Here is a 45,041-nt window from a genome sequence, read left to right on the forward strand (position 1 = left end):
CTTCTAGGATTGCTTTGAGTTTTTTCACGCTCAATCGCTGTGCGGGGAAGTAATGAATGTCTCCAGCGATGAAACCGAGGTGGGGAAAAGTTGGGTCAACAATTCGCTCGCCGAGTTCAATCCAGCTATACTCGATGGGTTTGTAGGGTGCTCCCGGTCGAGCTAAAAAGCCTTGGACGTAGATTGCGCCCTCGGTGGCTAATGCTGCTTTACAGGCGTTGTCAAAGCAATTTTTAGAGTTGCTTTTGATGCGAGTGGCGATTTCAATAGAAAGTGTCTCATCTAACAGTTCGCTCATAATCTCTTCTAGTTTTGCGTGCGACTAGATTGTAGCAAATCCGAGCTAAGCTAATCAGCATTTAAATTGCATCTAAAATAATTAGACTCTAGTGGGGTGGGCTTTGAGCATCACCCCAAATATGCAATTTAAATGCAGTACAGCTTATCTCCGAACACAAATAATGCAGGTAAGTGCGATCGTCCGTCAAATTCCGGTCTCCTGGAGGTATAATTTGGCAAAGCAGAGGTGATAGGGAGTTTGTCGATCGGGCGTTGGTGCGGCCCTAGGGGCGATCGAACTTTTGTGGAATATTGTAAGTAAATCACAAATTCGCGATCGAGTTTTAGCAATGCGTCGAGTTTTCCAGCATTACCAACAGGATTTAGGTTATATCATCATCTGTGCCAAAAAACAATCTTCAGGGAGTCAAAATTTATGACTACTACTCTTTTACCGCTGTAATCTTCAGCAATCCAACTCCGAGACACAATTGAATATCCCGCCGCCGGAGTGTCGAGCCAAGTTTTAATCAAAGACAAGAATTGTCAGTACAATTTACTTTGTCTGGCCGCTGTTTCAGAAATTTCTGAACACAATTCGGCACGGAATGCCACAGTTAATGTAATCGAAGGAAAGGGAATTTTAACTTTGAAAGGTAAGGATATTGTCTTGGAACCGGGGTGTTTGTTTTCATGCCAGCCCGCACTCTCCACGCCTTGAAAGCTGAGGTAAATTTGGCATTTATCTTGACATTTTCGGAGCCTCATTAATGCTTTAAATCAAGCTAAAGTTCGTAGTGAGGACTTCAGTCCTCGATCTGAGGTTCGTAGTGAGGACTTCAGTCCTCTCCATACGGTTTGTAGTTAATCAGGACTAAAGTCCTTACTACAAACCGTTAATCTATTTCTTCTCCCGAGGCGATGTCCTCCAATTTTTGCCAATCCAACACCGCAATTTTACCGCCTCGACTGTAGGATACAACCGACTTGAGTTTTTTAAACAACCGCACGCATTCTTCATAAGTGATGCCAATACTGCGAGCAATTTGATAGTAGGGCAAACGTTTTTCTAAAAATACACTATTCTCGGTAATTTTTGTATTTTGCTCGATCGCAAAGTAATGAATAAATCTGGCCAGCCGCACGATCGCCCTTTCCGACACCAAACCGTGCACTGTCTCGTGCAATTGCTGCAACCGCTGGTTGAAAACCGCCAATATTCGTAAAGCAATCTCAGGATTTTCTCGAATTGCTGCTAGCAAAAAATCCCGTTCTGTGGTAAGAACTTGCACCTCAGTTTCTGCCGTCACCGTTGCCGGGGCCATTCCGTTACCCACCAAACCGGGTGCGGCAAACATATCTCCCGGAAACAAAGTGCGGAGAATTGTTTCTTTGCCCGCCGCCCCGATTTTTGTCACCTGCAGCGAACCGATCGAAAGAGTGTATAATTTTTCGGGGATGCGATCGCCCTCATACATCACAACTTCTCCCTGTCGGTAAGTCCGAACTGCTGTGTGTTCTTGCAATCGTTCCAATTCAGTTCGGTTTAAGCTGGCAAATATCCCTATTTCGGCTAGTTGCTCGACAGTTGCTTTCATAGATTTAACTCTACCCGATCCGAGTCCATTGAGAGTATAGTAACGGTGAATTCAGAATATATCGAGAACAGCAGAGCCATCTACGAAAATGCAGAACCAGAATATCGGCGCTATTATTTTGATGAGATAGCTGGCGGATTTGTGCTAATTCACCAACAACACAATCTTAATAATTCGGAAATCTTTCTGGCTGAAGTTTTGGCTAAAATAGGGAAGAGAGTTAGAATGTTGAGCGAGGAAGCAGCAGAGGGTGTCAGAACGCCAGATGCTGAGATTGACGGTGAGATTTGCGAATTTAAGGAGTTGACAAAATCTACTAAAAACATCAGATATCGACTTCAAGAAGGTATCAGTAGGGCAAAAAATCAAGGTGCAACAGCCGTTATTATTCACATCAACCGAGAAACCTACGAGTTTTGGAAGATAAATGACGGCATCAGAAAAGCTTTTTATTGGGACGAAAGACAACTGATTCAGACTATTATATTAGTATTCAATAGCGAAGAAGTTCAAGAAATTACTAGGGAGGAATGGGAAAATGGAAGACGTTTTTAATGAATTTGAAGAAGTTATACAAACAGGCATAAAAAATAATATCTCGCGAGATGCTAAATTAATTACAATTGGGCAAATTATTTATGCAGTTACGCGCGATGAGCTGACAAATGAAGAAGGTTGGAAGCTTGAAGAGATGATGGGCGGCAGAACACAGTGGGAAGAGGCCCTTGAGTACAGCATTTTTGGCTATCCAGTAGATACAGCAACTCCACCTTTAGACAAACCTCTGGTGATTGCCGGCAAAACTTTTCATTCTCGGTTGATGACGGGGACGGGAAAATATCGCAGCATTGCAGAAATGCAGCAAAGCGTCAACGCTAGCAGGTGCGAAATTGTGACTGTAGCTGTGCGGCGAGTGCAGACAAATGCTCCCGGTCATGAAGGATTGGCGGAGGCTCTGGATTGGACTAAAATTTGGATGCTGCCCAATACTGCTGGCTGTCAAACTGCCGATGAGGCGATTAGAGTGGCTCGTTTGGGCCGGGAAATGGCGAAACTTTTAGGGCAAGAAGACAATAATTTTGTCAAACTAGAAGTGATTCCCGATGCTAAATATTTGCTGCCCGATCCGATCGGCACTTTGGAAGCTGCAGAAAAATTAGTCAAAGAAGGTTTTGCCGTTTTACCTTACATCAATGCCGATCCCCTGCTGGCAAAACGCCTAGAAGAAGTGGGTTGTGCGACTGTCATGCCTTTAGGTTCGCCCATCGGTTCCGGGCAAGGGATCAACAATGCCGCCAACATTCAAATAATTATTGATACGGTAAAAGTTCCTGTGGTAGTGGATGCCGGGATCGGCACCCCCAGCGAGGCCGCGCTAGCAATGGAAATGGGAGCAGATGCCCTGTTGATTAATTCGGCAATCGCCAATGCCAAAAATTCCCCAGCAATGGCAAAAGCAATGGGAATGGCGGCAGAAGCAGGGCGTTTGGCGTACTTAGCGGGAAGAATGCCGGTCAAAGATTACGCGATCGCCTCTTCTCCCCAAACAGGTACTGTCACCTCAAAATAAATTCCCGAACTTAAGGGCTGCACTTTGATAGCATTTTTTTGGTAAAGTGGTGGCAATCAAAAATATAGAGGATTGGTGACGATGCCTTATACTACCGAAGAAGACGGACGCTTGAACAACTTTGCCAAAGAGCCGAAAATGTACGGCGCCGAACCTCCCAACCAGAACCAGCAGCGGAACTATATCATCCTGGGTATTGCAGCAGTTCTGTTAATAGTCGGTTTGGTTTATGTGGCTGCTTCGGTGTGAACTAAGTAAGTCGGCGTGAATATTTATCGTTGCGATCGGCTTCAGGCACTCGGCACTCGGCAGTTGCGCTTGATAGAAAGCGCGCGATCGACATTTCATTACACAGTGCTGTTTATTTGCGCCTTTCTACTTGCAGCACATTAACTGTTAAGCAGTACGATGCTGGCTTCCCCATTCAACGGCAACCGCCAAGGGCAGCATTAGACTTGCCTCCATAGTGTTTTGGTCTTGCATTGCCTCCAATGGCTGACTAAGCAACGAGACGCAACCCCCTGGCTTTAGACATGGGGAGAAGTCGGCAGCGGTTTCAACCGCCTTCAATATTTGTTGGTATAATTCCAGCAGCAAGTAAGAATAACCATCTGCGTGTTGAAACAACCTAGTGCGGTGCAATCCCGGCGTAAGGACATATCCGACTTGATTCGGAATAATGAAATTTCTGAAGAATCCTCGTACCCGATCGGGCGACGAGTGTCAAGCCCACCACCCGATCGAGCGGAGGAGGGGTTTTTAACGATTTCCCCCCTTTTCCTTCTCCTCTAAAAATCCCTCAATTGAGCAGTTGTCACGGCAACTTCCTTAATCACCGAACCGCGGCGCACCTTCAGCTTCAGAACTTGACCGATTTCGCTGTTTTCCACAAAATTTTGCAATTGTTCCGCCTCAGTCACTTTCTCGCCGTCAATTTGAACTATGACATCCCCCTGGCGAATCCCGGCTTTTTCGGCCGGCGTATTTTGCACCACTCGCATCACTAACACCCCTTTAACTTCCGGCACAATCAAAGCAGCATTGGGGTCAGAATTATTCTCTCGGGCGATTTCAGGAGTCAATGCAATCATTTGAATCCCCAAAAACGGATGGCTGACTTGTTCTCCCTTGACTAACTGCGCGTAGATGGCCTTGGCTTTGTCGATCGGAATTGCAAAGCCAATACCCATCGCATCGGCTCGAATCGCAGTGTTAATCCCAATCACTTCTCCTCTGCTGTTTAACAGCGGGCCCCCGGAATTGCCGGGATTGATGGCGGCGTCGGTTTGAATGAAATCGAGCCGCTTGTCGGGAATGCCGACGGCTGCACTGGAGCGTTTGATGGTGCTGATAATGCCCAAGGTGACAGTGTTGTCAAATCCGAGGGGGTTCCCCACAGCGATCGCCCAATCTCCTACTTTCACCGCATCGGAATCTCCCAGGGTTGCGGCAGGCAAGTTGGCTTGCTTGGTATCAATTTTGACAACAGCCAAATCTGTTACTTCGTCAGTACCTTGGACTTCTCCTGGAAATGTCCGCCCGTCGTTTAAGGTGACAGTCACTCGATCGGCTTTGTCAACTACGTGAGCGTTGGTTAAAACAATCCCGCTTTTGTCAATGATGAAGCCGGAACCTTGACCGCGCAACCGTTCTTGTCTGGGGGTCACGCTCCGCATATCTTCTCCCAAAAATCTGCGGAAGAATGGGTCTTCCATTAACGGGTCGATGTTGCGGTTGACTGTGCGTTCGGTATCAATACGAACAACTGCCGGCCCGACTCGATCGACTGCCGCCGTCACAAAACTGCCAGTATCCGCCGGCAGTTCCGGACTCCGCAGCGCTAACAGTTGCGGATTCCCGGCGGTGGCTGGGAAGCTCTGGGATTGTACTTTCTGCACGGCTGTTTCGGGCTGTTTCCCAGAGTTGGGCGGATTTTTGCCCTCAGTTGCCAAAACGGGTGCAGCATCGATCGAGAGAGCACTCAGGGCGATCGTCATTCCTAAAATTAGGGCGAACCAACGAGCACCGGTGCCGGGTGCGGGGCGAAAAAACTTAAATAGTCGCATAGCGTCAATCTTTGTTAGTCTGGGTTAGTCTGGTAAAGGTGTGCGATCGTCCGGGCTCAATAATCTGCCACTATGAAGATCCTAAATATATTTAGACAATTAGAATAGATGAGTCAGCAGCCCGGACAAATTCAACATATTTTCAATTTTAACTGGAAAAATTTCCCTAGTAAGGTCAGTTTCACAAAACAATGCGACAGTAGGCCCGCGACCCCAATTCCTAGGGAATCAATACATTCCCCATCTAAAATCTCAAATGGTATAACCCCAATGATTCTATCTGATACTTCTACTGACAAATCCTTGCCCTCAAATCCCCACCACCATCACGACAATGAATCAGCCCACCCTCACCATCACGATGAAGAATCGATGCGACGGCTGGTAAATCGCTTGTCTCGGATTGAAGGACACGTCCGCGGCATTAAAACAATGGTGCAAGAAAACCGTCCCTGTCCCGAAGTTCTCGTACAAGTTGCTGCGGTTCGAGGAGCCCTCGATCGCGTAGCGAGAATCATCCTTGACGAACATTTAACAGAGTGCATTGCTAGAGCGGCGAAACAAGGCAACATCGATACAGAAATAGAAGAGTTGAAAGCGGCTTTGGATCGGTTTTTGCCTTAATCGCTGCTGATTTTTACATTATAACAAAACCTGCAAGTCAGACAAAACTTGCAAGTTATAAGTTATGGCGCATTTTTTAAGCATCTTTCTTTAAAAAACGGGGAAAAAGCGTTAAATCTTCTCCCCCTCGCTCGATCGACACCACGCATAATTTATACCAATTCTCCTGCCTTCATGTAACAGTAACAGCAGGCTGTGTCGCCGGCAGAAAATCCCTCACTCAATAAAAATCGACCACCTATGGCACTGTCTAGACTTTTGTCAGCTTGGCTTTTAGCTGATATCTGACTGTTGCGTAAACAGCTTTATAGGAAGCCTCAATACTGTATTCCTGCTGCAACCACTCTTGAATTTCTCCGTAGCTTTTAAAGCCTTTCTGCGGGTCGCTGAGGCGCATTGCCAAACTAGCGCGGGCTAGAGGAGGAATCGCAGGCTTGCGCCCGCCGCTGTGCTTTGTTTCCAGGAGTCCTTCAATTCCTTCAGATCGGTACTTTCTCAGCCACCGCTGCACTGTAATTCGGTTTACCCCGATCGTCATTGCCAATTCTTTAACCGTCTTAACGTGACAAGTCTTGAACAAGTAAAGTGCTTGAATTTTTTGAAAGCCGCTTGCAGTTTTTTGTTCGTTTAACAAGCTTTTCAGTTCTTCAATTGTCTCCGTGATGCTAATTTTACATACTCCAGCCATACCAATTACCTCACGATTTGCGTTCTACAATAGCTTTGTTTGAAAAGGGAGCAAAATCTGCCCCATCCTAAACGCTCGCCTTTTGTTTGCTAAAAAAGCAATACACTAGCGAGCTCAATTAAACTTTTTCAGTCCAGGACTTACTTAAACGAGCGCAAGCCGTTTCTTTGTTTAGCCTGGAGCAATGACTGCTACCAAGTTTTTTCTGGTAAAAAACCTGATTTGTTTGTCACTTTTGTATTCGATCGCACAAGCCTCATGGTGAACTGATATCAGTTCACCGTTCGACTGCTACATTGGGTGCAATAGTTGACTTTTAAGGAATACCATTGATTCTCTTTTTACTAAACACATATCATGGTTTTCCTGGTGCTTGTTGGTAACTTTTGTGCAGGTATTGGCAACTTTTAATCATTAGCCTCTAGTAAACAGGCTTGGTCTGCACGCCAGCGATCGAAATTTTACACATACATTTCCCTGTACCCAGAAGTGCTTTTCTGGCTGTCGCTGTGCGATAAATCCTGGGACATTAGGACTTTCATCAGCCTGAATAGGTCGCGTCAAGTGACGCTGCAACCGACTTTCCTGCCCCGAGCAGGTCTCTGTAAAACTACTCGAACGATCATTCGTTTTTTGAGTAAAACACGCAGGCGGTGGAATTGTCAATTTCCCTCAGTACAGTACCACTATCTGCTATTTTTTTGGATCTGTCGTGATCGAAACAGTTGTTTATGTGTGATCATACTAACATTAATTGGCGATCTTTATCACACCGCTACTCCCTCAACTCAGAAACATACAAAAAGTTATGGCTTCGATCGCACTTTCGAGCTAAAATCTATTGATTTAGTTGCCAAGTGCGATCGACCTGGTTGTGAAAAATTTTTAATTGTTATTTTAATTCACAGCAAAATATCGTATAGTTTCGTCCTTCACCCTCGCCAAACCATCTAATTTATTCTCAAACCTTGCAGGTTGAGGGAACTCTCAGGCTGGGTGTGAATGTGTCAGCGTCTAAAATCTCAAATGGCAGAACATCCGGTGCAACCAGCAAGCGGACAGTATTCTGCATTTAAAAGGTGTAGAGAAGCCACAATGAACGTTGACGAACTGCTCAAGCTATACGCAATAGGAGAAAGAAACTTTAGCGGGGTCTACCTGCACCAAGTCTACCTCTACGAAGCAGAATTGATTGGAGCTTCTCTGTATGAAGCTGACTTGATTGGAGCCAATCTCAGCAAAGCCAAACTCAGCAGAGTCAACTTTGGCAAAGCCAATTTGTCCAAAATCGATTTGAGCAGAGCCGACTTAGGAGGAGCGGACTTGACAGAAGCACTTTTAGCTGAAGCTAACCTGTATCGAGCTGAGTTGATGGGAGCCAACCTCAGCAAAGCAGACTTGAGCGGAGCTTCCCTGGTCCAAGCAACTTTAATTGGAGCCAATATATCTCGGGCAATACTGTGCCGCGCAGACTTGCACGGAGTAAATCTTTACGGAGTAAACTTACGCAGGGCAGTTCTCACAGAATCCGATTTAATTGGCGCAAACCTGAGCAAAGTAGACCTCAGCGGAGCCGACTTAATGGGAGCGAGCCTAATTAGGGCGGATTTGACTGAAGCGATTTTAAGTGCGTCAGACTTAAGCGGGGCCAACCTGCTGGGAGCAAACCTGACAAAAGTCAACCTGAGCGGAGTATATCTTAAGGGTACGACGATGCCCGACGGCACGATCCACGACTAACTTATTTGTTAAATCTTATGCTTGCCGAGAACTGTGGCTAAAGGGTAATGAGGTTTTCATTACCCTAATGTATGGGAAGCAAAATCTTTTTAAGGTGCTTGTGGCGCACAAAACTCCTACATCCGGCAAGTCAAAAGATTTGTTGGGTGAACTTGTGTTATGGTGATTTTCAATTGCTTCGAGAAAAGCTATTTTAGATTTAATATTTGGGATTTTGGACGGTTAAAATGAAACTTAGAATCCTCGCTGCTTTAACGCTGCTGAGCGCCATCGCCCCGATCGCTCCTGCACCCGCCGAAAACATCCAACACACCCAACAATTGCTAGCCACCCGAGAGTGCCCCAACTGCGACCTCAGCAGTGCAGGTCTGGTTTTAGCAAACTTAACAGGAGCAAATCTTAAAGGTGCTGACTTGAGATTGGCGAACCTCAGCCGAGCCAACCTCACCGGAGCGGATCTCAGCGGAGCCAACCTCACCGGCACCAGTTTGTTTGGTGTCAACCTGACGGGGGCCAACCTCAGCGGAGCCAACCTCAGCGGTGCTGACTTGAGAAGCGCCTATCTCAGCAATGCAAATTTAACCGACACTAATTTAACTAACGCCCAACTGCTGGGAGTTAGGGGAATGCCAACTAATATCGGCACCGCTGAAGATTTCTACCGGTTGGGAGTCCAGGAAGCTCAAGCGGGAAACTACAGAAACGCGATCGATTATTACAATCAAGCCCTGAATTTGAAATCCGATGTAGCCGCCATTTATTTTGCGCGCAGTATGTCTCGGGCTGACTTGGGAGACTTCGGCGGCGCAAGTCAAGACGCGGCCAGAGCAAACCAACTCTTTGCAGCTCAAGGAAATCCCCAAGGTCAGGAGTTGTCGAAGCAGTTAGCCAAAGCAATTGTGGCCCGCCAAAAGCCAACGGAGCCGCGCACTGGGGGCGGCGACTTTATGAGTCTTCTAGGATCGATCGGTTCGGTTCTGGTGAAGATACTCTTGCCTTGAGGACTTGTCAACGGCCTGCTCCAACGACTTATGTTGCGCCAACCCAAGCGATGCAGAGCGTTTCATACACCCATCTGGCTTTATCAAACCCCTAAAGTATCTAAGGCAGATATATAGCCTTTGTCAGAAAGATGAGGTACTCTCGTGGGCATCGGGCATCGGGCATCGGGCATCGGGCATCGGGCATACCTCACCTTTTTGAGAACCGCTATACTTAGCCTAGTCTGGATATATCTGTCTAGGCTAGTTTCACTATTGATAGTAATAATGGTTAGTAGTATGAATAGATTTGAAAATATATCAGTAAGGGGTTTTCGACGTCTTCAAAATATTGAGCTTGACATGAGAAATCTCATCGTCATGATTGGTGCAAACGGAGCAGGAAAAACTTTTTTTAGATGTTCTTTCAATACTAGCCGCTTCAGCAAGTGGAAATTTACAGAATTTATTGCAACTTAAAGGCGGCTTGAATGAAATTTTGACAAGAAGTAAAGTACAAGAACTTGAAATTGAAATTTCAATGGAAGTGCCAAAGGAACAACCTTTGAAGTACAGCTTAACATTGTCACCCAAAGGTTTATCTTATGAAGTTAGAGACGAATCTTTAACACAGCAGAGAAATCCCCACAGAGCTGAACCATTCAAGTATATTGAATCAGAAGGTTTTGATATTAAATATTCTCAAGAAGAAAGCAGTGGATTTGTGAGACCGACTTGGGAGCACAATCCTCTTGAAACATCGCTTTCTCAAGTTCCTAAAATGTATCGCGAACCAGAGAACCTGAGAAAGAGCCTTGCTTCTTGCACATATTATGGAGCACTCGATGTTTCAGAGAAAAGTCCAATCCGTTTACCTCAAGCAATGCGCCCTGCAAAGTTGCCTGGGGCCAGCGGTGAAAACCTGGTTTCCTGTCTTTATGACCTTCGGGAAACCGATCCAGACCGTTTTGAAATGGTTGAAAATATCATTTCTGCTGCGTTTCCTGATTTCGAGCGATTAAACTTCCCTCCGGTTGCCGCAGGAACTATGTCTATGACTTGGAAAGATCGAAATTTTTCTCAGCCTTTCTATATTCATGAGTTATCAGAGGGAACGCTGCGTTTCCTTTGGTTGGTTGCGCTCCTGCAAAGTCAAACTTTAACAACTATTACGTTGCTAGATGAACCAGAAGTGAGCCTGCACCCGGAGCTTTTAAGACACTTGGTTTATCTAATGAGAGAAGCTTCAAAACACACTCAACTGATAGTTGCAACACATTCAGATAGACTGTATCAGATTTCTTAAGCCAGATGAGGTTTTGGTGTGTGAGCTAGAAGAAGGTGAGGCAAAAATGAGGTGGGCTGACACTCTTAACCTGGATAAATGGTTAGAAGATTACAGTCTTGACCAGCTTTGGGCAATGAATGTAATGGGTGGCCGTCCATGAAAATTGCTATTTTGGTTGAAGGAGCTACTGAAATGGCATTTAGAAAAAAGCTTCGTGAGTTTCTGCAAAGTCGTTTAGAGCAAAAAATGCCAAGACTCGACTTTAAACCACAACATGGTGGAATTCCCAAGGAAGCGGAACTCAAGCTTATTGTTGAAAATCTCCTCGATAATGATGGCTATGATGCTGTAATTGCACTTACAGACGTTTATACGGGAAAGCAGGACTTTAAAGATGCGAATGATGCTAAAGATAAAATGAGGAGATGGGTAGATAAAAACCCAAAATTTTATCCTCACACAGCATTACATGATTTTGAAGCATGGCTTCTTCCCTACTGGACAACTATCCAGAAGCTGGCGAAACACAACCGTTCTGCTCCTAGCGGTTTACCTGAAACTGTGAATCACCAAAACGCACCTTCCGATCGGATTAAGGAGATTTTTAGCTCGGGACAATGTAGAAGAGACTATAACAAAGTGATTGATGGAGTGGCTATTTTGAAAGACAACGATCTGATGATTGCGATTCAAGCTTGTCCAGAGCTAAAAGCTTTTGTGAATCGAATTATCTCTCTCTGCGATGAAGATAAAATAATTTATTGATGTCCGATGTTAGAGCGCCGATTTCTTAAAGAAGTCGGGGCTCTGGGTGTTCAGGCTTTTAAGTTGTTGTAGTTAATTCATGGGAATCTCGATCCAGAATTCTGTACCGCGACCCGGTAGAGAAACACACTTGAGTATCCCTTGGTGTTTTTCAACTACAATTTGATAACTGATAGACAGTCCTAACCCTGTCCCCCGACCGACGGGTTTTGTAGTAAAAAACGGATTAAATATGTGAGAAATTAACTCTTTGGGGATGCCGTGACCGTTGTCGGCAATGCAAATTCCTACTGTTTTTTCATCGATTAATTCGGTGCGGATCCGAATGCAAGGGGATGGAAAATCAGGAATCAAAGACTCGGTGCTGCGATTTATCTTTACGGGTTCGATCGCCTGTTCTTGGGAGCTTAAATATGTCGCCGCTGCTCTTGCATCGAGTCCGGGAATATTGATGATTTGGTCTTTTTGTCCCATTTCTAGAGCGTCAATGGCATTGCCGATCAGATTCATAAATACCTGATTTAGGGAGCTGGCATAGCATTCTACTAAGGGCAAGTTGCCGTATTCTTTGATGATTTTTACGGTTTCGCGATCGGGCTGGGCTTTGATCCGGTGCTGCAAAATCAACAGGGTACTTTCGATGCCTTCGTGAAGATCGACAGGTTTCTTTTGAGTTTGATCCAGCCGGGAAAAATTTCGCAAAGATACCACTAACTGGCGGATTCGCTCAACTCCGACTTTCATCGAGCCCAAAATTTTGGGCAAATCTGCGGCTAGAAATTCAACGTCGATGGCTTCGGAACACTCGCTAATTTCTGGGTTGGGATTGGGGTAGTTCTGGCGGTAGAGTTCCACCAAGCAGAGCAAATCTTTGCTGTATTCGCTGGCGTGGGAAAGATTGCCGTAGATAAAGTTAACTGGGTTGTTGATTTCGTGGGCGACTCCGGCCACGAGTTGTCCGAGACTGGACATTTTTTCGGTTTGAATCAGTTGGGCTTGGGTATTACTGAGTTCTGTGAGGGTTTTGGCTAGCTGTTCGGCTTTTGCTCGATCGGCAGTTGCTGCATTGAGACTTTCTTGATAAAGTTCTGCTTGGTGAATGGCGATCGCAGCTTGAGAGGCCAAATGTTGCAGCAACTCTTGTTCTGCTGTTTGCCAAACCCTCGGCCCGGAACACTCGTGGGCAATCAGCAACCCCCACAATTGGGCATTTTTGCCGATCATCGGCACAATTAAACAGCCCCTCACCTGCAATTTTTCCAAAAATTCGCGGTGAGGGGGCGTTAAATCATCAGTATCAATATCATTAATTGCTCGCACCCGTCCAGTTCGGTAAAAGCAGTCTGAGCCTTCGGGGAAGAAATCTTGTGGAGATTTGAGACCTAAAATTGACTCCCACTCGCCGCGAACAGCTTCGACAACTACCTCGCCTTGTTTGGCTGCGGCAAATTGATAGATTACCGTGCGATCGGTATCGAGCAAAACTCTCACTTCTCGCACAATAGTTTGCAATATGGTTTTTAAATCTAAGGTGCTGCGAATTTGGTCTCTAACTCTGTTCAACACTTCAACAAAGTCCAAAGATTTTTGCAATTCGGCGGTGCGTTGTTGAACTTGGCGCTCCAGGTTGGCATTCAGGGCTTGCACTTGTTTATAAAGAAGGTACTGCCCGATGGCGGCACAAAATTGGCGGACGATCGCTAAAGCTTGCTCTATCTCCTCGGAATTCCACTCCGGCGACTGACCTTTTTTGATTTCTCGCCACACTTCAAAGGATTGTCTGGGAAGGGTTTGTGCGGCGCTGCTGTCAAAGCGCCCCGCCCACATTTTTTCGGTATCAATTTCATTGCGAAAAATGGTCAAACAGCCGACTACTTGTTGTTGGTAGTGGAGGGGAATTACTAGCAAACCCCGAATTTTAGTTGATTGGAAAGCTGGAAATAAAACTCTAAGTTGAGGTACTTTGTATAAGTCGGTAATTATCCAAGCTGGCAATTGAGAATTAGTAAAACTTGGCAAGTTGGAAAGTTTTTCGGTGTTTTGGAATCCGGCGCTCAGCCATTGCTGCCAAAGCGGATGAGCTTCTAGTTCCCTGGGTGTTTCCCAGTTGATGAGTGCGGGTTGCTCGCCTGTTTTGAACAGTTCAGAAGATGCTCGATCGCTCTTGGGAACCGATAACTTTTCACCGTTTTTTATATTCCGAGGATTGAGATAAAGCCTGCCACCGCTGCCGCCCAAGGCGGTAACGGTGGCTTCTAAAGCCTGTTGCAGTTGAATGTTGGAGTGACCGTACAACAAGGCTGCAATGTGGCTCACAGTGGCTTCGCGGGCTGCTTGAGAGCGGGTTTGATGCAGCAGGATCGAGTGGCCGATGGCATTTGACAATTGATCTGCTACGAGCTGAACTACGTCTAAATCTGTTGGTGAAATATTGCGGGGGATGGAGTGGTGAGCCACTAACAGTCCCCACAGTTCGATATGAGTTTGACGATCGTTTCCAGGCTCGTATCTAGTCACGCAGGCGGGGGCCTGGCAGATTTCTGTTTTGCTGTTTGGGCACACGCTTCTACGGTGCAAAATCGGCACGGCTAAGGAAGATTGCACTCCCATGCCCATCAGGTAAGCTGTGTGGCAAGGATCGAGCGATCGGTAGTGCATTTCTTCATTTACTAAGGGTTGACCGGTATCGGCCGCATCGAGGGGACTCAGGAGGATCGTCCCGGAGTTAACATCTACGATCGTCCGCTGGCGCTTGCTGACATACATCTCCCGGGCGGTGGGGGGAATGTCGTCTGCTGGAAAGTGTAGGCCTTTCAATGAAGCGAGACGGTTGTTATTAATTGATTCGGCAACAACTTCTCCACTGCCGTCGGCACTAAATCTATAAATCATGATGCGGTCTGTTTTCAAAAAAGACCGCACTTCTGCTACCGTAGTTGTTAAAATATCTTCTAATTCTAGAGATTGGCGGATGCGTTCTGTTATCCGCCGCACCAAAATTTCTCTGTCTAGTTTATGATTTAATTCTTGTGTATTTTCTGTGACTTGCATAAATCTCCTGTCGTCATACAATTAGGGTAAAAATAAGAAGTTTTGATCTGCTGCCGGAGCGATCGAACACGCACTGCACCTGCCTGAGTTTTTGACTTAACCGAACTCTACAATCAATCTGTGGCGCGCCACTTAGAGACGGCGCTGGGGCGCTGGGGAAGGAAAATGTGCGATCGCGCGCGCAGATTTAGTTTTTGCCTTCAACAAACAGAGCGGCTTAATCTAATGATAATTATTATTATAATATTCTCAGAAATTTCTAGCAATCTTCAAATCTCATTCTTATAATTATTGATGCTTAAACTAACTTGACATTTGTTTGTATAACTTCATATAATCAAAAAAAATAAATTTGAGCTTCTATCAGCCCGCCCGACGCTGACAAATTTCGCTGCGGACACTCATCAAAATTTTACCCAAGTGATTTTGGCCGGTGCCGTCGCAGCCTCCGCCCCAGTAGTAATCCGTTGGCGAATCCTCTACGATCACTCGATCCCCTGTGCCGACGAGAATAGCTTGAATGTCTGGATGAGTGAGAAACTTAGTTAAAATTGCTTCGCGCATAATCGGAACTTTCACGGCTTCCCAATCGTCGCGCACGCGGTGGTTGGGATCGCGACCTAATTTGGCTGCTTCTTGAGGAGTTGGTACACCTCGAATCGCCGCCACTAATCTTCTATCGGCGCTACCGACAAATTTTTGGGCTTGATAGTAATGTTCTACAGTCAACCAATTTTGACCGCACAGGAAAATGTCGTGCGGTGAAAAATTGGAAAAGCAGCCGTAAGGCTTCTCTACTTTATAAAAATAAATTATCATAATTATTTGAGATTTTAGATCAATTCCGGTTGCACCGTCAGGTGACTGTTGACTGTTGACTCGATTTTATGGTTCCGATGCAACCGTCCACGATTTTATAGGAAAAGGAAGATGGAAGAAGTTGACTGTTGACTGTTGACTGTTGAGTGTTGATTACCTGAAATAAAAAAGGCTCGATCTGTGGGAATGCAAGTGGCGACCGTCAGAGAACTTGCATTCCTCACGATCGAACCAATCTTAATGATGGTCATCCGAACGCATACGATCTAAGCGGCTGCGGATTTAAATTGCATATTCAGGGCGGGCTTTGAACCGCACCCCATTCGTGATTCGATCGCTTTTTAACACACAATTTAAATGCTCAAAAGCTGAAGAGGGCGGCTGAAACCAGGTTTGCACAAACTTGCGTCCGCAGAGGCGGTGTAAAGAAAACAACGTAATTTAAACCGCGCCTTCTTCAAACCCGCTATCGTGGGTTTTTGTTTGTATAGAAGCGGTTTCAACCGCCCAGTTTTGTTGTTCTAAAATTGGTGCAACTTCCCTATGCTGTTCGGCATTTAAAAGAGGATAGTAAGGTGCAAAGCGTACATAAAAATTTCGCAAATCTAGCAAGTGTTCGCTTCTGACGCACCCTACCTCAGTCGTTATTGGTTTAAATGCGTAATAGCTTAGCCCAATTTTCCATTTGCTAAACTGTCGTGATATCTTTCTCTTTCGCTGCTAGAACTTCTTCTATTTTGGCGACATACTTGTCAGTCAGCTTTTGAATTTTATCTTGCAAGTCTCGCGATTCATCTTTAGAGATATCGCTGCTTTTTTCCTGTTTGCGAATCGAGTCAACGGCATCGCGGCGGATATTGCGAATTGCAACTTTACCTTCTTCGGCAAACTTCGAGGCCATTTTGACAAATTCTTGGCGTCTCTCGCTAGTCAGGGGCGGAATGTTCAAGCGAATAACTGAACCGTCGTTGTTGGGTACGAGTCCTACATCTGAGAGGGAAATTGCTTTTTCGATCGAGGTCAGCGCTGTGCGATCGAACGGTTGAATGTTGATGGTAGTCGCATCAGGCGTGCCGATGTTGGCAAGGGATTTGATGGGAGTTGGAGCTCCGTAGTAATCTACCATGACTCGATCGAGGAGAGAGGCATTTGCCCGTCCCGTCCTGATCGTATTAAAAGACCGTTGAGTAGCCTCAACTGCCTTTTGCATATGATCTTCTGCTTCAGCTAACTTCACAAACTCCTCCTACAATAGTTCCAATAGATTCTCCCATTACAGCTCGATAAATGTTGCCCGATACCGAGAGGTCAAATACCATAATAGGAATATTATTTTCTTTGCACAGGGCGATCGCGGTACTGTCCATCACCCGCAAGTCTTGGTTCAAGACGTGGGCGTAGGTGAGGGTTTTATACCTGCGCGCGTTGGGGTTGATATGGGGGTCGGAATCGTAGACCCCATCCACCTTAGTAGCTTTAAAAATCACCTCTGCATCGATTTCAGCCGCCCGCAATGCGGCGGTAGTGTCAGTAGTAAAAAAAGGATTGCCAGAACCGGCACCAAAAATCACTACCCGTTTTTTTTCGAGGTGGCGAATTGCCCGCCGCCGGATGTAGGGTTCAGCTACTTCTTGCATGGCGATCGCCGATTGCACCCTCGTTGGCACTCCTGCTTGTTCCAGGGCATCCTGCAAAGTGATAGCATTCATCACCGTAGCGATCATGCCCACATAATCAGCCGTTGCCCGATCCATCCCTGCCGAAGCAGCTTTCACGCCGCGAAAAATGTTGCCGCCGCCGACAACTATCGCAATTTGAATGCCTTCGGAAACTACTTTTGCCACTTCCTGGGCGATCGACCCAACCACTACCGGATCGATACCGTAGCCCAAGCTGCCCATCAGCGCTTCACCGCTGAGTTTCAGCAAAACCCGCTGATAAACCATCCCCATGCCGCCACTATTTTTGCTTTTTGTCTCCACCATAAGATAGCAGCCAGGGTGCATTTTGAACATCAATTGTCTGGAACAGACTTTTGGGCTGGTTCCAGAATACCTTGCTGGGAAAGGATAAAAACCCGGTTTTTCGGCAAAATCTTCGTTTTGAGCAATCAAAGAAAGTTCAGGAACAAACCGGGTTTTTTGCAGGCACCGGGCGCGAGAAATGCCGACGCAATTTAATCTTTGGGGACGAAATTAAGAGCAGCGGAATTCATGCAGTAACGCTGACCGGTGGGTTTGGGCCCGTCGTTAAATACGTGACCGAGATGAGCGTCGCAGACAGCGCACAGTACCTCAGTGCGGCGCATGAACAAGCTGTTGTCCGACTCATTCTTGACATTTTCTTCGTTAATAGGAGCGTAGAAACTCGGCCAACCAGTACCAGAATCGTATTTTGTTTCAGATTTAAATAGCTCCGTGCCACAGCAAATGCACTTATAAGTTCCCGGTTTTTTGTTGTCGTGATACTCGCCACTAAAAGCTCTTTCTGTTCCCTTTTTTCGGGTGACTTTGAACTGTTCTGGTGTGAGTTGCTGCTGCCATTCGGCATCTGTTTTTTGCACTTTGTCTGTCATAATTTAATGTTGTTCACTGTTGACTGTTAACTGTTAGCTGTTGACTCATGCCTCCATTAATATTAACCTAATTGGCTCCAAATGAACATACCAGGGAAAAGGATTGTCCTTAATTGCCCGCCACTTTTCCTTGAAAACTTCAGCTTGCAAGTGATAATCTGGCGAATCATTGGGAGGCGAGTGCAATTTGAGATATAATGTGACTCGGTGCGGAGTTTCTACAGTTGAGGCGATCCAACAAGCAAAAGTATTTTCGCGATCGCACCGGCTAACAAAACTGATTTGATGAGCTCGAATTCCGACAGAAACTAAAGATTTGGGAATTGGTTCGACTACAGTCAGATCGCAGCCCCAGCCGATCGCCTCGACGACAGTTTCAGCAACCGGTTTAGCAGCAGAGAAGTTCTTGCAGCCCGTTAACTGGGCGACGGTGAAGTTGCACGGGCGATCGAAAATATGCTCCTTGGTATCAAAGGCGATCGGTATTCCCTCAGCCAACACCAACAGATTTTTGCACACCCGATAAACTTCCTCTAAATTGTGGCTGACAAACAAAGTAATTCCCCCATAATTAGCCAGAGTCTGCATTAACTCGCGTTCCAGTTGACTCCGCAAGTGAGTGTCCAAAGCAGAAAACGGCTCATCTAACAGCAGCAATTCGGGAGCAGGGGCGATCGCCCTTGCCAAAGCCACCCGCTGCTGCTGACCTCCCGAAAGTTCGTGCGGGTAGCGGTTTTCTAGTCCCAACATTTGCACCGAAACTAGCTGTTCTTTGACTCGAAGTTTTTGTTCGCTTTTAGATAAATTATGCAAGCCAAAAGCAATATTTTCAGCCACAGTCAGGTGAGGAAACAAAGCATAGTTTTGAAACAAAAAACCAATGTGGCGGTCTTTAGAAGGGATATTAATACCCTCTGCCGAGTCAAATAAAACCTTACCGTTCACTGCTATTTTACCGCTGCCGGGAGTTTCCAAACCGGCGATACAGCGCAGAGTCATGCTCTTGCCAGAACCCGACGCACCCAGAATTCCCAGCACTTCTTGACCGATATCGAAGCCGACATCCAAGGCAAAGCCAGAAAGAGGTTTAAAGATATTTAAAACAAGTCCGATTTCTGATGTTTTATTGTAGTAACTTTTTCCAGAAAAACGCCAAGATTTGGAAATATTAGATTGCCCTTGATATGCCAATCCTAAATTAGTTGTGGGATGGGCATCTTGCCCGTCTCGATTAGAACGATGCACCAAATTTTGGGCTGATTTAGGATTCCGAGAGTTGGGAGTTGGCTGGGGCGAAATTCTTTGTAAATCAGTCCAAAAATTAACAGCAGTTAGCACGCTAATAGAAATACTCAGAATAATCAAAACCCAAATAGCAGCTTGCCTCATATCCCCAGCTTCCACAGCAAAATAAATTGCCATCGGGATAGTTTGAGTTTGTCCGGGAATATTCCCAGCTAACATCAAAGTCGCGCCGAATTCACCCAAAGCGCGGGTAAATGCCAGAATAGTGCCTGCTAAAATTCCCGGCCATGCTAGCGGAAACACAATCCGCCAAAAGACAGTTTGTTCCGAAGCGCCCAAAGTGCGGGCTGCGTTGAGCAAATTGACATCAATTTGTTCAAAAGCTGCCAAAGCAGTTTTGTACATCAGCGGAAATGATACGACTGTGGCTGTAAGGACGGCAGCTTGCCAAGTAAAAATTATAGTTAAGTCAAATTTTAGCAGCAATTGACCGATCGCCCCATTTCTCCCAAACAGCAGCAGCAGCAAAAATCCCACAACTGTCGGCGGCAAAACCAAGGGAGATATGAAAATGGCCTCAATCAAGGCTTTACCTCGGATGCGAGTAGAAAGCATCCACCGGGCGGCGGATATTCCCAGGAAAAAGGTGATAAATGTCGCAATAGCGGAGGATTTTAGAGATATCCATAATGGAGATAAGTCAAATTCCATATTTTGGATTAACTATGGGTAGTTTTAAATAATTTGTGAATTAGATTTTTTTTTAACGAACCGCGAAGACGCTTTAGGCTTTCGCCGCGCGTCAGCGCTAGGACACGAAGGAAGAGAAGAAAGAAAAGAAAAATTTCTGAATATCTACAATTTTTACGACTAATTAACGAACTATGCCAAATCCGTATTTCATAAATACTATTTTAGCGCGATCGCCCGCCAAAAACTGCACAAAGGCTTTGGCGGCAGCGGGATTGCGGCTGTTTTTGATAATTGCTAGGGGATAAACAATGGGTGAGTGCAAGTTTTCTGCCGCTGTTAGTCGCACTGTTACTTTGTCCGATGCTTTGGCATCTGTAGTGTAAACTATACCAGCATCAACGTTACCAGTTTCGACAAATGTCAGCACTTGGCGGACATTATTTCCCAACACTAATTTTGGCTGGAGTTGCGGCCACAACCCAAGTTTAGTTAGCATTTCTTGAGCGTATTTTCCCGCCGGAACACTTTTTGGTTCGCCGATCGCAATTTTCTGAATTTTGGCATCTGTTAACTGTTTAAAATTTGTCAAGACTGCGCCACTTTTAGGACTAATCAAAACCAGGCGATTTGTCAGCAAATTGTGGCGAGTCTGGTTAACAAGCAGATTAGCTTGCTGCAAAGCATCCATTTGTTTAGTGGCGGCGCTGAAAAATACATCTACGGGAGCTCCTTGCTGAATTTGTCGCTCTAGAGCACCGGAAGCACCGAAATTATAAATAATAGTAGTATTGGGATTGCTGCCTTCATAAACAGTCTTGATTTCTGTTAAGGCGGGCGAGAGACTGATGGCGGCGGATACGGTTAAAGACGTGCGCTGCTGCGCTGTAGCTGGGGAAAAACTCTGAAATAAGTTCCACAAATTAATCAGCAGTACCAGCGTCGCGACGGCTACTAGAATCAAGTTGAGAATGCGTTTTCTTTCCATAGGGCTATGTTCTAATTTTGCACAGGGCGATCGAGACTTGGGTATCGCAAAGCAGAGGAGTAAGTTGAGCAATTAATTTGTGTCAACTGAAGACTGAAACCCTTTGTCTCTTTTATTTGTATCGAAGTCTCGATCGCCCTAGCCGCCCTTAATAAGGGGGGTTTTGAATTCTCCGGTTCCCCCTTATTAAGGGCGGCTATGGAGTCTTTTCCAACTCTTCCGCAGGTTTGGTTAAGCATAGCGCACCCTCGGTTTCGCTCCGCCAAACAAATATAATAAAAATGTTGGGTTTAGTTCTTCAACCCAACATACAATTTAAGCCAATTCTAGGTTTGAAAACACGCCCTAGGGGAGAGCGAGATTATTTGTTGGAGATGACTACTAACTACTAACTAATGACTACTGACTACTGACTAATGACTACAATCGCCACTTGACAGAACAACCGATCGCCTCTGTAATGGAAGGCTCTACCGGTTCGTCTTTGAGCAATTGGTCGATCGCACTTTGCAAATAAGAAACCTGCACTGCTGCTGCATCGTCAGCATTGTCGTCAATTAAACCTCTATAGCGCAATCTGCCATCTTTGTCTAACAAAAAAACCTCCGGCGTTTTAGAAGCCCCAAAACTTTGGGCCACATCTTGAGCAACATCTCGGATGTACGGGAAGTTGAGTTGATTGTCTGCCGCAAAAATTTTCATTTTTTCAAAACTGTCGTCTGGATGCTGGTTGCAATCATTAGCATTAATCCCGATTAACGTAACAGCTCTATCGTCAAAATCTGCTTGCAGTTTTTTCAGTCGATCGAGATACAAATGTACGTAAGGGCAATGATTGCACATAAATACTACCCCAATCGCCCGAAATTTTTCTAAATAGCGAGCTAAATGGTGAACTTCTTGGTCAACTCCCGGCAGTTCAAAATCGGGAGCGTAGCCGTTAATTGGAGTACCGGTTGTTTCGATTATTGAACTCATGTTTTCAGGTGGTTAAGGGCAGTATTTGCGAGGGTGAAATATCGAAGACGAGAGCGCCAATAAAATGAGAGCATCTTATTTTTGCTTTTTGAGTTTTGTCTTCACACAGAAAAGCTTTCATCAAGCGAACGGAGACGACCGCACTAAAAAATGCTAGACTACAAAAATGAGATGAACCCTATAAAATTGGCGGTTTTTTTCTTGACTTTAATTCTAGCCTTGGCAAAAGCTTATTTAGACTCGTAATTCGCGATTTATTCCTCGTCTTGCTTTAGCCAACCTCGACTCACAGCTTGATATCCAATAAGCTTGTATGTTAATTTAGCGGCGGTAAATTCTGAGACGACAGAATCTACAACAGGTGCTAATTCCATAATGTCACACCCGATTACTTCGCAGGACTCGAAGACGCGCCGCAAAAATCCGGTGAGCGAATACCAATTTAACCCGCCCGGTTCCGGTGTGCCAACCCCTGGAATTAAAGTCGGATCGATGCCGTCTAAGTCGATCGTCAAAAATACTCGCTTAGTTGTTATGCTAGCAATTGCGCGATCGGCCCAATCCGGTTGAGTAGCAATTTCCCGAGCTCTAATCACATTTAGCTGTTTTGCTTTAATCAAATCTGCTTCCTCCTTGCAGATAGCGCGAATCCCGATTTGCAGTGTCGGCAAGCCCATATCAACAATACGCCGCATCACGCAGGCGTGGTTGTGGATCGAGCCTTCGTATTCGTGCCGCAAGTCGCCGTGGGCATCGATTTGCACGACTGTGAAGGGTTCATCGGGGTATCCTTGGCGGTAGCCTTCGACAATCCCGGCGGTGATGCTGTGTTCGCCTCCGAGAGAGATGACAAATTTCTGTTGGGCAATTAGCTGCTGTACGGTTTCTTGTGTGACTTGCAGCATTTCTGAGGAGGAAACCCGTTGGCTGTTGCGGGTGTCGGCGATCGGCAACGCGGTATATATGCCGACATCGTAGCAAACTTCCGAATCTAGTTCTTCGTCGTAGCACTCCAGTTGATGAGAAGCTTCTAGAAGCTTGGCTGGCCCGTTTTCGCATCCCCGCCGATAGGTGGTGGTGGCTTCGTAGGGAATTGGTAAAATAACTACTTTGGCTGTTTGGTAGTCGGGTACAATTTCGGAACCGAGAAACGGTACGACAGAAGTTGAGATGATTGTTGGCATAGGGAATTTTCAATAAGGCAAAAAATGCAGCATCTTTAATGGTGGCATAATATCGGCTCTAACTGCAAAGGAAGAAGGAAGAGGATTTAACCGCAGAGGGCGCAGAGGGCGCAGAGGGAGGAGGGAAGGAAGGTTTGCGACTTATGTCCTAGTGTTCGCCTCGAATTGCGATACGGTTTGTAGTAAGGACTTTAGTCCTTCCAACTCTTAAATTTTCACTTTTTTACCTATATGACTTCTTCTACCTTAACTGCTCTTGCGCCTCAAACCTGGATGTGGAAAGGTTTTCCGATTTGTTACCAGGCTGCGGGTTCCCAGGGTCGGGCTGTGGTGTTTGTCCACGGTTTCGGAGCGTCTTCGGGCCACTGGCGCCAGAATTTACCGGTGTTGGCTGCTGATTGTCGTTGTTTTGCGATCGATCTTATCGGTTTTGGTGCTTCTGCTAAGCCTGCGCCGAAGCTTGAGATTGATTATACTTTTGAGACTTGGGGACAGTTGATTGCTGATTTTTGTCGGGAAGTTGCGGGCGGGCCGGCTTTTTTGGTGGGAAATTCGATCGGCTGCGTAGCAATTATGCAAGCCGCTGTTGATTTTCCCGATATTGCTTCTGGTGTAATTTTACTCAATTGTTCCCTGCGTTTGCTGCACGATCGCAAACGCGCCGAAATGCCTTGGTATCGCAGTTTTGGAGCGCCAATCGCACAAAAGATTTTAAATGTCAAGTGGATAAGTCAATTATTTTTCAAACAATTAGCAACGCCAAAAACAGTCAAAAAAGTGCTTTTGCAAGCCTATCACCGTCCCGAAGCTGTCACCGATGAACTTGTAGAAATCTTGTTAAAACCAGCGCGAGATAGTGGCGCAGTCGATGTATTTGTAGCTTTTATCAGCTATTCTCAAGGGCCTCTACCGGAGGATTTGTTGCCTCGTTTGAGCTGTCCGGCTTTGATTGTTTGGGGCGCAAATGACCCTTGGGAGCCGATCGCCCTCGGGCGAGAATTGGCAAAGTTTCCGGCTGTTGAAAAGTTTATTCCTTTGGAGGGAGTAGGCCATTGTCCGCAGGATGAAGCGCCGGAATTGGTCAATCCTATTTTACTCGATTGGATTAAAGGGCGATCGGCATTTGCAGAAAATTAGTGCATTTTATTTGTAAAAAAATAGAAGACCCCGATACCCGACTTTATGAATAAGTCGGGACTTAAACAAAAAATCAGTGCTAAGCATGATACAATCCATTAAAGCCAGTTTTGGCTTGGTTTGGGCTTAAAATTTGTTTAAGTCCCGTTAAGAAATTACAGGCTAGTGGAATTGAGGAATCATCAAGGTTACACATATTAGGAGAAGCAGCAAGTAATGACGGATAGTGAACTCCAAGATGATGTCATCAAAACAGATAAGGATACTGCTGAAGAGGATAGTGGTGATAGTGGTGGATTGTATCCTTACGATCCAACTGAAGCAGATATTGATATTAGAGAAGATCCTCAAACTGTTTTTGAGTTATTGAGGAAATATGACAATGGCAGGCTGATTATCGATCCAGATTTTCAACGCAATGTAGTTTGGGAATTAGACAAAAAAAGTAAATTTATTGAATCTGTTATCCTAAATTTCCCCCTTCCTCCCTGGTATTTAAATCAAACAAAAGAGGGAAAACTAATTATTGTAGACGGTCTACAGCGGACTACAGCTTTACATGAATTTGTTAAGAATGAATTTAAATTAAGTGGTTTAGAAGCATTAACTAGGTTGAATGGCTACACCTTTTCAGAACTTAAAGAACTACCAGGTGACTATGAAACAAGGATTGAAGATAAAAAACTTTACATATATCTTATTAAGCCCTCTGTTCCCGTTAAAGTTGTCTATGATATTTTCAATAGAGTTAACACAGGAGGAACTAAACTTGAACGTCAAGAAGTTAGAAACTGTATTTTTTCAGGAAAGTCAACCAAGCTGCTAAAACAGTTATCAGAAAAAGAATATTTTATAAAGGCTATAGACGACGGTGTTTCACCCAAAAGAATGAAGGATAGAGAAGTTATTTTGCGTTACTTGGCTTTTAAACTCTTTGATTATGAAAACGATTATCAAGGTGATATGAGTGATTTTGTAGAAAGAGCTATGAAAAAAATTAATTTAATGGATGATCGAGACATAGATATATTAAAAAATGATTTTGAGCGAGTAATGAATTTAACTTTTGATTTTTTTGGTACTAAAAATTTTCGTTTGCCCTCTGGTCAAAATAGGGGAAGAATAAATATCGCAATTTTTGAATCTGTGTGTTATTTTTTCTCCGCAAGGAGTGATGAGTTTTTACAATCTCACAAGAAGTCTATTCAAGATAACTTTATTAAATTGCTTGAAAATCCAGCATACTTTGACGCTATAAAGTATTCCACGAGTAGCAAATCTAAAGTTATTACCCGCTTTAAACTAGCACAATATATTTTAGGAGACGTATAAAATGCTAACTAAAATAGAGTTAAAAAACTTTAAGTGTTTTAAAGATGAAATACAGTTTCCTTTAACACAGATCAACCTGTTAACAGGCATAAATGGGCGTGGTAAGTCTACTCTTTTACAAGCTTTGCTTTTAATGCGACAATCTATTGAGCATAGTGAAGTGACAACCCAAATTCTGTTGAATGGAAGTTGTGTAAGACTGGGTAATTTTGTTGATGTTAGGAATAGTAGTATCTCAAGAGATGAACCCATTGTACTTAAATATTATTTCCATGAAATTGTTCATCCCAATAAAGTTATTCATAAATGTATGGAATATTTATTAATGGAAAATTTACATGATGATATGGTGGCAGAAATCAGAGAGATCAACTTGTGTAATAAATTTAATTTAGACAATTCTGTTACTACGGTACAGAGAAAGTATTTAAAAAAAGACAATACTAATGAATACTCAACTACTGAGAATGAATCAAAAATATTGGGCGACTGTTCATTAAATAATTTAATACCTAATGATTCTATTTTAATAGAAGATGAGGAATTTCATTTTAATTTCTTAGCTGATTTTTTTAATTTTAGTCATATGCACTACATTTCAGCGGATCGCATTGGTCCACAAGAATTTTATTTCAAGTCCACTTTGAAAAAGTTTCCTAATGTAGGTACAAAAGGCGAATTTACCGTAAATTTGCTTTATAGAAAAGGAAATGATTTAGTTGATGATATGTTGTGCAGAGGAGAAAATGCAAAGACATTATCTAATCAAACAGAAGAATGGCTAAGTTATGTTTTTGAGGGAGCTAAAGTAGAAATATCACAATCAATAAGTAACATTTTAGAACCTTTATTTAATACTAACGCTTCAAAAGATCGTTATAAACCAGCTAATGTTGGCTTTGGATACCATTGCATTTTGCCAATTATTGTTTCAGGATTAATTGCTAGAAAAGGTGAAATATTAATTGTAGAAAACCCAGAAGCGCATTTACACCCAAAAGCGCAATCGCGACTAACTCACTTTCTAGCTAAGGTTAGCAGTTGTGGCGTACAAGTTTTTATTGAATCACATAGCGATCATATTTTAAATGCCTTGCGAATAGCTGTGCTTGATAAAATTATTGACCATGAAAATTTAAATATATTATACTTACAGCTAAATTCAGAGCAACCAGTTGTACAAATTCCTGTTCAACCTAATGGAGGAATTGAAGAATGGCCTAAAGGATTTTTTGACCAAATGGATAAAGATTTTGAACGTCTTTTTGGAATCTAACATGGAAATTTTTATTAATGAAGTATCCCTTGAGGGACAGTATCTTAATGATGTCGAATTCAAACAAGCAGTAATAGCTTTTAAAGCTATTTTTGATTTTATTAATGAAAAAATTAAAGATAAACAGATATATGAGGATAATAAATTATTTGTCAACTATGAAGCGGTAAAAGGCTCTGATTTTAATCAAAGCTTAAATCAAATTAAAGATCAATCACTTAAACTAGCCTTCAAGAATGTTTTATTTAATAAATTAAATCCTAAAGAATGGCGTAAAGAACAAGTACATTCTTCAACAGAGTCGTTTGATTGTTTGATGATTAATGGACAGTACAATGTTGTAAATGATACCTCATTAGCAGAAATAGCTGAGAGAAAATTACAAAACAGTAGTTCAACCTATTTATTAATTAATTTTATCAATTCCAGTTTTAACCTTGTTCATCCACATATTACTAATTGTTGCTTAATTACTATCGTTAAAAATAATGATGAAGTAAATTGTATAGAATTAGATGGTCTTGATAATAAATCTGCGCTTGAAGATTGGCTAGAACATACATTTAATTTAAGCTGTTCAGTATATGATGAACTCTCTAATGACCCTCCCAGAGATGAGCAAACTATACTAAGAGATAAACAAAGATTTGAAAAAACTTCATCCAGGTATGATGGCAGAGCTATCTACCGCGAAGTAGCTACAGACCGATATTGGTATGTAGATAATTTACATTTCGGGAAATCCGCTCACTTAGAAGTGTTTAATAAAGATAAATCTCATGTTGGAGAAGCTGATATAAAAGGCAAGATTGATGAGTGTAAACAAGATAAAAAAAAACTATTAGACATTGCTAGTCGCAGAAAGAAAAAAGAAGAAGAGACCTTAATTGACCTTGACGACTAAGTTTGAGCCTATTTTCAAGATAACTTTTGTCTAAGTCCCGCTATGGCATTTTCCTTCTTCCTTGTGCTAGTAGAATCCCTACTACAGCCAAAGCGTTAAAGTGAACAAAAAAACCAGTCTCAAATTTAATGACTTCCCCAATTTCTCCCGATCGCCGTTTTTTAAAATATCGAATTGCCCTGCTCATCAGTATAATCGTGATTATCCCTTTAGGTTACGCAGTGAGATTTTCTCGCGGCCCTGCACCGGAATGGTTCAACGACTTTTTTGGAAGCATAGCCTATGAGGTATTTTGGATTTTGCTGGTAGTTCTGATCTTGCCGCGATTTTCGCAAATTAGGGCGGCTGTAGCTGTGTGTCTAGCTACCTGCGGAGTAGAGTTTCTCCAACTGTGGACACCTCCGTTTTTACAAGCAATGCGAGCTACTTTACCCGGAAGGCTAATTTTGGGAAATCACTTTACTTGGTCAGATTTTATCTCTTATTTTGTGGGGAGTTTTTTAGGTTGGTTGTGGGTGCGATGGCTTCATTCTACTTGCTTCCGCTTGTAAGTTGTACTGCATTTAAATTGTATATTTCCATGACCACAGCGAAAGTCAAATGCTCTCCCCATCAGCTCCTCTAACACCACAGACAATCTAGATGCACAAAAGCTTAATGATATGGTTGCGGTTGTTTTGACTTTAACTCAGCGATCGGGTTAACTTAGAATTGAGAGTTTTTAGGAGTTGAAGTGGGAGCTATATTTCCGCGATCTCGCCACAGCAACAACGGAATGCTTAACGTTCCTAAAATCATCACAACTCCTGTCAGAATCCAAACAAGTACAGGATTTGGGCGATAATCACCTCGCTCGATTTGCCAGAAAACTCGATTGTAACGCCATGCTGCTAAGGCTATGACCCCAATTCCAAAAACAACCAAACTCAGTCCTAAATTTTCGGAGTTGAAGAAGGGAGGGGAGGAAACTTCTTGCTTAGTCACTGTAGCTTGAAATTGACTCAGAAATAAACTGAACCGAGCGATTGCAAACCCAAAACCAATTAAAGCGAGTGAAGTTCGCAACCATGCAAGAAATGTGCGTTCATTTGCCTGATGTTCCCGCTGTCGGTCTATTTTAGCACCCTTGTTCATCCACCCTACCTTTATAAAATATCTTAAAGTTTCCCTCGTTGATTATTGTGTCAGTTCTGGTTGCGGAGGGAAGTATCGGTATTGCGATCGCGATTCGTCGTCACCAAGAGATATAGTATCAGTAAATCGACAAAAAAGCGATCGGAGCCATCTCTATAAACAAAAAAAACAGGACACAGCACTGCTGTGTCCTACAAATACTGAATTTGAAACCCTGTTTAAACTCACATCTTGCACCATTCGTGTGGAATCTCTTAAAAACCGGGTTTCTGAACGAGAGATATAGGTTGTGATGCGGTTTTTGCGGTCAGAAACCCGGTTTTTGCCACAGGTTAAACATTTCAGTTTAAAAAGACTTAAACCCGCGGTCATACTGAGTTTTTTTGTCCAACCAATCCTTACCCAATCTGATTGTCACATCCGACTGTAAAGAACCCGTACTCTCAACCAGCACATCTCCAAAACCCAAAGACTGGCGAATTGCTTGGGCACCTTTAATATCGCCGTCTTGAGCGACAATCGTGGTCTCTTCGAGCGGTTCTGGCCAATCTTTATAAACCTGGACATTCCGATAGCCGGCGCGAGTTAGAGTATTGACAAAATCTTCAACAGCCGATCGATCGCCCGTACTGTCTTGAACCGCTACCTTCAGAAAAGTCGCATCAGCATTCTCGATGGTCCAAGTATTTTGGCCGAAGTCAAAATGCTCTGCCACCAGAGTTTCGATGCCATTTTGGTCTGGCAACCAAAAACTGGCTTTATAGTCCTTTGGATCGCTGAATTTGCCCGGAACCATCAACATTTGGACGCTAGCGCGATCGGTTTTAGTAGCAAAACCAGCCAAAGCCACCAATTCCTCAATACTCAAATTTGTATCGAGGTGAGACTGAATCACCGACAAAACCTTCGGCAGTCGAGACAGCAAACCTACATTTACTTTCTGTTCCACAAAAGCCCGCATCAACAATTGTTGCCGCTGCACCCGCCCGATATCGCCCAAATCGTCGTGCCTGTAAAGCAAATATTGTACGATTTGTTCGCCGTTGAGAGTCTGCGTGCCAGCCTTTAAATCTATATATAAATGCTGGCTTTCATCGGTATATTTCATGTCTTTAGGCACATTAATAGTAATGCCACCCAGTGCATCTACCAAGCTTTTGATGCCTTGAATATTGACCGTGACATAGCGGTCAATTCCCACGCCTCCCAGGAGTCCGCTGACTGACTTAGCTGACGAAGCCGGACCGCCGTAATAATTAGCTTCATTGATTTTTACGGTACCCCTACCTTCAACATAGGTGCGGGTGTCTCGCGGAATGGAAAGTACGCTTAACTTTTTATTTTGAGGGTCGAACCTAACCAACAGCATGGTATCGGTTAACCCCTTGAAAGAGTTTTGCCAGACATCGTATCCCTGTTCCTTGTCGGGACTGCCGTCGAGGTCTGAACTCAGAACCTTAAGTCCTAAAACTAAAATATTAACTGGGCGAGTCAACTCCGGCATCTTCATGTTGAGTTTTGCCATGTCGCCTTGAGAAAACACCGCCGCTTCTTCGGCCGTCAATTTTTGTTGCTGAAGCGGCGTTGTGGAAAGGGAGACGGCTAGCAGCGCTCCGGCTGTGGCTGAGAGCATGGCTACTCCTGCCAAACCAAAACCAAAACCCAGCCAGCGGCCTCGATGCGGCTGGTGCGATTTTTTGGTTGAAGGTTGAGCGGTTAATTCTTCGATAGGGTCTTGATTAGGAGTTTTTTGAGCTGGCACTGGCTTCCTCACACACAACAAAAATAAAAAAGATCGCGACAATATGTAGTATCAACCTGAAGACCGAATCAATCAATACGGTAAGGGTTCAAAAGCACTCTAAATTACGATAAATGTTTGCCTAGCACTTGCTCGGCTACACGGCTAATTCCGGGCAACCATAGCGGTTGACGTTTCCAGAGACGAACCATCAGTCCCAGACAAACTATAAAATAACTGGTTGTCAGCAGGCTACTCATTAATAACATGGTAAGTGCCGGAGTTTCCGCAGAAATCGCGCCGGCTTCTAAAAGAATATGTCCTAAAAGCCAACTAATAGCAAGGGCAATTGCCAAGCGGCTGACGGCTTTGTGTTCGGGGCTGCCCTGACGGCGGTAAAGAGTCCACAGCGCGGGGAAAAAGCCGATGACTGGGATAGTTAATATAAACAGACTTGCACGATCGAGTTCAGGATTGTCTGAGGGATGTGTATTTTTCATAATTGGCCGTCAAAATTTGTAGCAGCAGGTGTAGTTTTACACAAAAGTTATTGGTTAGGCACAAAATTTAGATCGCAGACCAAAATTCGCAGCAGGGCAGGTTTTGCACAAAACTTGTGTGTCAGAGGCAAAATTTTTCGCGGAGGACGATCGCCCGCGAGCAACTTTTCGACCTGGAGAGCCGTAGTTTGATAAACTGGATACAGCACCGCAGACAGGAGACACAGACTTAGCCATGACCAAATCTCAAAAACCGATCGTTATTTCTCCATCAATATTATCAGCCGATTTTAGCCGTCTCGGAGAAGAGATTCAAGCTGTCGATCGAGCCGGGGCTGACTGGATTCACGTAGATGTGATGGACGGTCGCTTTGTTCCTAATATTACTATCGGGCCGATGATTGTCGAAGCAATTCGTCCGGTTACTACCAAGATAATCGATGTCCACCTGATGATTGTGGAGCCGGAGAAGTACGTTGAAGACTTTGCTAAGGCCGGTGCTGACATTATTTCGGTTCACGCCGAGCACAATGCTTCGCCTCACTTGCACCGCACTCTCGGTCAAATTCGGGAATTGGGCAAGCAGGCTGGTGTGGTGCTGAATCCTTCGACACCCCTAGAGTTGATCGAACACGTGCTGGACCTTTGCGATTTGGTGCTGATTATGAGCGTCAACCCGGGCTTTGGCGGTCAAAGTTTTATCCCGACTATGTTGCCAAAAATTCGCCAGTTGCGCCAAATGTGCGATGAGAGAGGCCTCGATCCTTGGATTGAGGTGGATGGCGGTTTGAAGACGAACAATACTTGGCAGGTTCTGGAAGCGGGCGCAAATGCGATCGTCGCCGGTTCTGCTGTATTTAAGGCGAAGGATTACGCAGGCGCGATCGAAGGTATCCGCCACAGCAAGCGCCCGACTCCAGAGTTGGCTGCTGTTTAGTTGAAAATGCGATCGCGTCCGTCAAGTTACCAATAGACTTCTCCTCTCAAAGCGGATTTTGAACGAGCAGGATGCCTGTTTCACGATAATTATGGGAGATGTCTAACAAAAAAAGTGGTTTGCAGTCAGGACGAACAGTCACTATTAAAAAATGGAAGAGCAAATTCTTCCATTTTTTTGTGGGCGATCGAGATCGTATCCTGTCGGCTCGAACGATCGCAATCAGATGAATTTGTAGTGAGGAATGCAAGTCCTTATAATCCAAGGACTTGCATTCCGATGCTGCGAACCTTTTTTATGATGGTAATCGATCAAACTTGATATCAGGCTGTTTTACGATCGCACCCGCAACGTCAGGCGCACTGTATCCCCAATAAAGTGAGGAATGCGCCAGCTAAACAGCCATTTTTTAATTGTTTTGAGCAACTCCACATCTGCCACAGTCGAAGCATCAGCATCCACGACTATTCGGCTGGCGCGCACCTTATCGAAAACAATTTCTAACACCAATTCGCCGTTGATACCGGGCGGGACAGTCAGAGTTTCCAAGTGTTCGTTTAAACTGTCGATCGCCTCTTCATCCAACCCCGTAACGCTAACAACTTCTACGGGTGATGTGCTGCGCGGGCGCGCCGACGGTGCGATCTGGGCGCTGGGGGCGCTGGCTCGTGCGGGCAATGGATACATCTGCTGAGGTGGGCGACTAAATGAGATGCCGCGTTCTTGTTTTTGTTCCATCCAGTCTGTGTGGCCACCAAATACACCCTGATATTCCACAGCTTCCGGCATTTCTACTGGCACATTCATCGCGATCGATTCCGCACCCGGTTCGACGCGCACCTCATCGCTGACAGCCACAAAAGCCGTGTACTGCGACAGAAGCTGATAGGTTAGCGCCGTTTCTGTCACTGTTTCCACCCCCACCTTGGTTTCGTACTGCAGCATTTGATTCATCAAATCTTTGATGCGGTGCCGCCCCCAAAGCTGGGCAACTGCCGGATTTCCAGCAGTTTCGGTAAAGTTCATTTCGTAGGTTTGGATGTACTGGTGTCCGCCTGCACTAACCCCTTTTATCTGAAGTTTTCCAGCTTGGCGATCGCCCTTTTTTCCAAATAAAACCAGCGGTTGTTCGGCAAACAAATCCGGCGCTACTGAGGGATAAATTACCGGACTTTCGCCCTCTCCCTGCCAAGTAATTTCTAGATTTATTAACACCGGATTGTTGATTTGCCGGAAGAACTTTTCCACAAATTTATTAACTGGTTCGTCGTGGGTGACAATCCGGGAAAACCCCCGTCCAATTTCGGCAATGCGATCGAGCAAAAAACGATTGACGGAACTCCCCGCACCAAAACTGTACAGGCGATTCCCCGGTTTGAGATGCTGCTGTACTTCGGCGAAAATCTCGTTTTCGTTGCCGATGTAACCGTCGCTAAGCAATACCACAGTCCGCAAGCGCCCGGATGGTGCGGGAAAATCGATCGCAGCCCGAATGCCGCCCAACATTTCCGTACCACCGTTAGCGTGGAGTTTGTTAATATATGCGATCGCCTGTTGCCGATTCTCCGCTGTATTTGGCAGGGGTTGTTGCGATAGTTGCCGCACGGCGTTGGAAAAATCCAAAATCGAGAAAGTATCCGGCGGATTCAGCCCGTCAATAAATTGCCGCAACAATGCCTGACATTGCTGCAAAGGCGCACCGGATTGCGAACCAGAAGTATCGACTAAAAAAACGACATCTTTCGGAACAATTTCATCGGTTTTATACTCGATCGCCGGAATTAAATAAACTGCAAAATGTCCGCCGCGATCGTCCGATTCAGTTAATACCGTCGATTGGGTTTCTTGACCAGAAATTTGATAGCGAACAATCAAATCTTTGTTGGGAATTGTATCTGTATTTCCCAACTGAACGCGCACCTTCAGCCCATTCTTTTGCTCGCTGTTTGGGGAAGTTTGGGGAGAGTCGAAATATTCAATTTGCAGTTGGTGGGATGGAGAATTGACATTGCGAATCGGTACGCCCGCCTCAATTTCCAGCGTCACGCCGATATCCTGTCCCGATCGCCTTCCCGGCGGCAAAATCGGGGCATTCAGCCGCGACGCATCGGGAACAATATCCGTAGACGAATTAACTGTCATTGGGGCTGGGGCACTACCGCCGGCTGCCGTTTCATCCAGCGGCGTACCGGGAATATATCGCGGCCCGACAACCATCGGAAACACAAATTCGTAATCGCCAGCTAGAAATTTCAAGCTGTCTGTATAGCGAATCACAACCTCGATTTCTTCTCCCGGTTTGATGTTGGCGAGGGATTGGGTGAAAATATTATCTCGCTCTTGTTCCAACAAACCCGCTGTCCGCCCTTCTTGTTTGGCTTGTTGGTAAATTCGTTGGGCTTCTTCGCGTTTTTTGATGCTGCCTTTAATAGTGTTACTGCCGATTTTAATTTCCATCTCATCAACCGCTGCTTCGGCCGGTAGCGGAAAAATATAGACGGCTTCCAGCGGCTTGGTGAAAGGATTTTCAAATTTTTGCGAGACTTCAACTCGCGATAGATTTCCGGCTATTTTGGCTCTGACTTCTGTATGTTTCAGGGGAAAAACGAGTTGTTTTCCTTCGGGGGAACGCACGTACAATCCACTGGTGCGATCGGTGGTTGGAGATGTCAAGGTAGTCATGAGGTTGTTCCTGCATCACTGATATATAGCGGTTATCAAAAAAGTGAGGTGTGTCCTATGCCCTATGCCCGATCCCGGATAGTACCTCATCTTTCCGAGAAAGGCTATATTATAACATCATACAAAAAGTAATGCTCAGTTGCGATCGACTTAAACTGCCAGTCATTCGATTTTAGATTTTAGATTTTAGATTACTCGTTACCAGGCTCTGCCTGGTAACGCAGATAGGCGAGGCTCTGCCTCAATTTTCGCGAGGCTCTTCAAGAGTGACATCGATTCCTAGGCTCTTAGCCTCTTAACCAGTTATTGAAAATGATTTAGGATTGCTATAATTCCCATTTGCCAAATTCAATCGCAGCGTTTCTGCAAACTCCGGTTGCACTTTTTTGCGATGTAGAGGAGACGGCAATGCCCTGTCCCTACTGAGATTAATTGTAGGGACACCGCAGGTGCAGTGTCCTGATTTCGGGTAATATTAATTCCGATGCAACCGGAAATGAGATCGATTATTTCGAGACATTCGCGAGAATGCTTTCCATCTCAGAAAGCTCGACAGCCCCGGAGAAAGTTTGGCCGTTCATGATAAAGAACGGAGTGCCTTCAATGCCAAGTTGTTTAGCCAGTTGCACGTCTTTGGCAATAGCCGTTTCAGCGGCGGGGCTGTTGCGATCGGTGTTGAACTTATCTAATTTTAGATTGAGCTTTTGGGCGATCGATCCGTAAAATTCTTCCCCTAAGTCTTTCTGCCCTTCAAACAAAGCGCTATAATATTCCCAGAATTTGCCCTGCTGCCCGGCCGCCCAAGCTGCTTTAGCCGCTGGCAGCGCTTGAGGGTGAATTGAAGTCAAAGGAAAATGTTTGTAGGCTAAAGTAACTTTGTCCTGGTGTTTTGCCATAAACTGCTTGACTGTATCGTGAGCCTTCGCGCAAAACGGACATTGAAAGTCAGAGAATTCTAGAAGTACAATCTGCTGCGAAGCTGCACCCGTGGTGGGAGAATCCCCGATCGAAGATTTGGGATTAGTTTTCATAGCCTGCAAAAAAGAGTCCTGCGCTGCTTTGAGGGACTGCTGCTGCTGTTGCTGGTACGCTTGTACCGAATCTACAATTGCTTGGGGGTTTTCGCGGATCACCTGCAAGACTTGCTCTTTAAACTTGGGATCTACTGAATTGTCAGCCGCTGACTGGGCGGGGGAACAACCGATAAATACCAGGCAACCTGCCAGCAGTGCAGCGAAGCAGAAGGCTCGCTGGCTGCGGACTTTTCGCCAAATAGTGGATAAGTTCATCTTTTTTTTTCTAATTCAAGGCAACACTTAATCCTACATTCAATTTTGCGGAGTGTCAGGTGTACCGCCGTTGATGCCTGTGCAGCTATTTTTAAATTTGAGCAATAATTTAGTAATTGGCGATCGGTAATTCGCCCTGCGGTAATTGCCAATAGTTTTTACTTACCCGGACAGCTCAGCTCCCAATAATTAAGACTTAAATCGTCGTCGGGATTTAGTATAATATTATCTGCCGTCAAACAACGGCAATCAAAAAGGTTTGTAGTTAGGACTTCAGTCCTCATAAAACTTTCAGGACTTCAGTCCTCATAAAACTTTGAGGACTTCAGTCCTCACGATCAAACCCAATTACCCAAAAAGGTTTGATCGTGAGGACTGAAGTCCTTTGTCTACTATTTGCGACTGTTGAGCCATTTAGCAGCAACTATTCCCAAAATACCAGCAACCACTGGATTGCCCAAAAACTTCATCAAACTAGGCTGTTCTGCTAACACTTCTCGGAAAATATCCGGGTGATTGTGATAGGTAAACGAGGCCAGTTTGGTAACATCGTCAGCATTCATGCGACTGGCGTGGTGGGTAGAAAGTCCTAGTTGCTTTTCCAACTGGCGATCTTTCAATCCTCTCTTGTCCAACTGCTTCAAGAACTCCCGTGCCACGTCGTCCCGTTCGTTTGGCTTGATTTGGGCGATCGCCTTTTGCAATTCCGGTTCCAACTGCGCCGGCGGCAGGGAGTCGTGATTCAGAGAATGACCAAATAATTTTTTGCGCTGATCCGGAGAAGTTCTCTGAGCAAAATCGTCAAAATTTTCGTACTCTTCACCGGTTGTCTCCGGCATCATTTCTTTATCGCCCTTTGCCAAATCGCTCATGATTTGACTTTTGTAATTATCGCTGATACTCATGGTAATTCTTTTCCAATCTACACAACATTTCCGTCTCAAATTTAAATTCTTTGACCTGCCAAAAACTGCGGTATCTTAAACCGCTGCGCGGCTCTGACTTAAGCTTTCTAACCAGGTCAAGACTTGTATTCAATTTGATTTGATTGCTGGTCGTACTTAGCGGTCAAAATCAGTTTTTTGTCAGGAGCGTAAACCAAAACACTTACATCCTGGTTTGGAAAATTGCGGTGAAAACCTTGGGCTAAAGATTTCGCCAAATCTTTAACTTCTTTAGGGTTCACTTGCGGGGTAATTACAACTCCCAGTTTGTTATTGTCGCGCACGTAAGCATCCTGAACCAGACCCTTAGCCGTCTTTGTAACCCATTGACCAAAATCTTGACCTGCGGCGGTATTGCCCCGTTCTAGTTGCGCGTAATAACCCTGACTGCCGCCAATTGCTACAGGTACATTAGTAGGTTGTTGGGCGGAAACGCTGGGGGCGCAGGCAGTAGTAATCGCCAGCATAAAAACCAATAGTATGCCGGCAATTATTTTTCGACTCTGGTGTAATAAACTCACTTTTTTTCCTCCGTTCTCAATACATTTTGAATATTTGAGAGGGTCAGGTTTCTAGACCCTCTCAATTGGTATTAGGCTCAGTCTAATTTCTTTTTGATCTCATCTTTGACATCTTCGACCGCGTGGCCTGCTTGAGCTTGTGCCTGCTTGGCTTTGCCTTCAGCTTTATCCTTCGGGTCGCCAGTAACATTGCCTAGGGCTTCTTGGGCAGCACCTTCGATGTTTTTGCCAGTTGCCTTTGCTCTATCTTCAATGCTCATTGGTTTCTCCTTATTTGTATCGAGTTTTACATTCTCGACTTAAACTAATCATAGGGAACCAGCAACCCGGTTGCACTCTACCTGTAGGAATAAAGTCTGGCGTACTCGCAGTGTACGAAATGTAACGGATTTAAGGTAGAGCGGGAATAGGGAATAGGGAATAGGGAATAGGGAATAGGGAATAAGGAATAGTTATTTTTGAGTCTAGAATAAACTGCGAATTTCAGGGGAACCGTTTTTTTACCTAAATTGCTAGCTGCAACAAATGAAGTGTTTCGCTGACCAAAAATCGGTGTACGACCACTCGTGCAGGACTGTATTTTTTAAATCAAAATAAATTTAACTCGATAAGTTTATCTTGACTTTTGACTTTTTATTTTCATCCGTTACCTCGCGGACATTCCTGGTGGCAGAATTTGCTGATTTTTTCAAAAAGCGGGTGCGGGTAAGACCGTATCTTACTCGCACCCTCAAAAAAATGGTATTAGTTTTAATCTGGTTGATCGTGACATTCTACATCTATTTTGTGCTGAAGTTCTTCTTTTAACTGTTCGACAGCGCGCATAGTTTCAGCCTTTTCTTGTTTCTGCTGACCGAGAGCTTTTTCTGTTTCCTCGCCGAGCAGTTTTTCTCTTGATTTCGGTAGCGTGACTTGAGTGTCGCTGACTGTGTTCGTGGCGTTTGGCTGAGTATTCATTGTTTTCACCCAATTATTTGCAAATTTTATTTTTAACAAGGGTACTTAAGACTTAACCTTAGATAGATCGTAAGAGCAATCACGGAGACGTGAATCTGCCTGAAGGGAGATTAGGGTTGGGAATAGCTTTTAGTTTTTATTTATGAGTTCGATCGCCAGTGAAATTGCGGAGAATTGAATCTGCTGGAAGGGAGATTGGGGTTGGGGAATAGCGAGTGGGTGAAATTGCTGATCGATTGGCACGCAGGGAGGTATTGAGCTTATCCTCACGGATAAATCGGGGGGATTTTGCTGGGGGGAAGTGGAGCTATTGTTCAGTTGTTAGTTGTTAAAGCTCGCTCCTGCTGACGGTTAAAATCAACAGGGTGCTGTAATTCCGAAGTTTTGTGGCGATCGCGCCAAGTAATCTGCTAAACCAGAGTTAGCCTTGAGGCTAACTTCGCGCAGCAGCGAACAAAAATTTCTGTTGTTAGTAAAAAGTGTCTAAAACCCTATGGGAGCAAGCAGCATTAACCCTCAGCAAGCAGCCCGCCCGATTCGAGCGCCGATCGAAATCGGCATCTTGCATTCGTTGACAGGTACGATGTCGATCAGCGAAATTTCTGTCAAAGACGCGACGCTGTTGGCTGTTGAGGAAATTAACGAGGCCGGAGGAGTGCTCGGACGCCCCTTGGAAGTGGTTATAGAAGATGGAGCCAGCGATTTGCAGACTTTTGCTCAAAAAGCTAAGCAGTTGCTCCAAGAAGCGCAGGTGGCTGTGGTATTTGGCTGTTGGACTTCGGCGAGCCGGAAAGCTGTACTACCGGCTTTTGAGCAATATGGCGGGTTGCTGTTTTATCCGGTGCAGTATGAAGGGCTAGAACAGAGTCCGAATATTTTTTATACTGGTGCTGCGCCGAACCAACAGATGGTGCCTGGGGTGAATTACTTGCTGGCTCAGGGGAAGCGGAAAATTTTTCTGTTGGGTTCGGATTATATTTTTCCCAGAACGGCAAATAGGATTGTGAAAGCTCAACTGGCGGCACTCGGGGGAGAGTTGGCGGGGGAAGTGTATCTGCCGCTGGGTTCGATGGAAGTGGATGAGGCGATCGCCGATATTTTAGCAGTGAAACCGGATGCGATTCTCAATACTCTCAACGGCGATAGCAATGTGGCTTTTTTTCAAAAGCTGAGGGAAAGTGGCTTGAACCCAGAGGATTTGCCGGTGATGTCGGCGAGCATAGCAGAAGAGGAAGTGCGGGCGATCGGGCCGTCCAATATTGCCGGACATTTGGTGGTTTGGAACTATTTTCAAACGGTGGATACACCGGAAAATCGGAAATTTGTTAAGGCTTATAAAGCTAGATACGGGGAAAACCGAGTCACGGACGATCCGATCGAAGCGGCTTATTTTGGCGTTTATCTGTGGAAGCAAGCAGTAGAAAAAGCTGGTTCGACAGATGCGGTGAAAGTCAGGGCGGCTGCTAAAAATATGGAGTTGGCTGCGCCTTCGGGCAAGGTAAAAATAGATGCCGAAACGCAGCATACCTGGAAAACTGTTCGGATTGGTAAGGTAAGGTCGGACGGTCAAATTGAGGAGATTTGGAATTCGGGTGCACCGGTGCGGCCAGATCCTTTTCTTAAAAGCTATCCTTGGGCGGCGGCACTTGCTCCGAGGCGGATTTCTGTGGGAACTCGAGCTTCTTTGATCGGGCTGTTTGTGATCTTGGTACTGATAACTTGGATGGCGGCGGGTGTCGGGTGGATTGGGACTGCGGAGATGAAGAACTATTTGCTGGCAATCGAGGCTGCTTCGGCTCCGGCGGCGGGGGTTTCTGAGGCGGCAATGGCGGTGCTGGTGGAGCAAACTCTGTTTGTGGCGAGCCGCACTCAGCACTGGCTGCTGGGGGCTTTGGTTTTGAGTTCGATCGCGGGGATAGTGGCTTGTGTGTCGGTGTCGGCGATTATTCGGAATCTGGGCTTGCTCCGGGAAACTGCCCAACTGATGGCGAGCGGTGATTTGACGGCTCGATCGCCTGTGCTGTCTAATGATGCGATCGGGGTGCTCTCTTCTACTCTCAATACAATGGCTCAGCAAATTAGCAGTTTGCTCAAAGGTTTGGAGGTGCGGCAGAGGCAGCTAGAGGAACGATCGCGCGAATTGGAAGTTGCTAAGAACGCTGCGGAAGCTGCCAACCGGGCCAAAAGCACATTTTTGGCAAATATGACTCACGAGTTGCGGACTCCCCTGAATGCGATTATCGGCTACAGCGAGCTGCTGCAAGAAGAAGCTGAGGAACTGGGCGAAGCAGATTTTGTGATGGATTTGGCAAGCATTAATATCGCCGGCAAGCAGTTGCTCAGTATTATTAGCGACATCCTGGATATTTCTAAAATTGAAGCCGGAAAGATGACTCTTTTCCTGGAGACTTTCGATGTGTCGAATTTGCTCGAGCAGGTGGTGACTACAGTTCAACCACTGGTGGGGAAAAATGGCAATACTTTGAGGGTGAATTGCGATCGCCATATTGGCACGATTTACTCTGATTCCTCGAAGCTGCGGCAAGCGCTGTTGAATTTGGCGAGCAATGCTGCTAAGTTTACCGATCGAGGGAAAATTATGATTAATGTTTGGAAGGAAGAAGGGGAAGTTTTGCCGGATGACAATTCCGAGGGACTCTCGAAGGCGAACTCTGGGTGTCCAAATCCTGCGATCGTGTTTCAAGTCACCGATACTGGCATCGGGATGACTGAGGAGCAGTTGTCGAGGCTGTTCGGGGCTTTTTCTCAAGCGGATGATTCTACTACCCGCAGGTACGGCGGTACCGGTTTGGGGCTGACAATTAGCCGGAAGTTTTGCCAGATGATGGGCGGGGACATTACGGTGGAGAGCAAATTTGAATGCGGCTCTACTTTTACGATCCGGTTGCCGGTGGCGGTTAAAAGCCAGAAAGAAGCTGAGGGCGATGGCGATTTGTCGGAAACGGCGAAGCAATTGCCGCAACCGCAACCGCTGCAACTGCCCTATGCTGCTACTGTGCTGGTGATTGACGACGATCCGGACTCGCGGGATTTAATCACTCGTTGCTTGTCGAAACAGGGATTTCAGGTGCGCTCGTCGGCTAGCGGTGAAGCGGGGCTTCAGTTGGCTAAGGATTTGCTACCGGATGCGATTACTCTGGACGTGATGATGCCGAGTATGGACGGCTGGGCGGTGCTTTCTGCCTTGAAAGCCGATCGGGATTTGGCCGATATTCCAGTAATTATGTTGACTTTTTTGGACGACAAAACTCAGGGTTTGGAATTGGGAGCGGCGGAGTATTTAAGGAAGCCTTTGGATTACAAGCACTTTGCTGCTTTGTTGAGTAAATATCAGCGTTCCGAGAAGTTAGTTGACTGTTGACGGTTAACTGTTAACTGTTAACTGTTGACTGTTGTTATTTCTTATTTGTTACCTGCTACTAATAAGCAATAACCATAGCACTTCTTGGTTTAATGAGGTACGTGTGGTAATTAATAATTGATAGTGGCGTACTTCACTTACTTTAGAACCGCTAAGCTGTTGCGGCATTTAAATTGCATATCAAAAAAAATTAGACAATGAGTGGGTTGTCCCGCCCGCCCTGAATATACAATTTAATTGTGCGACAGCTTATTACAACTAATAACTACTGCTAACAGTCAACTGACAACAGTCAACAGTCAACAGTCAACTGACTAATTAATCTAAGAAACCCATTAAGGTCGAGCTATCGTCAATTTCATTTGAAGCAATGGGGCGGTTTCCTCCCATTGTGGAGTAAACTTCGTCAATGTGCAGAGTCCCTACTCCAATTGGGCGCGCACCGGACATACTGAACATTTCGCTGACTTGCATGGCGCTGGAGCCGATCGGGCGTCTCCCAATTGTAGCAACTACTTCCAAGTCGCTGGATTCCACCGGGCGATTGCCTACAATGCCGTAGGTTTCGCTGACGTGCAGGCTACTCGTGCCGATCGGGCGGTTCCCCGAAATCGAGACTGTATCGCTGATCGTAAAATCGTCTGGGCCGACGGGGCGGTTGTCATGCATGAGTTGCGGTCGATACAGTTGGATGCCGGCAGATTTGGCTTCATCGGCTTTTTTGTCTTGAAGGCTCAACGACATTAGTTGAGATGCCTTGGGATTCTGATTTGCGGCGCCTTGGCCTTTGGAACTGGCTTTGCCGCGACGCCCGCTAGCTTTGGCCGTATCTTTTGGGGTGAGACTCATAATTTTTTCCTCGCTAATTTTTGAACTTTTGATTGCTGGATTCGGAAAACTGCTTTTCGGGGCTTTCTACTTTACTCTTTCGGCCGATTATTAAAATAATATTATAAATTATAACTATTTTCTTAACGAAATTGGATCGTGTCTGCATTTTTGTTAAGATTTATAGGTAATAGCTACATTTTCCTATGGTAACTGCGGCATCATCTTTTCAATTGCAAGCGCCATTCAAGCCCACAGGCGACCAACCGCTAGCGATCGAGCAACTCGTCAAAGGCATCCAAGCGGGCGATCGATTTCAAACCTTACTCGGCGCGACAGGTACGGGCAAAACCTTCTCCATTGCCTCGGTTATTGAAAAAATCGGCAGACCCACCTTAGTTTTAGCACACAACAAAACCCTGGCGGCTCAACTGTGCAACGAACTACGAAATTTTTTCCCGAACAATGCAGTCGAATACTTTGTCAGTTATTACGACTACTACCAACCTGAAGCCTACATCGCCGTTAGCGATACTTTTATTGAAAAAACCGCAGCAATTAACGATGAGATAGATATGCTGCGACACTCGGCGACGCGATCGCTCTTTGAACGCCGCGACGTAATTGTAGTAGCTTCCATTAGCTGCATCTACGGTTTGGGAATGCCCGCCGAATACCTAAAAGCTGCTATCCCTTTGCAAGTAGGAATGGAAGTCAACCAGCGGCAAGTTTTGCGAGATTTAGTCAACGTCCAATACAGCCGCAACGACATCGATTTAGGCAGAGGCAAATTTCGAGTCAAAGGCGATGTTGTAGAAATCGGCCCGGCCTACGAAGATAGAATAATTCGCGTCGAATTCTTCGGCGACCAAATCGATGCCATTCGCTACGTTGACCCCGTAACTGGTAAAATTATGGCCAGTACCACCGCTTTAAATATTTATCCAGCCCGCCACTTTGTGACGGCAGATGATAAATTAGAAGCTGCTTGTCAAGGAATAGAACTAGAATTAGAAGACCGATTAATAGAATTTGAAAAAGAGGGAAAACTCTTAGAAGCTCAGCGGATAGAACAGCGCACCCGCTACGATTTGGAAATGCTGCGCGAGGTAGGTTACTGCAACGGAGTTGAGAATTATTCGCGGCATTTAGCAGGTAGAAATGCCGGGGAACCCCCAGAATGTTTGATTGATTATTTCCCGAAAGATTGGATGTTGGTAATAGATGAATCCCATGTTACTGTCCCGCAAATTCGGGGGATGTACAACGGCGATCAAGCGCGGAAAAAAGTGTTGATAGAACACGGTTTTAGGTTGCCCAGTGCTGCCGATAACCGCCCTTTGAAAGCTGAGGAATTCTGGGCAAAAGAGAACCAGTGCATTTTTGTTTCTGCTACGCCTGGGGATTGGGAAATGGAACTATCGGAAGGCAGAGTTGCGGAGCAAGTAATTCGCCCTACGGGAGTAATCGATCCGACTATTTTTGTGCGCCCGACGGAAGGACAAATTGATGATTTGTTGGGGGAAATTAAGGAGAGAGTCAGTCGGGACGAGCGAGTTTTGGTGACGACTTTGACAAAGCGGATGGCGGAAGATTTAACCGAATATTTGCAGGAAAGGGGAATTAGAGTGCGGTATTTGCACTCGGAAATTCAGTCAATTCAACGCATCGAAATTATCCAAGATTTGCAGGATGGTAAGTTTGATGTGTTGATTGGTGTTAACTTGCTGCGGGAAGGTTTGGATTTGCCGGAAGTGTCGCTGGTGGTGATTTTGGATGCGGATAAGGAGGGGTTTTTGCGATCGGGACGTTCGTTGATTCAAACGATTGGAAGGGCGGCGCGCCACGTGCAGGGACAGGCTATTTTGTATGCGGATAATTTGACTGATAGTATGGTTAAGGCGATCGACGAAACGGATCGCCGCCGGGGAATTCAGCTAGCGTACAATAAGATGCACGGGATTACGCCACAGCCGATCGCGAAAAAGCGATCTGCTAACGCGATTTTGGCATTTTTGGACGTGTCGCGCAAGCTGAATTCTCAGCAGTTAGAGGAGGTTTACGAACAGGTTGATGAGTTATCTTTGGATGAGATTCCTGGGTTGATTAAGCGCTTGGAAGCGCAGATGAAGGAGGCGGCGAAGAAGTTGGAGTTTGAGGAGGCGGGTAAATTGCGCGATCGGATTAAGCATTTGCGGGATAAGCTATTGGGACATTAAACCCGGCGGTTGAAAGAGACTGTTGGCGAATGTCTGAGGGGTTTTACCCCTCAGACATCGCCACGCTAAATAGGCAGAATGATTGTGTAATCACGCACCATATTAAATAATTTATTATGACTCTTCACCC

General features: G+C 45.2%; 40 protein-coding genes and 2 pseudogenes. 18 read left to right on the top strand and 24 right to left on the bottom strand.

Annotated features, from left to right (window positions below; genetic code table 11):
- Nucleotides 1-298, bottom strand: a pseudogene (locus IQ270_RS07605) (hypothetical protein); the annotation flags it as partial.
- A 128-nt stretch (nucleotides 299-426) separates the two neighbouring features.
- On the bottom strand, nucleotides 427-630 hold the full coding sequence (locus IQ270_RS07610) for a hypothetical protein (protein ID WP_193972630.1): 204 nt from the start codon (nucleotides 628-630) through the stop codon (nucleotides 427-429).
- 121 nt (nucleotides 631-751) lie between these two features.
- Here IQ270_RS07610 and IQ270_RS30780 point away from each other — a divergent pair.
- A pseudogene (locus IQ270_RS30780) lies at nucleotides 752-1,050 on the top strand (cupin domain-containing protein).
- A 125-nt stretch (nucleotides 1,051-1,175) separates the two neighbouring features.
- Here IQ270_RS30780 and IQ270_RS07620 read toward each other — a convergent pair.
- Nucleotides 1,176-1,877, bottom strand: coding sequence for a Crp/Fnr family transcriptional regulator (locus IQ270_RS07620; RefSeq protein ID WP_193972632.1), 702 nt, complete (start codon nucleotides 1,875-1,877; stop codon nucleotides 1,176-1,178).
- 45 nt (nucleotides 1,878-1,922) lie between these two features.
- On the opposite strand from IQ270_RS07620, the gene IQ270_RS32250 reads away from it, so the two are divergent.
- The 4 genes from IQ270_RS32250 (at nucleotide 1,923) to IQ270_RS31840 (ending at nucleotide 3,840) form a co-directional block, all read left to right on the top strand.
- Nucleotides 1,923-2,432: a hypothetical protein gene (locus IQ270_RS32250; protein ID WP_193972633.1), complete on the top strand. Its 510-nt coding sequence runs from the start codon at nucleotides 1,923-1,925 to the stop codon at nucleotides 2,430-2,432.
- Nucleotides 2,416-3,447, top strand: coding sequence for a thiazole synthase (locus tag IQ270_RS07630; RefSeq protein WP_305076207.1), 1,032 nt, complete (start codon nucleotides 2,416-2,418; stop codon nucleotides 3,445-3,447). The genes IQ270_RS32250 and IQ270_RS07630 overlap by 17 nt, the downstream gene beginning before the upstream one ends.
- 81 nt (nucleotides 3,448-3,528) lie before the next feature.
- Complete coding sequence (locus tag IQ270_RS07635) at nucleotides 3,529-3,696, top strand: photosystem II assembly protein Psb34 (RefSeq protein ID WP_193972634.1); 168 nt, start codon at nucleotides 3,529-3,531, stop codon at nucleotides 3,694-3,696.
- Nucleotides 3,697-3,711: 15 nt separating this feature from the next.
- Nucleotides 3,712-3,840 carry a hypothetical protein gene (locus IQ270_RS31840; protein ID WP_255532385.1) on the top strand — a complete coding sequence of 43 codons (129 nt, stop codon included), beginning with the start codon at nucleotides 3,712-3,714 and terminating at the stop codon, nucleotides 3,838-3,840.
- A 395-nt stretch (nucleotides 3,841-4,235) separates the two neighbouring features.
- Here IQ270_RS31840 and IQ270_RS07640 read toward each other — a convergent pair whose 3' ends face one another.
- Complete coding sequence (locus tag IQ270_RS07640; RefSeq protein ID WP_193972635.1) at nucleotides 4,236-5,513, bottom strand: HhoA/HhoB/HtrA family serine endopeptidase; 1,278 nt, start codon at nucleotides 5,511-5,513, stop codon at nucleotides 4,236-4,238.
- Between the two features lie 270 nt (nucleotides 5,514-5,783).
- Here IQ270_RS07640 and IQ270_RS07645 point away from each other — a divergent pair, with 270 nt between their 5' ends.
- Complete coding sequence (locus IQ270_RS07645) at nucleotides 5,784-6,137, top strand: metal-sensitive transcriptional regulator (protein ID WP_193972636.1); 354 nt, start codon at nucleotides 5,784-5,786, stop codon at nucleotides 6,135-6,137.
- A gap of 250 nt (nucleotides 6,138-6,387) precedes the next feature.
- Here the strand turns inward: IQ270_RS07645 and IQ270_RS07650 are convergent, their stop codons facing one another.
- Nucleotides 6,388-6,825 (bottom strand): helix-turn-helix domain-containing protein, encoded by a 438-nt coding sequence (locus IQ270_RS07650; RefSeq protein ID WP_193972637.1) that lies wholly within the window; start codon nucleotides 6,823-6,825, stop codon nucleotides 6,388-6,390.
- A gap of 1,095 nt (nucleotides 6,826-7,920) precedes the next feature.
- On the opposite strand from IQ270_RS07650, the gene IQ270_RS07655 reads away from it, so the two are divergent.
- The 4 genes from IQ270_RS07655 to IQ270_RS07670 all read left to right on the top strand — a co-directional run bounded on the left by IQ270_RS07655 (nucleotide 7,921) and on the right by IQ270_RS07670 (nucleotide 11,598).
- Nucleotides 7,921-8,565: a pentapeptide repeat-containing protein gene (locus IQ270_RS07655; RefSeq protein WP_193972666.1), complete on the top strand. Its 645-nt coding sequence runs from the start codon at nucleotides 7,921-7,923 to the stop codon at nucleotides 8,563-8,565.
- Between the two features lie 227 nt (nucleotides 8,566-8,792).
- Nucleotides 8,793-9,566 carry a pentapeptide repeat-containing protein gene (locus IQ270_RS07660; RefSeq protein WP_193972638.1) on the top strand — a complete coding sequence of 258 codons (774 nt, stop codon included), beginning with the start codon at nucleotides 8,793-8,795 and terminating at the stop codon, nucleotides 9,564-9,566.
- Nucleotides 9,567-9,933: 367 nt separating this feature from the next.
- Complete coding sequence (locus IQ270_RS07665) at nucleotides 9,934-10,851, top strand: AAA family ATPase (RefSeq protein WP_339384377.1); 918 nt, start codon at nucleotides 9,934-9,936, stop codon at nucleotides 10,849-10,851.
- Between the two features lie 138 nt (nucleotides 10,852-10,989).
- Nucleotides 10,990-11,598 carry a DUF4276 family protein gene (locus tag IQ270_RS07670; protein ID WP_193972639.1) on the top strand — a complete coding sequence of 203 codons (609 nt, stop codon included), beginning with the start codon at nucleotides 10,990-10,992 and terminating at the stop codon, nucleotides 11,596-11,598.
- Nucleotides 11,599-11,670: 72 nt separating this feature from the next.
- On the opposite strand, the gene IQ270_RS07675 is transcribed toward IQ270_RS07670, so the two are convergent.
- The 9 genes from IQ270_RS07675 to speB all read right to left on the bottom strand — a co-directional run bounded on the left by IQ270_RS07675 (nucleotide 11,671) and on the right by speB (nucleotide 23,128).
- Nucleotides 11,671-14,649 (bottom strand): GAF domain-containing protein, encoded by a 2,979-nt coding sequence (locus IQ270_RS07675; RefSeq protein ID WP_193972640.1) that lies wholly within the window; start codon nucleotides 14,647-14,649, stop codon nucleotides 11,671-11,673.
- A 363-nt stretch (nucleotides 14,650-15,012) separates the two neighbouring features.
- A complete protein-coding gene (locus IQ270_RS07680; protein ID WP_193972641.1) occupies nucleotides 15,013-15,468 on the bottom strand; it encodes an NADAR family protein in 456 nt (151 codons plus the stop codon).
- A gap of 688 nt (nucleotides 15,469-16,156) precedes the next feature.
- The gene (frr, locus tag IQ270_RS07685; protein WP_193972642.1) at nucleotides 16,157-16,705 is read right to left on the bottom strand and encodes a ribosome recycling factor; all 549 of its coding nucleotides are present in this window, start codon (nucleotides 16,703-16,705) and stop codon (nucleotides 16,157-16,159) included.
- Entirely contained in the window at nucleotides 16,692-17,420 is a 729-nt protein-coding gene (pyrH, locus tag IQ270_RS07690) for a UMP kinase (RefSeq protein WP_193972667.1), read from the bottom strand. Before pyrH ends, frr begins: the two co-directional genes overlap by 14 nt.
- Before the next feature lie 224 nt (nucleotides 17,421-17,644).
- Nucleotides 17,645-18,043 (bottom strand): peptide-methionine (R)-S-oxide reductase MsrB, encoded by a 399-nt coding sequence (gene msrB / locus IQ270_RS07695; RefSeq protein ID WP_193972643.1) that lies wholly within the window; start codon nucleotides 18,041-18,043, stop codon nucleotides 17,645-17,647.
- Nucleotides 18,044-18,088: 45 nt separating this feature from the next.
- Nucleotides 18,089-19,999, bottom strand: coding sequence for a molybdate ABC transporter permease subunit (modB, locus tag IQ270_RS07700; RefSeq protein ID WP_193972644.1), 1,911 nt, complete (start codon nucleotides 19,997-19,999; stop codon nucleotides 18,089-18,091).
- Between the two features lie 163 nt (nucleotides 20,000-20,162).
- Entirely contained in the window at nucleotides 20,163-20,966 is an 804-nt protein-coding gene (modA, locus tag IQ270_RS07705; protein WP_193972645.1) for a molybdate ABC transporter substrate-binding protein, read from the bottom strand.
- Between the two features lie 420 nt (nucleotides 20,967-21,386).
- Nucleotides 21,387-21,944, bottom strand: a complete 558-nt coding sequence (locus IQ270_RS07710; RefSeq protein WP_193972646.1) for a thioredoxin family protein — start codon at nucleotides 21,942-21,944, stop codon at nucleotides 21,387-21,389.
- Between the two features lie 254 nt (nucleotides 21,945-22,198).
- The gene (gene speB, locus IQ270_RS07715) at nucleotides 22,199-23,128 is read right to left on the bottom strand and encodes an agmatinase (protein WP_193972647.1); all 930 of its coding nucleotides are present in this window, start codon (nucleotides 23,126-23,128) and stop codon (nucleotides 22,199-22,201) included.
- Nucleotides 23,129-23,359: 231 nt separating this feature from the next.
- Here speB and IQ270_RS07720 point away from each other — a divergent pair, with 231 nt between their 5' ends.
- The 5 genes from IQ270_RS07720 (at nucleotide 23,360) to IQ270_RS07740 (ending at nucleotide 28,328) form a co-directional block, all read left to right on the top strand.
- Nucleotides 23,360-24,265 carry an alpha/beta fold hydrolase gene (locus IQ270_RS07720; protein WP_193972648.1) on the top strand — a complete coding sequence of 302 codons (906 nt, stop codon included), beginning with the start codon at nucleotides 23,360-23,362 and terminating at the stop codon, nucleotides 24,263-24,265.
- Between the two features lie 216 nt (nucleotides 24,266-24,481).
- The gene (locus IQ270_RS07725; protein WP_193972649.1) at nucleotides 24,482-25,597 is read left to right on the top strand and encodes a DUF262 domain-containing protein; all 1,116 of its coding nucleotides are present in this window, start codon (nucleotides 24,482-24,484) and stop codon (nucleotides 25,595-25,597) included.
- Nucleotide 25,598: 1 nt separating this feature from the next.
- Entirely contained in the window at nucleotides 25,599-26,873 is a 1,275-nt protein-coding gene (locus tag IQ270_RS07730) for a DUF3696 domain-containing protein (RefSeq protein ID WP_193972650.1), read from the top strand.
- 1 nt (nucleotide 26,874) lies between these two features.
- The gene (locus tag IQ270_RS30790) at nucleotides 26,875-27,777 is read left to right on the top strand and encodes a hypothetical protein (RefSeq protein WP_228056148.1); all 903 of its coding nucleotides are present in this window, start codon (nucleotides 26,875-26,877) and stop codon (nucleotides 27,775-27,777) included.
- 128 nt (nucleotides 27,778-27,905) lie between these two features.
- Nucleotides 27,906-28,328 carry a DUF2809 domain-containing protein gene (locus IQ270_RS07740; protein WP_193972651.1) on the top strand — a complete coding sequence of 141 codons (423 nt, stop codon included), beginning with the start codon at nucleotides 27,906-27,908 and terminating at the stop codon, nucleotides 28,326-28,328.
- A 154-nt stretch (nucleotides 28,329-28,482) separates the two neighbouring features.
- On the opposite strand, the gene IQ270_RS07745 is transcribed toward IQ270_RS07740, so the two are convergent.
- The 3 genes from IQ270_RS07745 to IQ270_RS07755 all read right to left on the bottom strand — a co-directional run bounded on the left by IQ270_RS07745 (nucleotide 28,483) and on the right by IQ270_RS07755 (nucleotide 31,152).
- Nucleotides 28,483-28,911: a YidH family protein gene (locus tag IQ270_RS07745; RefSeq protein WP_193972652.1), complete on the bottom strand. Its 429-nt coding sequence runs from the start codon at nucleotides 28,909-28,911 to the stop codon at nucleotides 28,483-28,485.
- A gap of 346 nt (nucleotides 28,912-29,257) precedes the next feature.
- Nucleotides 29,258-30,673: an LCP family protein gene (locus IQ270_RS07750; protein WP_193972653.1), complete on the bottom strand. Its 1,416-nt coding sequence runs from the start codon at nucleotides 30,671-30,673 to the stop codon at nucleotides 29,258-29,260.
- A 104-nt stretch (nucleotides 30,674-30,777) separates the two neighbouring features.
- Nucleotides 30,778-31,152 (bottom strand): hypothetical protein, encoded by a 375-nt coding sequence (locus IQ270_RS07755; RefSeq protein ID WP_193972654.1) that lies wholly within the window; start codon nucleotides 31,150-31,152, stop codon nucleotides 30,778-30,780.
- Between the two features lie 235 nt (nucleotides 31,153-31,387).
- On the opposite strand from IQ270_RS07755, the gene rpe reads away from it, so the two are divergent.
- Nucleotides 31,388-32,089, top strand: coding sequence for a ribulose-phosphate 3-epimerase (gene rpe / locus IQ270_RS07760; protein WP_193972655.1), 702 nt, complete (start codon nucleotides 31,388-31,390; stop codon nucleotides 32,087-32,089).
- 333 nt (nucleotides 32,090-32,422) lie between these two features.
- Here the strand turns inward: rpe and IQ270_RS07765 are convergent, their stop codons facing one another.
- From IQ270_RS07765 to IQ270_RS07790, 6 genes are all read right to left on the bottom strand, one after another.
- Nucleotides 32,423-34,771, bottom strand: a complete 2,349-nt coding sequence (locus IQ270_RS07765; protein ID WP_193972656.1) for a VIT domain-containing protein — start codon at nucleotides 34,769-34,771, stop codon at nucleotides 32,423-32,425.
- A 506-nt stretch (nucleotides 34,772-35,277) separates the two neighbouring features.
- Nucleotides 35,278-36,060 (bottom strand): DsbA family protein, encoded by a 783-nt coding sequence (locus tag IQ270_RS07770; protein ID WP_193972657.1) that lies wholly within the window; start codon nucleotides 36,058-36,060, stop codon nucleotides 35,278-35,280.
- Between the two features lie 392 nt (nucleotides 36,061-36,452).
- Nucleotides 36,453-36,965, bottom strand: coding sequence for a hypothetical protein (locus IQ270_RS07775; protein WP_193972658.1), 513 nt, complete (start codon nucleotides 36,963-36,965; stop codon nucleotides 36,453-36,455).
- Between the two features lie 116 nt (nucleotides 36,966-37,081).
- Complete coding sequence (locus tag IQ270_RS07780; protein ID WP_193972659.1) at nucleotides 37,082-37,525, bottom strand: hypothetical protein; 444 nt, start codon at nucleotides 37,523-37,525, stop codon at nucleotides 37,082-37,084.
- 77 nt (nucleotides 37,526-37,602) lie between these two features.
- A complete protein-coding gene (locus tag IQ270_RS07785) occupies nucleotides 37,603-37,785 on the bottom strand; it encodes a CsbD family protein (protein ID WP_193972660.1) in 183 nt (60 codons plus the stop codon).
- A gap of 490 nt (nucleotides 37,786-38,275) precedes the next feature.
- Complete coding sequence (locus IQ270_RS07790) at nucleotides 38,276-38,482, bottom strand: hypothetical protein (RefSeq protein WP_193972661.1); 207 nt, start codon at nucleotides 38,480-38,482, stop codon at nucleotides 38,276-38,278.
- A 493-nt stretch (nucleotides 38,483-38,975) separates the two neighbouring features.
- Here IQ270_RS07790 and urtA point away from each other — a divergent pair, with 493 nt between their 5' ends.
- Nucleotides 38,976-41,864: an urea ABC transporter substrate-binding protein gene (gene urtA, locus IQ270_RS07795; protein ID WP_193972662.1), complete on the top strand. Its 2,889-nt coding sequence runs from the start codon at nucleotides 38,976-38,978 to the stop codon at nucleotides 41,862-41,864.
- Nucleotides 41,865-42,182: 318 nt separating this feature from the next.
- On the opposite strand, the gene IQ270_RS07800 is transcribed toward urtA, so the two are convergent.
- Nucleotides 42,183-42,713, bottom strand: a complete 531-nt coding sequence (locus tag IQ270_RS07800; RefSeq protein ID WP_193972663.1) for a hypothetical protein — start codon at nucleotides 42,711-42,713, stop codon at nucleotides 42,183-42,185.
- 185 nt (nucleotides 42,714-42,898) lie between these two features.
- Between IQ270_RS07800 and uvrB the strand changes: the two genes are divergently transcribed.
- A complete protein-coding gene (gene uvrB, locus IQ270_RS07805; protein ID WP_193972664.1) occupies nucleotides 42,899-44,911 on the top strand; it encodes an excinuclease ABC subunit UvrB in 2,013 nt (670 codons plus the stop codon).
- Nucleotides 44,912-45,041 lie beyond the last annotated feature (130 nt).

This window comes from Microcoleus sp. LEGE 07076 (genome assembly GCF_015207455.1).
Classification (GTDB): domain Bacteria; phylum Cyanobacteriota; class Cyanobacteriia; order Cyanobacteriales; family Microcoleaceae; genus Microcoleus.

What these genes read in the sequence shown, in the direction of transcription:
- IQ270_RS07620 (WP_193972632.1), bottom strand. Translation starts at nt 1,877, where the DNA reads ATGAAAGCAACTGTCGAGCAACTAGCCGAAATAGGGATATTTGCCAGC.
- IQ270_RS07630 (WP_305076207.1), top strand. Translation starts at nt 2,416, where the DNA reads ATGGAAGACGTTTTTAATGAATTTGAAGAAGTTATACAAACAGGCATA.
- IQ270_RS07635 (WP_193972634.1), top strand. Translation starts at nt 3,529, where the DNA reads ATGCCTTATACTACCGAAGAAGACGGACGCTTGAACAACTTTGCCAAA.
- IQ270_RS07640 (WP_193972635.1), bottom strand. Translation starts at nt 5,513, where the DNA reads ATGCGACTATTTAAGTTTTTTCGCCCCGCACCCGGCACCGGTGCTCGT.
- IQ270_RS07645 (WP_193972636.1), top strand. Translation starts at nt 5,784, where the DNA reads ATGATTCTATCTGATACTTCTACTGACAAATCCTTGCCCTCAAATCCC.
- IQ270_RS07650 (WP_193972637.1), bottom strand. Translation starts at nt 6,825, where the DNA reads ATGGCTGGAGTATGTAAAATTAGCATCACGGAGACAATTGAAGAACTG.
- IQ270_RS07655 (WP_193972666.1), top strand. Translation starts at nt 7,921, where the DNA reads ATGAACGTTGACGAACTGCTCAAGCTATACGCAATAGGAGAAAGAAAC.
- IQ270_RS07660 (WP_193972638.1), top strand. Translation starts at nt 8,793, where the DNA reads ATGAAACTTAGAATCCTCGCTGCTTTAACGCTGCTGAGCGCCATCGCC.
- IQ270_RS07670 (WP_193972639.1), top strand. Translation starts at nt 10,990, where the DNA reads ATGAAAATTGCTATTTTGGTTGAAGGAGCTACTGAAATGGCATTTAGA.
- IQ270_RS07675 (WP_193972640.1), bottom strand. Translation starts at nt 14,649, where the DNA reads ATGCAAGTCACAGAAAATACACAAGAATTAAATCATAAACTAGACAGA.
- IQ270_RS07680 (WP_193972641.1), bottom strand. Translation starts at nt 15,468, where the DNA reads ATGATAATTTATTTTTATAAAGTAGAGAAGCCTTACGGCTGCTTTTCC.
- pyrH (WP_193972667.1), bottom strand. Translation starts at nt 17,420, where the DNA reads ATGGGGATGGTTTATCAGCGGGTTTTGCTGAAACTCAGCGGTGAAGCG.
- msrB (WP_193972643.1), bottom strand. Translation starts at nt 18,043, where the DNA reads ATGACAGACAAAGTGCAAAAAACAGATGCCGAATGGCAGCAGCAACTC.
- modB (WP_193972644.1), bottom strand. Translation starts at nt 19,999, where the DNA reads ATGGAATTTGACTTATCTCCATTATGGATATCTCTAAAATCCTCCGCT.
- modA (WP_193972645.1), bottom strand. Translation starts at nt 20,966, where the DNA reads ATGGAAAGAAAACGCATTCTCAACTTGATTCTAGTAGCCGTCGCGACG.
- IQ270_RS07710 (WP_193972646.1), bottom strand. Translation starts at nt 21,944, where the DNA reads ATGAGTTCAATAATCGAAACAACCGGTACTCCAATTAACGGCTACGCT.
- speB (WP_193972647.1), bottom strand. Translation starts at nt 23,128, where the DNA reads ATGCCAACAATCATCTCAACTTCTGTCGTACCGTTTCTCGGTTCCGAA.
- IQ270_RS07720 (WP_193972648.1), top strand. Translation starts at nt 23,360, where the DNA reads ATGACTTCTTCTACCTTAACTGCTCTTGCGCCTCAAACCTGGATGTGG.
- IQ270_RS07725 (WP_193972649.1), top strand. Translation starts at nt 24,482, where the DNA reads ATGACGGATAGTGAACTCCAAGATGATGTCATCAAAACAGATAAGGAT.
- IQ270_RS07730 (WP_193972650.1), top strand. Translation starts at nt 25,599, where the DNA reads ATGCTAACTAAAATAGAGTTAAAAAACTTTAAGTGTTTTAAAGATGAA.
- IQ270_RS30790 (WP_228056148.1), top strand. Translation starts at nt 26,875, where the DNA reads ATGGAAATTTTTATTAATGAAGTATCCCTTGAGGGACAGTATCTTAAT.
- IQ270_RS07740 (WP_193972651.1), top strand. Translation starts at nt 27,906, where the DNA reads ATGACTTCCCCAATTTCTCCCGATCGCCGTTTTTTAAAATATCGAATT.
- IQ270_RS07745 (WP_193972652.1), bottom strand. Translation starts at nt 28,911, where the DNA reads ATGAACAAGGGTGCTAAAATAGACCGACAGCGGGAACATCAGGCAAAT.
- IQ270_RS07755 (WP_193972654.1), bottom strand. Translation starts at nt 31,152, where the DNA reads ATGAAAAATACACATCCCTCAGACAATCCTGAACTCGATCGTGCAAGT.
- rpe (WP_193972655.1), top strand. Translation starts at nt 31,388, where the DNA reads ATGACCAAATCTCAAAAACCGATCGTTATTTCTCCATCAATATTATCA.
- IQ270_RS07765 (WP_193972656.1), bottom strand. Translation starts at nt 34,771, where the DNA reads ATGACTACCTTGACATCTCCAACCACCGATCGCACCAGTGGATTGTAC.
- IQ270_RS07770 (WP_193972657.1), bottom strand. Translation starts at nt 36,060, where the DNA reads ATGAACTTATCCACTATTTGGCGAAAAGTCCGCAGCCAGCGAGCCTTC.
- IQ270_RS07775 (WP_193972658.1), bottom strand. Translation starts at nt 36,965, where the DNA reads ATGAGTATCAGCGATAATTACAAAAGTCAAATCATGAGCGATTTGGCA.
- IQ270_RS07785 (WP_193972660.1), bottom strand. Translation starts at nt 37,785, where the DNA reads ATGAGCATTGAAGATAGAGCAAAGGCAACTGGCAAAAACATCGAAGGT.
- IQ270_RS07790 (WP_193972661.1), bottom strand. Translation starts at nt 38,482, where the DNA reads ATGAATACTCAGCCAAACGCCACGAACACAGTCAGCGACACTCAAGTC.
- urtA (WP_193972662.1), top strand. Translation starts at nt 38,976, where the DNA reads ATGGGAGCAAGCAGCATTAACCCTCAGCAAGCAGCCCGCCCGATTCGA.
- IQ270_RS07800 (WP_193972663.1), bottom strand. Translation starts at nt 42,713, where the DNA reads ATGAGTCTCACCCCAAAAGATACGGCCAAAGCTAGCGGGCGTCGCGGC.
- uvrB (WP_193972664.1), top strand. Translation starts at nt 42,899, where the DNA reads ATGGTAACTGCGGCATCATCTTTTCAATTGCAAGCGCCATTCAAGCCC.